Raw genomic sequence first — 56,708 nt, 5'->3', positions numbered from 1 at the left:
CGGTGCCGCTGCTCATGACCGCGCGGCTGAGCCGACGCAGCCCCGGAACACGGTCGATGGCGCGCAGTCCGGAGAAGCTGAGGTGGTGGGCGGTCTCCGCGTCGAGGCGGGTGAGCAGGGTGCGGAAGATCAGCGAATACACCCTTTCATCCTAGGCGAACGCCACCGCCGCACCGAATCTCGCAGCCCCGATTCCTCCCAGGCGGCCGCGGCATTGACTACGGTAGGAGGCGGAGCAGGGCTAACCTGCTGTGATCTGTGTCTATGGAAAGGAACAGAATGACCACTGCAGAACTGACGATCGAGGCTGCGACATCGGATCCGACCCGCAGCAAGGCCGACGTCCTGGTCATCGGTGCGGCCGCTGACGGCGACACCGTGTCCATCCCCTCCGGTGCGTCGCTGGCAGCCAAGCTCAGCAAGGAGCTCGTCGCCGCTGCCGCCGCTGTCGGCTTCACCGGCAAGGCCGGTTCGCTGGCGCGGATCCCGTCTCCCAAGGGCGTCGCTGCCGGCTCGGTGCTGCTGACCGGCCTCGGCGATTTCGATGAACTCGACCTGGAGAGCGAGCTGGCCGCCGATGATGCGCATGAGGCGCTGCGCCGCGCCGCCGCCGTCGCCGTGCGGTCGCTGACGAAGGGCGAGACCGTCGCCATCGCCTTCCCCGCCCAGACCGAGGCCGCAGCCGAGGCAACGGCCACCGGTGCCGTGCTCGGCGCCTACCGCTACACCGCCTACCGTTCGAACGCCGAGGAAGTCGGCGGCTGCGGCTCCGTGACCGTGTTCACCCCGTCCGGTTCGAAGGCCGGCGTCGCCCGCGGCGAGATCCTCGCTGCCGCCACCAACCGCAGCCGCGACCTCGTCAACCAGCCGCCGCTCGACCTCTACCCGGAGACCTTCGCCCAGACCGTCACCGAGCAGGCGAAGTCCCGCAAGGTCAAGGTCACCGTCCTCGACGAGGCGGCGCTGGAGTCCGGCGGCTACGGCGGCCTCATCGGCGTGGGCAAGGGCTCCAGCCGCGGGCCGCGCCTGGTGAAGCTGGAGTACAAGCCGCGCAAGGCCGCAAAGCATCTCGCACTCGTCGGCAAGGGCATCACCTTCGATTCCGGCGGCCTGTCGCTCAAGCCGGCCGCTGCGATGGAGGACATGAAGTGCGATATGGGCGGTGCGGCCGCTGCCGCGCAGGCCGTGTTCGCTGCCGCTGATCTCAAGCTGCCGGTGCGGGTCACCGCATGGCTGGCGCTGGCGGAGAACATGCCCGGCGGCAATGCGCAGCGTCCCTCCGATGTCATCCGCATCTACGGCGGCAAGACCGTCGAGGTCCTCAACACGGATGCCGAGGGCCGCCTCGTACTCGCCGATGCGCTCGTCGCCGCACAGGAGGAGAAGCCGGATCTGCTCATCGACATCGCCACCCTCACCGGCGCGCAGGTCATCGCGCTCGGCAACCGGGTCTCCGGTGTGATGGGCACCAACGGCGCCCGCAACCGCGTCGTCCTCGCCTCCGAGGTCACCGGTGAGCAGATGTGGCCGATGCCGTTCCCGGAGGAGATCCGCTCGCACTTCGATTCGACGGTCGCCGACCTGAAGAACACCGGCAAGCGCGAGGGCGGCATGCTCGCTGCCGGCGTGTTCCTCAACGAGTTCGTCGATGAGGACCAGCAGTGGGCCCATATCGACATCGCCGGACCGGCCTTCAACGGCGAAGGAGCGTGGGGCTACACCGCCAAGGGTGGCACCGGCGTTCCGGTCCGCACCCTCGTGGAGGTCGCCGCACAGCTCGACCGCAGCTGATCAGCACAGCGCACACAGCACCTGCTGCGGTGCTCCGGGGCGCAGCCGCCAGAACCGGTGGCTGCGCCCCGCAGTGTGACGCTCTCACGGACACACGGTCTGACGTGAGCAGAGTTACGAGGAAGCCGCGGCGGAAAGTACGACATTTGCCGCAATTAGTGGAAAGATGGAAGCAAAGGCCGTGACCCGGCAGTTCATCCATTCAACGAGGAGCAATCTGTGAGCGAATCGAACAACACCTACGACCTCGTCATTCTGGGTGGTGGCACGGGCGGCTACGCTGCCGCGCTGCGCGCTTCCCAGCTCGATATGCGCGTCGCGCTCGTCGAACGCGACAAGGTGGGCGGCACCTGCCTGCACCGCGGATGCATCCCGACCAAGGCTCTGCTGCACGCCGCCGAGGTGGCGGATTCCGCCCGCGAGGCGGCTTCCTTCGGCATCAACGTCGACCTCCAGGGCGTCGACATGGCCAAGGTGCTGGAGTTCAAGGACGGCATCATCGACCGCAACTACAAGGGTCTGCAGGGACTCGTCAAGGCGCGCGGCATCGACTACATCGCCGGTGAGGGCAAGCTGACCGGCAAGGACACCGTCGAGGTCTCCACGGCTGACGGATCGATGACCGTGACCGGCAAGAACATCATCCTCGCCACCGGTTCGACGTCGAAGACGATCGGCATCGAGATCGGCGGGCGCGTCATGACCTCCGAGCAGGCACTGCAGTACGACGAGGTGCCGGAGTCTGCGATCGTGCTCGGCGGCGGCGTCATCGGCGTCGAGTTCGCCAGCGTGTGGGCTTCGATGGGCTCGAAGGTTCACATCGTCGAGGGTCTGCCGAACCTCGTGGCCAATGAGGACGCGACGATCTCGAAGAACCTCGAGCGCGCCTTCAAGAAGCGCAAGATCAAGTTCACCGTCGGCACGATGTTCAAGAGCGTCGAGCAGGACGACAACGGCGTGCACGTGACCCTTGAGGACGGCACCGTCCTCAACGCCTCGGTCCTCCTCGTGGCCGTCGGCCGCGGACCGGTCACCGAGGGCTTCGGGTTCGAAGACCAGGGCATTGAGATGGACCGCGGCTTCGTCATCACCGACGAGCGCCAGCACACCGGCGTCGGTTCGATCTACGCCGTCGGCGACATCGTCCCCGGCCTGCAGCTGGCCCACCGCTCCTTCGCCCAGGGCATCTTCGTCGCCGAGGAGATCGCAGGACTCGACCCGGCTCCGATCGTCGAATCGGGCATCCCGCGCGTCACCTACTGCGAGCCGGAGATCTTCTCCGTGGGCCTGACCCAGAAGCAGGCTGAGGAGAAGCACGGCGAGGACAAGATCAAGACGATCGAATACAACCTCGCCGGCAACGGCAAGTCGACGATCCTCAAGACCACCGGTCTGGTCAAGCTCGTCAGCCTTGAAGACGGACCGGTCCTCGGTGTGCACGGCATCGGCGCGCGCCTGAGCGAGCAGGCCGGCGAAGCGCAGCTCATCGTCAACTGGGAGGCCTTCCCCGAAGAGGTCGCCGAACTCATCCACGCCCATCCGACGCAGAACGAGGCGATCGGCGAGGCCGCCCTGGCTCTGTCCGGCAAGCCCCTTCATTTCCACAGCTAAGAGCGAGGGAGACGAAACGATATGTCCAACAAAGTGCAGATGCCGGCTCTCGGTGAATCGGTCACCGAGGGCACAGTCACCCGTTGGCTGAAGGAAGTCGGAGACTCCGTCGAGGTCGACGAGCCCTTGCTCGAGGTCTCGACGGACAAGGTCGACACCGAGATCCCGAGCCCGTATGCCGGCACGCTGGAGAAGATCCTTGCTGACGAGGACGATGAGGTCGAGGTCGGCGGCGACCTTGCGATCATCGGCGATGGAAGCGGCGACGCCTCCGACGACTCCGATGATGCTGGTACCGACGACGCAGACGCTGCCGATGAGGCCGAAGCCCAGGACAGCGACGAGTCGGCTGACGCGCCCGCTGAGGACGAGGCAGCCGATGAGGCTGAGGAGTCGGCAGACGAGGCTGCGGACGCTGAGCCGAAGCCGGCGAAGTCCTCCGGCGGAGACGGCGAGACCACTGAGGTCAAGATGCCTGCGCTCGGCGAGTCCGTCGCCGAGGGCACCATCACCCGCTGGCTGAAGGAAGTCGGCGAAGAGGTCGACGTCGACGAGCCGCTGCTCGAGGTCTCGACCGACAAGGTCGACACCGAGGTGCCGTCCCCGGTCGCCGGCATCGTCCAGAAGCTGCTCGCAGATGAGGACGATGAGGTCGAGGTCGGCGATGTCGTCGCACTCGTCGGCACCGGCGAGCCGGCTGCTGACGACGCTGACGATGTTGCTGACTCCGCACCGGCTGAGGACGAGGCTGCCGAGGAGCCCGAGGAATCCGCCGCGGACGACACAGCCGCTGAGGCCGAGGCCGCCGAGGAATCGGATGCCGCTGACGCCGGCGAGGCCGAGACCGAGGAGAAGGACGCTGAGCCTGCAGACGCCAAGCCGCAGGCCGAGTCCGGCTCGACCAGCCAGGACGACGACGCCGCGCGCGACGCACAGCGGGCAGCCGCTGAGCAGGCCGCCAGCAGCGAGGCGCAGCCGTCGATCTCCTCGACTGTCGCCCACGGTTCGGCCTACGTCACCCCGCTGGTGCGCCGCCTGGCCAAGAACAAGGGCGTGGATCTCTCGCAGGTCACCGGCACCGGTGTGGGCGGACGGATCCGCAAGCAGGATGTGCTCTCGGCTGCAGAGAACGCCGGCAGCGCACAGCCGGCTGCTGCTCCGGCAGCTCCTGCCGCTGTGCCGGCTGTCACCGATGCTCGCGAGCCGTTCGTCGTGGAGATCCCCGAAGAGGTCAAGAAGCTGCGCGGTACGACGCAGAAGGCCTCCCGGATCCGCCAGACGATCGCCACCCGGATGCGCGATTCGCTGCAGAACTCCGCACAGCTGACTCAGACCATCGAAGTCGACATGACCCGCGTCAGCCAGCTGCGCAAGGCCTACAAGGACCAGTTCCAGCAGACCCACGGCGTCAAGCTGACCTACCTGCCGTTCTTCGCCAAGGCCATTGTCGAAGCGCTCCAGGTGCACCCGAAGGTCAACGCCTCCTACGATGTCGAAGCCAAGGAGATCACCTACTTCGACCACGAGAACCTGGCCGTCGCCGTCGACACCGAACGCGGCCTCCTCGTACCGGTCGTCAAGAACGCCGGTGAGCTCTCGATCGCAGGTCTGGCGAAGGCCATCGATGATGTCGCTGAGCGCACCCGCACGTCCAACATCGGACCGGATGAGCTCTCCGGCGGCACCTTCACGGTCACGAACATCGGCAGCGTCGGCGCGCTGTTCGACACCCCGATCCTGAATACCCCGCAGATGGGCATTCTGGGCACCGGTGTCATCACCCGCCGGCCGGTGGTCGTCAAGACCGCTGACGGTGGCGAGGCCATCGCGATCCGCGACATGGTCTACCTGCCGCTGACCTACAACCATGAGCTCGTCGACGGCGCGGATGCAGGACGCTTCCTGCAGACCATCAAGGCACGCCTTGAGGACGCGAACTTCGTCGCCGATCTCGACCTGTGATTCTGTGACTCAGCGCCGGCGCAGGCCCCGCTGAGTCACCGGCACACCGACCACTGCGGGTGGGATGCTCAGAGCATCCCACCCGCAGTGCGTCTCTCAGCTGTCGACGGCGTCGTAGACCCGCCAGCCGTCGGCCTCCCAGCGCAGTTCGATGCGCATCGACACAGCCCCGTAGTCGTGGGATTCGCCGTCCGGGCTCGTCGTGCGGGTATGGGTTGTGACATCGAGTTCTGCACGGTCGCCGTCATGCGCGGCGATCACTGCCGATTCGATCGCAATGCTGATCGTGTGTCCGCTGAACCGGCTGACATCGGCGTCCTCATCGGCGGCCGCTGCCGGCGAGCCCGGCACCGTGAGCTCCGCCAGTGCCGCTGCGTCTCCGGCACTGTAGGCGTCCTCGCGCTGCCGGGTGAGTGCGGCGAAGGCCTCGGCAGGATCCGCCGCCGAGGTGGGTCCCTCCTCACCATGCGCGGCGCGGCTGGCATCCTCGGTCGCCGCGGGTTCGGCAGGCTGCTGCTCGGCAACGGCTGTCCGCCCGCCCGTGCTGCCGGGACTGCCGACATCGATGAGCCCGGTGAGGGTTGCGACCCCGGCCAGTGCCAGCAGCACAGCGACCGCTCCGCCGATGAGAGCGGTCCCGCTCACCCGCTTCTGCGCAGCAGACTGCGGCTTCGACCGGGCCCGGGTGCGCTCACGACGTCCCACACCGGCTGCGGCACGCAGCCGACCGATGCCCGAGCGCTCCTGCTCACCGGTGACGGCAGCGCCCTGCGCAGCGCGGTCCGCGGCGGCGTCCCTCTGCTGTGCGCGGCTGCGGCGCAGCCGCTTCGCTCCTGTGCTGCGGGCGGGCGTGTCTGCTCCGCGTCTACTGCTGCTCTTCGTCTTCTCAGCCGAGCGGCGGGCGAGGCCGGCGGCGACTGTGGCGTCGACGCGCAGCTGCGCGGTCACCGCCTCGGAGACGGACACCTCGGCTTCGACGGGAACGAAGGGGATCTGCTCAGGCTCACCGCTCGCAGCCACCTGGGCGAGCAGCCGGTGGTCGAGGGCCGGGCCGGCGCCCGCCTCGGCTTCGAGGAGCTCGATGAGGATCCCGGCCAAGGGCTCCGGCACGCGCGGCACGAGGTCGCGCACCGGCACACCGTGCTCTTCCCACGTCAGTCCGGTGAGAGCCAGATAGGTCAGCTGCCCGAGCTCGCAGGCCTCCGAGATGATGGTGTCGGCAGGCACCGTGTGGCCGGGGATAAGATGGATCGCCCCGGTCTCATCGACGGCGAAGGCCCCGCGGTGACAGCGCAGGCGCCCGGGGCTCGGCGCTGGTGCGGCCAGCAGCGCCTCCAGGCACGCGCCCAGCACTGCGAGCGTCTGGCCCAGGCTCAGCCCGGCATAGCTGCGCAGCGCATCGGCGAGCATCCCGCCGTGGAACCGCGGCACCACCATGCCGGCTGCATCCTCCTGCCGTGGCCGGCCGAGCACATGCGCCGGTCGCCCATCGACGACGGCGACATCCGCCTCATCGGCTGTGAGGCGGCGCTGCTGGGTGCTCGTTCCAGGCCACCGGTGTGTGAGATCCGCCATATCGCCGTTGGGAAGGAACCACGCAGTGTCCTCCCCAGCGCTGATGCGCCGGATCCCGGGCGCGACCTCCGCAACCGTCTGCCAGTGCTGCTCCGCCATGTTCCCTCAGCTCCCTGCTTCCCATCGGCCGTGCGGCCACGCTACGGCTGAGGACACGGCCGATTCAACGGGTTCGCAGGATCTGTGGACAACGGCCGCCGCCCGGGCTGCGCCGCTTTGCCCGGCGGCAGAGGCCAGCATAGGGTGAATGCATGTCATTCACCGTAGAGTCTCTCGGATATGCACCCGACTACGTCGACTATCACAGCACCTGGGACCTGCAGCAGCGCTATCACGCCGATGTGATCGCTGGGACACGCGAGTCCACCCTCCTGTTCCTGGAGCACTCCCCCGTCTACACCGCCGGCAAGCGCACGGAAGACCATGAGCGTCCCGTCGACGGCACTGAGGTCATCGACGTCGACCGCGGCGGCAAGATCACCTGGCACGGACCCGGCCAGCTCGTCGTCTACCTCATCTACCGTCTCAACGACCCCAAAGAGGTCCGGCTCTTCGTCGATCAGATCGAAGACGCCCTCATCGAGGTGTGCGCTTCGCTGGGCATCGAGACGATGAAGGTCGAGGGCCGCTCCGGTGTGTGGCTGGCCGCCACCGACACCCAGCCCGAACGCAAGATCGGCGCGATCGGCATCCGCATCCATGAAGGCGTGACGATGCACGGGCTGGCCCTCAACTGCTCCAATGACAGCGCCGGATTCGACGGCATCGTGCCCTGCGGCATCGCCGACGCCGGTGTCACCACGCTGAGCGCCGAAGCCGGCCGCACCATCATCCCTGCCGATGTCGCACCCGCAGTCGAGGCGGCGCTCATGCGGCATATCACCGCATAGGGCCTCCGGCCCCCTGAACGTCCCGCGCCCTCCGGCGCTCGACCTGCCCGACGTCCCGACTACCGATGAGAAGGACCCACCGTGACGATTGCTCCTGAAGGACGCAAGATGCTGCGTGTCGAGGCACGCAACGCGCAGACGCCGATCGAGAAGAAGCCGGCCTGGATCAAGGCCAAAGCCCATATCGGCCCGGAGTTCACCGAATTGAAGTCCCTGGTGCGCTCCTCGAAGCTCAACACCGTGTGCGAAGAGGCCGGCTGCCCGAACATCTTCGAGTGCTGGGAGGACCGCGAGGCGACCTTCCTCATCGGCGGCGAGCAGTGCACCCGCCGCTGCGACTTCTGCCAGATCGACACCGGCAAGCCGGCCGAGTTCGACGCCGATGAGCCGCGCCGGGTCGCCGAATCGGTCAAGACCATGGGTCTGCGCTACTCGACGGTCACCGGTGTCGCCCGCGACGACCTCGACGACGGCGGTGCGTGGCTGTACGCCGAAACCGTCCGGCTCATCCACGCGATCGAGCACGAGGGCGGCCACCAGACCGGCGTCGAGCTGCTCATCCCCGACTTCGACTCGAATGATGATCAGCTCGCCGAGGTGTTCTCCTCCCGTCCCGAGGTGCTGGCCCACAATGTTGAGACCGTCCCGCGGATCTTCAAGCGGATCCGGCCCGGCTTCCGCTATGAGCGTTCCCTGTCGGTCATCACGAAGGCCCGCGAGGCCGACCTCGTGACGAAGTCGAACCTCATCCTCGGCATGGGCGAGACCAATGACGAGGTCATCGAGGCAATGCAGGACCTCTACGATGCCGGCACCGACCTGCTGACGATCACCCAGTACCTGCGCCCCTCTCCGCGACATCATCCGATCGAGCGCTGGGTCAAGCCGCAGGACTTCGTCGAGCTGCGCGATGCCGGTGAGGAGATCGGCTTCGCAGGTGTCATGAGCGGACCGCTCGTGCGCTCCTCCTACCGGGCCGGGCGCCTGTGGGCACAGGCCATGCGCCGCCGCGGGCAGGAGATCCCGGCACACCTCGTGCATCTGGACAAGGAGATGCCGGCCAAGCAGGAGGCGCAGGCAGTGGTGAATGCCTTCGCACCGGGTGAAGAGGTACAATTCTAGGTTGTTCGCCCAGCACCGCTGGGATATCGCCCGAAACACTCATGAAAGCTGATTGAGCACAGGAATGTCAGAAGAGAAGCCGCGCCGCTTTTTCAAGCGCAAGCCGAAGGATCCGAGCAAGCCGGACCGCATCAAGCAGATGCGCCAGGTTGTGCAGCTGTCGAAGAAGCACAACCCGGCCACTGTCTGGCTCATGCTCGCCGCGATCGTCGGCCTCACCGCCGTCGGCGTGGGCGTCGGCTTCCTCCTCAAGGCGATCTGGCTGTGGGCGATCCTCGGTCTGCTGCTCGGCATCTTCCTAGCGCTCTTCATGCTCGGCCGCTTCGCTGAGACCGCCGCGTTCAAGGAAATGGAGGGCCAGCCCGGTGCGATCGGCGCTGTGCTCAACACCTGCCGCCGCGGCTGGCTCATGGATGAGCAGCCCGTCGACGTCAACCCGCGCACCCGTGACATCGTCTTCCGCACGACCGGCAAAGGCGGCGTTGTGCTCATGAGTGAGGGCCCGAAGGGCCGGGTCGACAAGCTGCTGGCGAAGCAGAAGAAGCGCCACGAGCGGGTGCTGCCCAATGTTCCGGTCTACACCCTGCAGGGCGGCGACCAGGACGGCCAGATCCCGATGAACAAGATCGTGCGCACCGTCCACAGGCTGCCGCGCAAGCTGAACAAGGCTGAGGTCCTCGCCGTGCGCAACCGTCTCACCGCGCTCGGCTCGGTGACGAAGAACCCGCCGATCCCCAAGGGCGTCGACCCGATGAAGGCCCGTCCGGATCACCGGGCGATGCGCGGACGCTGAGATCCGCGCTCTGAGGGCGCTGAGACCCACACACTGACGCAAGGCGGCAGGGCTGTGCAGGAATGCACTCCCTGCCGCTTTCGGCTGTGCTGGCCCGCCGCTTTCGCAGCTGCTGGCTTGCCGCTTTCGCAGTTACTGGCTTCAGCCGCGGACGACCGCAGTGCGGGCGGGGATGTCGTGGAAGCCGCGGCGATCAGCATCGAAGATGATCGCGGGGATGACGAACATCAGCAGCAGCGAGCGGATGAAACCGGAGGCGAAGCCCGGCCGGGCGCCGTCAAGGCGGATGACGCGGATGCCGAAGAGGCGCTGGCCGACGGTGGTGCCCAGGAGGGAGTCGAGCACGACGTATTCGATGAAGAAGATCCCGAGGATCGCAAGGGTGCTGCCGTTGAACAGCCAGTACGCGATGCCCAGACACATGAGGTAGTCGAGCCACAGGGCCAGCAGCCGGCGCCACATCGGGGCGATCGACCCCGGTCCGGTCTCAGGCAGGCCGAGGCGGCTGCCGGGATAGTCGTTTCCGGTGCTGGCAGCCGAGGGGCCGTCGAGCCAGGACCCGAAGTCATCACGCGAAATCACGCAGTCAAGTGTAGCGCCCGCCCCTGCTGACCGCGTGTGCAGGTGCGGCCGGACAGCGTGCGCCCCTACTCGGTGAAACCCGAGGCAGAGGCGCTGGTGATGCCGTTGAGATGCCGTGAGAAACGGCCTGGTCCTGCGCAGGCGAGTGTGCGCGGTGAACTAGAATAGACCTACACCACAGGGCTTCGCCCATGCGTGGCCCGCGACTTCCAGGAGTGATCTTGTTCAATACCCCGGCCGAGCTAGTCGCCTATCTGAAGGACAACGAAGTCGACTTCGTCGACATCCGCTTCTGTGACCTTCCGGGTGTGGTGCAGCACTTCAATCTCCCGGCTTCTGCCTATGGCGAAGAGGAGATCGAAGAAGGCCTGCTGTTCGACGGTTCGTCGATCCGCGGATTCAAGTCGGTCCACGAATCGGATATGAAGCTCATCGCCGATGTCACCAGCGCCTACATCGATCCGTTCCGGATCGCGAAGACGATGGTCATCACCCATTCGATCGTCGACCCGTTCACCGATGAGCCCTTCTCCCGCGACCCGCGTCAGGTCGCAGCCAAGGCCGAGGCGTACCTCAAGTCGACCGGCATCGCCGACACGGTGTTCTTCGGCGCTGAAGCGGAGTTCTTCCTCTTCGACTCGATCCAGTACCAGAACCAGCCCGGCCACAGCTTCTACAAGATCGACTCGGAGGAGGCCGCGTGGCGCACCGGCGCAGACGAGCCCGGCGGCAACCTCGGCTACAAGACCCCGTTCAAGGGCGGGTACTTCCCGGTCTCCCCGCAGGATCACTTCGCCGACATCCGTGACGAGATCTCGCTGACGCTGGCGGAGATCGGCTTCGATGTCGAGCGCGCCCACCACGAGGTCGGCACCGCCGGTCAGCAGGAGATCAACTACAAGTTCGACTCGCTGAAGAAGGCCGGCGACCAGCTGCTGGACTTCAAGTACGTCGTCAAGAACGTCGCCTGGGACTTCGACAAGTCGGTGACCTTCATGCCCAAGCCGCTGTTCGACGACAACGGCTCGGGCATGCACTGCCACCAGTCGCTGTGGAAAGACGGCGAGCCGCTGTTCTACGACGAGAACGGCTATGCGGGACTGTCCGATCTGGCGCGCTGGTACATCGGCGGGCTCATCGAGCACGCCGGCGCGGTGCTGGCGTTCACGAACCCGACGATCAACTCCTACCGTCGGCTCGTCAAAGGCTACGAGGCACCGGTCAACCTCGTGTACTCCTCCGGCAACCGCTCGGCGGCCATCCGCATCCCGGTCACCGGCACCTCGCCGAAGGCCAAGCGGCTGGAGTTCCGCGTCCCGGACCCGTCGGCCAACCCCTACCTGGCGTTCTCCGCCCAGCTCATGGCCGGCCTCGACGGCATCCGCAACCGCATCGAGCCGCCGGAGCCCATCGACAAGGATCTCTACGAGCTGCCGCCGGAGGAGCTGGAGGACATCAAGCTCGTGCCCGGCACGCTCGAAGAGTCCCTGGCTGCGCTCGAGGGGGACCACGACTTCCTCACCGAAGGCGATGTCTTCACCGAAGACCTCATCGAGACGTGGATCGCCTACAAGCGCGAGAACGAGCTCGACGTCGCTCGTCTGCGCCCGACTCCCACCGAGTTCGAGCTCTACTTCTCCGTCTGAGCTGAACGCATCTGCGCCGGAGCTCAGCGCTCTGGCCCACGCACTGCAGGCGGTCTCCCCTTCGGGAGACCGCCTGCGGCGTGTGGTGCGTCCCATGTGAGCGACGCGGCGCTCACCGCCTCCCCCACCTCGTAGGATGGGGCTATGACTCACTACGACATCCTCGTCATCGGCACCGGATCTGGTAACTCGATCATCAACCACCGCTTCGACGACCTGACGGTCGCCATCGCTGAGTCCAATCGGTTCGGCGGCACCTGCCTGAACGTCGGGTGCATCCCGACCAAGATGTTCGTCTACACCGCCGACCGCGCCCGCAGCGCTGCCGACAGCACCGCCTACGGCATCGAAACCGACTACCATCGCGCCGACTGGCCGGCCGTCCGCGACCGGATCTTCGCCCGCATCGACGCCATCGAAGCAGGCGGCCGCGACTACCGCACCCATCAGCTCGACAACGTCACCGTCTACCCCGAGCACGTCGCCTTCACCGGCCCGCATTCCTTCCGCAGCGCCTCAGGCGAGGAGTTCACCGCCGACAGGATCGTCATCGCCACCGGCAGCCATCCGGTCATCCCAGACATCGACGGCCTCGATGCGGCCCGCGTCGACACCCCCGGCTATCCGGTGCACACCTCGGACACGATCATGCGCATCGACGCGCTGCCGGAAACGATGGTCATCGTCGGCGGCGGCGTCATCGCAGCCGAGTTCGCCGGCATCTTCTCCGCTCTCGGAGTCGTGGTCACGGTCGTCATCCGCCGCGAGGAGATGCTCAGCAGCGCCGATGAGGATGTCTCCGCACGCTTCACCGAAGCCTTCAGCGCACAGCCCGACATCGATCTGCGCACGAACACCGTGCTCACCCAGATCCAGGTCCGCGAGGACGCTGCCGCCGACCAGGACCAGGCGGACAGCCGCGCCGTCCAGGTCACGACCGATGCCGGCAACGTCATCGACACCGATCTCGTGCTCATGGCCACCGGCCGTGCTCCCTCAACGGAGCGGCTCGGCCTGGAGCACACCGGCATCGACGTCGTCGACGGGTCGATCACGGTCGACGAGTACCAGCGGGTCTACGCCGGCGGCCAGCCGCTGCCGGGCGTGTTCGCCCTCGGCGATGTGTGCTCCGATTTCGAACTCAAGCACGTCGCCAACCACGAGGCGCGCGTCGTCAAAGCGAACCTGCTCGCCGACATCGCCTCCGGTGAGCTCGGCGGCGCGCAGCCGGCTGACCTCACGGTCGCCAATCACTTCGCGGTCCCGGCCGCAGTGTTCTCCTATCCGCAGTCGGCAGCCGTCGGCATGACCGAGGCGGAGGTCCGCGAGGCCGGCATCGACTACACCGTCAAGGTGCAGGAGTACGCCGATGTGGCCTACGGCTGGGCAATGGAGGACACGACCGGCTTCTGCAAGGTCATCGCCGATCGCGAAACCCGCCAGATCCTCGGTGCGCACATCCTCGGCGCCGAGGCGTCGATGATCATCCAGCCGCTCATCCAGGCGATGGCCTTCGGGCTGCCGGCCGATGAGATGGCCGAACACCAGTACTGGATCCACCCGGCCCTGCCCGAGGTCGTCGAGAACGCCCTGCTGGGCCTCGACTTCTCCTGAGCCGCGTCACCTGCCCCGCTCCCGAGGCGGCAGTTCAGTACCGGCGGGAGTAGCCGCGGGCGAACTCGTCCGGGTCGACGACCTCACCGCGGTTCGCGGCATGGGCATGGCTGCCGGCCTGCTCCTGATCGAAGTCGTAGAACAGGCGCTCCATGACGCGGCGAGCCCGACGGGTCGCTCCGAGGTAGTCGTCGAAGAGATCGTGCCCGGAGCCGGGTGCATAGCCGAGCAGCCGGGCGGTGGCCTCCAGCTCAGCCGAATCGGACGGCAGCGCGGCTGCGGTGCGGCCGCGGAACAGCATCACTGCAGAGCGCACGCCGGTCGCCAGCGTCCATGCCTCGCGCAGGATCTCAGCGTCCTCAGCGTCGATCTCCCCCGCCTCGACGAGCGCGGCCAGCGCCGCCAGGGTCTCTGTCGTCCGCAGCTTGGGGTTGCGGGCAGCGTGCTGCATCTGCAGCAGCTGCACCGTCCATTCGACATCGGAGAGGCTGCCGCGGCCCAGCTTGAGGTGCCGGTGGGGATCGGCGCCGCGCGGCAGCCGCTCACTCTCCATCCGCGCTTTGAGCCGGCGCATCTGCCGCAGCGACGAGTCCGGCACCTCATCCGGGTAGCGCAGTGGATCGATGAGAGCGGTGAAGGCATCGCGCAGCGACTGCTCACCGGCGATCGGCCGGGCGCGCAGCAGCGCCTGCGCCTCCCAGGGCTCGGACCATGTGGCGTAGTAGCCGGCATAGGAGTCCAGCGACCGCACAAGCGGCCCCTTCTTGCCCTCCGGCCGCAGATCCGCATCGATCTCGATCGGCCGTGACGGCCCGGCACTGCCGAGCTGCTGGGTGACATCGAGCGCCACCCGCCGCACATGAGAGGCCAGCGCGGCACGTGCCTCGGCATCTCTGTCCTCGCCGAGGGCACGATAGGCGAACATGACATCGGCATCCGAGAAGTAGCCGATCTCCGCGCCGCCGAGCCGGCCCATCGCGATGATCGCGAACTCGTACTCCCCCACCTCGGCGTCGGCATCAAGGCCCTTCCGCACCGCGGCGACCGTCGCGTCAACGGCGGCATCCATGAGCGTGGCCAGCTGTTTAGGGACCGCATCGCGGTCGGCGATGCCGAGGATGTCGGCCAGGGCCACGCGCAGCACCTCGCGGCTGTAGCGGGCGCGGATGGCCGGCACCGCCTCGTGGCCGTAGCGTTCGACGAGGCTGTCGAGCCGGGCCCTGATCTGCGCCGGCTCCTGCAGTTCGAGCCGCGAAGGGTCATCAAGCCAGCTGACCGCGCTGGGATTGCGCAGCAGCAGCTCCGTGGCGAAGGACGACAGCGACAGCACATAGGCCATCGACTTGGCCGCGACCCCGGAGTCGCGCAGCATCTTGACGTACCAGGTCGAGGTCGACAGCGACTCGGACAGCCGGCGGAAGGCGAGCAGCGCAGCATCCGGGTCGACGCCGCGGGAGAACCAGTCGAGCAGCGCCGTGAGCACCTGCTTCTGCACCATCGCCGCCCGCGACACCCCGGTCGTCAGCGCCTGGATGTGCTTCATCGCCGACTTCGGATCCTGATAGCCGAAGGCCGCCAGCCGTTCGCGCGCCTGCTCAGCGCTCAGCCGGGAGATCGAGGTCTGGCCCGCTGCGGCTTCGAGGATCGGACGGTAGAAGATCTGCTTGTGCAGGGCGCGGATGCGCCGGGAGCGGGCTTCGCGCTCCTTCTGCAACCGCTGCGGAGACCTGTCACCGAGGGCGTAGACGCTGCGGGAGAGCGCCCGCATCTTCTTCTCCTGCGTCGGCAGCAGCGCGCTGCGGCGCATCCGCGGGATCTGCAGCCGGTGTTCGACCGTGCGCAGGAAGCGATAGGACTCGCTGAGGTCCTCGGCATCCTCGGAGGAGATGTAGCCGCGCTCGCCGAGGCGGTCGAGCAGCTCCAGCGTGTTCGTCACCCGGATCGCCTCATCGTCCCGGCCGTGGACGAGCTGCAGCAGCTGTGCGGAGAACTCGACATCGCGCAGGCCGCCGGCGCCGAGTTTGATCTGGCGTTTGGCCTCATGGGCGGGGATGAGGTCGACGACGCGCACCCGCATCCGGCGCACCTCATCGATGAATCCCGGGCGGGCCGAGGCTGTCCACACGTGCGGGTTGAGGGCGTCGTACCACTGCTGTCCCAGCTCCCGGTCGCCGGCGATCGGCCGGGCCTTGAGCAGTGCCTGGAACTCCCAGTTGTGGGCGATCTCCTCGTAGTAGTGCTCGAACTCCTCGAGTTTGCGCACGAGCGGGCCCTTCTTGCCCTCGGGCCGCAGCGCGGCATCGACCTCCCACAGCGGAGGTTCGGGCGCATATCCGGAGAGCACCTCGGTCATCCGGTGAGCCAGGCGGGTGGCGATACGGGCACCAGCTTCATCCGCCTCGGCCAGGGCGCGAGCGTGCGCGGCGTGCACAGCAGGTTCAGCATCCCCGGCGGCCGGCGCGCCGTCCCCTGTCTCCACACCCTCATCGGCCGGCGCCCAGCAGTAGACGACATCGACATCGCTGACGTAGTTGAGCTCCCGGGCCCCGCACTTGCCCATCGCGATGATCGCCAGCCGCACGGAGTCGGCATCCTCGGTCTCGGCACGCGCCACCGCCAGGGCCGCATCGATGGCGGCGGCGGCCATTTCGGCCAGCACCCCGGAGACCTCGCCGACGATCTCGGTGGCGAACAGACTGCCGAGGTCGTCGCTGGTGAGCTGGATGAGCAGATCGCGGTAGGCCTGGCGCAGGGCGGTGACCGCGGCCTCCCCCGAGACCGAGGCGACCGGCACCTCGGCGGCGGGATCAGCCCCGACAGCTTCGAACAGGCGCGCGCGCAGCCGCTCCGGTTCCGCCGCGGGAGTGCCGAGCAGCAGCGCCTGCTCTTCGGAGGCGAGCAGGAACACCGAGGCGGGCCGGCGGACGAAGTGATCGACGGAGGCATCCGAGGAGCCGGCCAGGTGGGCCAGCCGCGGCAGGAAGTTCGGATGCTCCTCGACAGCGGCGGCGAAACGGCGCCGCTGGGCCGTGTCAAGCGCTTCGACCGTGCGCAGGATGCCGAGCGCCGCAGAGTCCGGATCGGGCGCCTGGGTGATGAGCTCCGCACTCACCGGTGAGCTCAGCAGCGTCGTGCCGAGCAGCGCATCGGCCTCCTCGAGGAAGCCGCGGGCGCGCCGGGTGTCCCCGAAGCCCGAGCGGCTGCGGGACGGGTCGACCTTGCGGCTCATAGGGTTTCGAAGTGGCGGCGGAGCTCGTACGGGGTGACCTGATCGCGGTAGTCGACCCACTCCTGGGTCTTGTTGCGCAGCACGAACTCGAAGACCGCCTCGCCGAGGGTCTCGGCGACAAGTTCGCTGTTCTCCATCTTCGCCAGGGCGTTGTTGAGGCTCACCGGCATCGCCGAGATCCCCATCGCCCGCCGCTCATGGTCGGAGAGCAGCCAGACATTGTCCTCGGCCTCATCCGGCAGCTCATAGCCCTCCTCGATGCCCTTGAGGCCGGCGGCCAGCAGCAGCGAGTAGGTGAGGTACGGGTTCGCTGAGGAGTCGATGCCGCGGTACTCGATCCGCGCGGAGGAGGCTTTGCCGGACTTGTACTGCGGAATCCGGATGAGCGCAGAGCGGTTGCGGTGACCCCAGCAGATGTAGCTGGGGGCCTCATGTCCGGTCCACAGCCGCTTATAGGAGTTGACGTACTGATTCGTGACCGCAGAGAACTCCGGGGTGTGCGCCAGCAGGCCGGCGATGAACTGCCGGCCGGTCTGTGAGAGCTGGTACTCCGCGCCGGGCTCATAGAAGGCGTTCTCATCGCCTTCGAACAGTGAGACGTGGGTGTGCATGCCGTTGCCGGGCTGATCGATGAGCGGCTTGGGCATGAAGGTGGCGAACACGCCCTGTTCGAGGGCGACCTCGCGGACCACGGTGCGGAAGGTCATGACGTTGTCAGCCATCGTCAGGCCGTCGGCATAGCGCAGGTCGATCTCGTTCTGGCCGGGGCCGGCCTCATGATGGGAGAACTCCACGGAGATGCCCATCGCCTCCAGAGTCTGCACGGCGCTGCGGCGGAAGTCATTGGCGGTGCCGCCGTCGACGTGGTCGAAGTATCCCGAGGTGTCGACGGGCACCGGCGGCTGGCCGTCGAGGTGGCCGGACTTGAAGAGGTAGAACTCGATCTCCGGGTGGGCGTAGAAGGTGAAGCCGCGGTCGCGGGCGGCCGCCAGCTGCCGCTTGAGCACATTGCGCGGGTCCGAAGCCGATGGGGTGCCGTCAGGATCGTAAATGTCGCAGAACATCCGGGCGGTCGGCTCGGTGTCGCCGCGCCACGGCAGCAGCGCGAAGGTCGCCGGGTCCGGACGCAGCACCATATCGGCTTCAAAGATCCGGGAGAATCCCTCGACCGAGGAGCCGTCGAAGCCGATGCCCTCCCGGAAGGCGCCTTCGAGTTCGGCGGGGACGATCGCCACCGACTTCAGCTTGCCGAGCACATCGGTGAACCACAGGCGGATGAACTTGACGCCCAAGTCCTCGACCTTGGACAGGACGGACTCCTGCTGGCGGCTCATCGACATCAGCCGTTCCACTCCTTGTCCTCGGCGTCCCACTGCTTGTTGTTCTCAGCTGCCGTGGCCAGCGCCTGCTGGGCCTCTTCGGCTGTGTCGTACGGGCCCATGCGGTTCTCCCAGTTGCTCTGGGGACCGTGTTCGACCTGTCCGGTCTTGACGTTGAACCAGTACTTCTCGGCGCCGTAGGGCTGTTGCTCATCAGTCATCGCTGGGCTCCTCCGTCGGACAGTGCGGCGGCGCCGGGAGCAGCTGTGCCCGCGGCACCATGTCCCCCCAGTCTAACGCGCCGCACTGCCGCAATTGGCCGGTGCGGGCCGGCGGCCTTAAGGTGTGCCTGGAGGGAGCTTTGCACCGTCTCCCAGCGTGTCCGTATGAAAGGTCCTGCAATGAAGATCGCCGTCCCCACCGAAGTCAAGAACAGCGAGTACCGCGTCGCCATCACGCCGTCCGGCGTCAATGAGCTCACCAAGCGCGGCCACGAGGTCAGCGTGCAGTCCGGCGCCGGCCTGGGCTCGAGCATCACCGACGAAGACTATGCTGCTGCCGGTGCCACCATCACCCCCGATGCCGCCTCGACCTGGGAGGCCGGCGAGATGGTCCTCAAGGTCAAGGAGCCCATCGCAGAGGAGTACGACTTCCTGCGCAAGGACCTGACGCTCTTCACCTACCTGCACCTGGCTGCCGATGAACTGCTGACCGAGCGTCTGCAGGAAGCCGGCACCACTGCCATCGCCTATGAGACCGTCGCCCCCGACGGCCAGGGCCTGCCGCTGCTGGCTCCCATGTCCGAGGTGGCCGGTCGGCTGTCGACGCAGGTGGGCGCCAACAGCCTGCTGAAGAAGAACGGCGGCCGCGGCATCCTGCTCTCGGCTGTCCCCGGTGTCGAGCGCGGCCGCGTGACCGTCATCGGCGCAGGTGTGGCCGGCACTGCCGCCGCCCGGATCGCACTGGGTCTGGGCGCGCAGGTCGACATCTTCGACATCTCGCTGCCGCGTCTGCGCCAGCTCGAGGAGATGCACGGCAACGGCCTGCAGGCCCGGATGTCGAACGAGTACGACATCGCCGACTCGCTGCGCACCGCCGACCTCGTCATCGGCTCGGTGCTCATCCCGGGCAAGCGCGCTCCGAAGCTCGTGACCGATGAGATGGTCCAGAACATGAAGCCGGGCTCGGTGCTCGTCGACATCGCCATCGACCAGGGCGGCTGCTTCGAGAACTCGCGTCCGACCACCCACGACGATCCGACCTTCGAGGTCCACAACTCCATCTACTACTGCGTGGCGAACATGCCCGGCGCCGTGCCGACGACCTCGACGCGTGCGCTGACGAACGCCACCATGAGCTATGTGCTCAAGCTCGCCGATCAGGGCTGGCGCGAAGCCATGAAGAAGGACGTCGGGCTCTCCCGCGGCCTCAACGTCTTCGACGGGCAGATCACCAACGCCAATGTCGCTGATGCCTTCGGCCTCGGCTTCACCCCGCCGGAGCAGGTCCTCGCCATCTGAGTCTCCTCCGCGCTGCGGCAGGCGGTCGTCTCCTTCCGGAGGCGGCCGCCTGCCGCGTTAGACTGGGGAACATCATGACTTCACACGCACCGCTGGGCACCCTGTGCAAGGGCACCGTCTCTCCGATCCTGTCCGTCCCCAAGGACATCCCCCGCCCCGAATACGTCGGCCGCGCCGTGCCGAACGAAGGCAATGCCGGCGATGTCTACTCCGCTGAGGACATCGAACGGATCCGCGCGGCCGGGCGGATCGCCGCCGATGCGCTCGAAGCCGTCGGGCAGGCGGTGGCCCCGGGCGTGACGACGGATGCGCTGGACCGCATCGCCCACGAATACCTCCTCGATCACGGCGCCTACCCCTCGTGCCTGGGCTACCGCGGCTTCCCCAAGTCGTGCTGCACCTCGGTCAACGAGGTCATCTGCCACGGCATCCCCGACGACACGGTGCTCGCCGAGGGCGACATCCTCAACGTCGACATCACCGCCTATATCGACGGCATGCACGGCGATACGAACTACACGTTCTGCGTCGGCGAGGTCGACGACGAGTCGCGCAATCTGGTGCTGCGCACCCATGAGGCGATGATGCGCGGGATCAAGGCCGCCAAGCCCGGCCGCCAGATCAACATCATCGGCCGGGTCATCGAGAAGTACGCCGAGCGCTTCGGCTACGGCGTCGTCCGCGACTACACCGGTCACGGAGTCGGCGCGGAGTTCCACTCCGGTCTCATCGTCCCGCACTACGACGCCGCTCCGAACCATGCCGAGCTCATCGTCCCCGGCATGGTCTTCACCATCGAGCCGATGCTCAACCTCGGCACAGAGAGCTGGGAGTCCTGGGACGACGACTGGACGATCGTCACCGCTGACCGCAAACGCTCGGCCCAGTTCGAGCACACCATCGCGATCACCGAGACCGGCGCTGACATCCTCACCCTGCCCGCGGAATCGGCAGCGATCTACGGCGGACCAGGAGACCCGGCATGAGCCCATCATCGCGCCCCGACTGGGCGATCGGCGTCGACATCGGCGGCACCGGCATCAAAGCCAGCCTCGTCGATCCGGTCGCAGGTGCCGTCGCCTTCAAGCGCCGCCGCATCCTCACCCCGCAGCCGGCCACTCCCGAGGCGGTCGTCGCGACCGTGCGGGAGGTCGTCGCCCAGACCGTGGAGAAGGCGCTGGACGAGAAGATCATCAAGAAGGCGTCCGCCCTCGACCGAGCGCCCATCGGCGTGGCTTTCCCCGGCGTGCTCAAACACGGTGTCGTGCGCTTCGCCCCGAACCTCGACCAGTCCTGGATCGGCGAGCACCTGCCCGAGCACCTGGAGCAGGCGACCGGACGCAGCTGCTACGTCCTCAACGACGCCGATGCCGCAGGCCTGGCCGAGATGACCTTCGGCGCCGGCCGCGACTACCGCAAGCAGACCGTCATCCTCACCACCCTGGGCACCGGAATCGGCACCGCGCTGTTCGCCAACGGCCAGCTCGTCCCCTTCACCGAACTCGGCCACATCGAGATGAACGGCGCTGATGCCGAGACACAGGTCGCCGAATCGGTGCGCACCCGCGAAGGGCTGAGCTTCGAGCAGTGGGCCGAACGGCTCCAGCAGTACTACGAGCAGATCGAGCTGCTCCTCCACCCCGACCTCATCATCGTCGGCGGCGGCGTGTCGAAAGAGCACGAGAAGTTCCTGCCGCTGCTCACGCTCGAAGCCCCGATCCGGCCCGCCCAGCTGCGCAATGCCGCCGGCATCGTCGGGGCAGGCTACTCGGCCGCACGCGCCGGACGGACGAAGGTGAAGAGGAACACGGCCAAATAGCGAGGTGATACGCCCGGCGGCGTGTCGGTTTTGCACCCAGCTGAACACTGTTCAATAATTGAACGATGTTCAGCTACTCTTCGCTCGCCGATCGTGTCCTCGCCGGCACCCCGGCCACCGCAGACGACGCCCACGTCATCCTCGCCAGCTCCGATGAGGAGCTCCTCGACCTCGTCGCCGCCGCCTCCCGCCTGCGCCGGAAGCACTTCGGCAACCGGGTGAAGGTCAACTACCTCGTCAACCTCAAGTCCGGCCTGTGCCCGGAGGACTGCGGCTACTGCTCGCAGCGCCTCGGCTCCGAGGCCGAGATCCTCAAGTACTCGTGGCTGCCCGGTGACGAAGCCCGCCGGCAGGCGGAGTTCGGGCTGGCCGGCGGCGCTTCCCGCGTGTGCCTGGTGGCCTCCGGCCGCGGCCCGTCGAACCGCGACGTCGAGCGTGTGTCCGGCATGGTCGAGGACATCAAGTCCGCCAATCCCGGCGTCGAGGTGTGCGCCTGCCTCGGCTTCCTCAAGGACGGCCAGGCCAAGCGTCTCAAGGACGCCGGCGTCGACGCCTACAATCACAACCTCAACACCGCCGAGTCCCACTACGCCGACATCTGCTCGACTCACACCTTCGCCGACCGCGTCGACACCGTCGACAAGGCCCGCGAGGCCGGCATGTCGCCGTGCTCGGGTCTCATCGTCGGCATGGGCGAGACGAATGCCCAGGTCATCGAGACGATCGAATCGCTCAAGGCCGTCGACTCCGATTCGATCCCGGTCAACTTCCTGATCCCCTTCGACGGCACTCCGCTGGAGGGCACGAACACGCTGACCCCGCAGCACTGCATGCGCATCCTGTGCGCGGTGCGGTTCATGTGCCCGGACCGCGAGCTGCGCATCGCCGGCGGCCGAGAGATGCACCTGCGCTCGCTGCAGCCGCTGTCGCTGCATGTGGCCAACTCGCTGTTCCTCGGCGACTACCTCACTTCTGAGGGCCAGGCCGCAGAAGACGATCTCGACATGATCGTCGACGGCGGCTTCGAGATCGTCGGCGCGAAGAACACCGCCCAGCTGCGCGATGAGCTCAAGGCGCATCGTGCCGCGCACCAGGCCGCCTTCGACACCAGCTCAGACGGCACCGGCGCCTCGGACGACACCGCACCAGCGGCTGCCGCGAGCACCCTGCCGTGCGGCAAGCCGCTGCCGCCTGCCGGGCACGAGGCGGGTTCGACCGGTGTGCGGATCCCGACGATCCGCCGCCGCGGTGCCGGCACGGAGCTCGCTCCCAATGCCTGACCAGCACCAAGCCTCGGCTCTGGAGCGCGACACCGGCCTGCTGTGGCACCCGTATGGGCCACTCGATGCCGGTGCGCACTTCTCGGTCACCGGTGCCTCGGGCCCGTACGTCGACCTCGTCGACGCCGCAGGCTCCAGCCGCCGGCTGCTCGACGGCATGAGCTCGTGGTGGTCGGTCGTCCACGGCTACCGACACCCGGTCATGGACGCCGCACTCACGAAGCAGATCGGGTCGTTCTCCCACGTCATGTTCGGCGGGCTGACCCACGATCCTGCAGTCGCGCTGGCCGAACGGCTCGTCGAAGTCACCCCGACCGGGCTCGATCACGTGTTCCTCGCCGATTCCGGCTCGGTCTCCGTCGAGGTCGCGCTCAAGCTCGCCATCCAGTACCAGCGGGCCCGCGGGCGGGAGCGCGGCACCTTCCTCGCCCTCGAAGGCGCCTATCACGGGGATACGACCGGGGCGATGAGCGTGTGCGACCCGGTTGGCGGCATGCACGCCGATTTCGCAGCACTCCTGGCGGAGAACGTCTTCCTGCCCCGGCCACCGCTGCCGGAGGCTCCCGCCGCCGAGGTGGAGGCCTGGGTCCGTGGGGCGGAGAACCTTGTCGACGCGCATGCCCAAGATCTGGCCGGCATCATCGTCGAGCCCCTGTTCCAGGGGGCCGGCGGCATGCGGCCGTACCATCCGGCGGCGCTGCAGGCGCTGCGCCGGATGGCCGATGACATCGACGCGGTGCTCATCGCCGATGAGATCGCCACCGGCTTCGGACGCACCGGCACCGCCTTCGCCTGCGAGGCCGCTGGCATCGTCCCCGATGTCATGTGCCTGGGGAAGGCCCTGACCGGTGGTTATCTCACCATGGCTGCACTCCTATGCCGCGGCCCGGTCGCCGAGGTCATCACGCAGTCGTCGTACCGGGCGCTCATGCACGGCCCGACCTTCATGGCCAATCCGCTGTCCTGTGCTGCAGCGTCAGCCTCGCTGGGGCTGCTCTTCGGAGATGAGACGAGCGCCTGGCAGCCGGCGATCGAGCGCATCTCCCCAGCCCTCGAGGCAGGACTCTCCCCTGCCCGGCAGCTGCCGGGCGTCCATGAGGCCAGGGTGACCGGCGGGATCGGCGTCATCGAACTCAACCGGCCCGTCGACGTCGGCCTCGCCACCCGTGTGGCTGCCGAGCACGGTGTGTGGCTGCGGCCGTTCCGCCAGCACATCTACACGATGCCGCCCTACATCTCGACTGCGGAGACGATCGCCACGATCACGCAGGCGATGGTTGCTGCAGCGGCTGCCCACACCGAGGAGACCGCGTCGTGAACGCGATCGCCGCCCGGCTCGCGGCTGCAGTTGAGCGACGGCAGGCTGCCGATATGCACCGCACTGATCCGGTGCTCACCGGCCTCGACCTCGCCTCGAACGACTACCTCAGCCTGTCCCAACACCCGCAGGTGCGTGCGGCGGCCATCGAGGCGATCGAGCAGTTCGGCACCTCGGCGCGTGCCTCCCGGCTCGTCACCGGTACGACGCGAGCCCATCACGCGCTCGAATTCGCCCTGGCCCAGCGGCTGCGCCACCCGGCCTGCGTCACCTTCTCCAGCGGCTACATGGCCAATCTCGCTTCGGTGGCCACACTCGCCGGGCCGGATACGCTCATCATCTCCGACGCCCACAATCACGCCTCGCTCATCGATGCCTGCCGCCTGACGAAGGCACCGGTGCAGATCGTCGCCCACAACGACACGGCAGCCGTCGAAGCCGCCCTGGCCGAACGCCGCCAGCCCGAGGCGCTCGTCATCGTCGAATCGGTCTACTCCGTCCTCGGCGATGCTGCAGATCTCGAGGCGCTGCTCGATCTGTGCGCCCGCTATGACGCGATGCTGCTCGTCGACGAAGCCCACGGCCTCGGCGTCGCCGGCACCGGTGAGCACACCGGCTTCGGCGCCACCGCCCAGCTGTCAGCCCACCGCGACCGGCTTGTCGTCACCGCCACCCTGTCGAAGGCGCTCGGCTCGCAGGGCGGTGCGCTGCTGGGCAGCGAGCTCATTCGCGACGCGGCGATCAACACCGCCCGCTCGTTCATCTTCGACACCGGCCTGGCACCGGCCAATGCCGCTGCCGCCCATGCCGCACTCGACCTCATCACCCCTGAGCGGGTCGCCGACATGGCGGCCGCCCGCGCCAAACTGGCGACCACGCTCGAGGTGCCGGTCCCGGCCGGTGCGGTGCTCTCGGTGCCGATGCCCAGCCCCGAATCCGGAGTGCGAGCCCGGGCACTGCTGCGCGAGGAGGGAATCCTCGTCGGCTGCTTCCGCCCGCCCTCGGTCCCCGATGGCATCACCCGGGTGCGGCCGACCGCCCGCGCCGGCCTCAGCAGCGCCGAACTCGAACGCGCCTGCACCCGCATCCGTGCGATCACCGATGCCTGCGCATCCCCGGTCGCCGGCGCTCAGGTGACCGGCTCATGATCCCCCGGTATCTGCTTGTCACCGGCACCGACACTGGAGTGGGCAAGACGATCGCGACCGCCGCCCTGGCTGCAGCGCTCTCAGCGGCCGGGCGGCGGGTCATCATGGTCAAGCCCGTGCAGACCGGGCACATCAGCCCCGATGACCCCGAGCGCACCGAACTGGAAGCCCAGTACTCCGATGTCGTAACCGAATCCGATGCCCAGATCATCGCCCGGCTGGCTGGCATCGAGACGTTCACCCACACCACTCTGCGCCTGCCGATGGCACCAGTGCCGGCAGCCCGTGCTGAAGGCGCTGCCTTGCGCACCGCCGGTGAGCATGCTGAGTACATCCGCGAGCTGGCTGCGAAGACCAGCGCCGACCATGTCCTCATCGAAGGCGCCGGCGGGGTGCTCGTCGACTTCGGCGGGCACACAGCAGCCGACCTCGCCCGCACCCTGGACGCCGCATCAGGCGAGACGGTCGGTGCTGTCATCGTCGCCCGCTCACGGCTGGGCACGCTGAATCACACCGCACTGACCGCCGAAGCGCTGGCCCACCGCGGCGTGGACGTCACCGGGATCATCATCGGCTCGTGGCCTGATCCTGCCCTGCCGGTCGATATCGACAACCGCGAGGCGCTCACGACCATCGCCCCGCTGCTCGGTGCCCTGCCAGCCGGAGCCGGCCACCGCCTCGGTGCCGGTGATTTCCAGGCCCAGGCACCTGCCTGGCTGCGCCTGCCGGACTGACCTGTTCAGGAGTGCTCGTGCCACTCCTGCAACACCCGGCTGAGATCCTGGTTGGCATCCTCGAGTGCCTTCTCATTGGCCGCCTGGCTGCCGCCGGAGTCGATGACCATCTGTCCGGCGCGCAGCTTCGGGGGTGCGCCGAAGATATGCCCGGCCTCAGGGTGGATGCTCAGTTCGGTGTCCGAGTGGTGTGCGGCAATGAGCTCGGCGTACTCGGCTGAGGCCCACATCCGGTCGCTGCCGCCGGCGATCGCGAGGATCTTCCCGTCGAAGTCCTCGATCGGGATGCGGGCGGCCTCCGGGTTCTCGGCACCGGCCACCGCAGCCGAGTAGACCGGCTCATAGGCGACTGGGAAGGCCAGCATGAGCTGGGCGAACATCGTCGCCGTCGGCCCGAAGCCGGCGCCTTGGAAGGAGATCATCTCGACGTCCTCGCCCTGCCACGTCCAGGAGGAGGCGTTCTGCTCCTGGCCCAGGCCCGGGAAGCTGTAGGCGCTCGGTGCGATAAGGATGAGGTTGTCGATGTCATCGGAGTACCGGGTGGCGGCGTTGGCGGCGTACTCAGCGCCCTTCGAGGTGCCGATGACCGTCAGCGGTCCGCCGTCGTTGGTGGCAGCGACCTGGTTGATGACCTCTTCGAAGCTCTCCAGCGGCACCCGGGAGAGCATCGGCTGCTGGTTGGGCATGCCGAAGAAGAACAGCGCATAGGTGTCATAGCCGGCCTCGGCCAGCCTCCGGGCCTTTGCGAAGTCCGGGGAGCCCTCCGAGCCGCCGAAGGTCGCGATCGTTCCGCGCGAGGTCTGGTCCTCCGGCTTGAGGTGGAGGGCGGGCTGACAGCGTAGCAAGACCCCACTGCGAACGAGTATCAAATGTATAAAGGACTGCAAAGACGGGGAGGTCAGGCCGCCTGTACGCCGGGTTCTGTCCGCAGGCGGGTCGCCCCGGTCTGCGTGACGGTCATCTGTCTAGGAGCACCGTTGCCGGTGCCCTCAAGCGATCCACCCGACAGCTTCAGCGAGCAGCCGTCAGGCGCTGTCTGTGCGATCTTGCTCCCGGCGGGGTTTACCGTGCGGTCCCAGTCACCTGGCACCCGGTGGTCTCTTACACCACCCTTTCACCCTTACCGGCCGATGGCCGGCGGTCTGCTTTCTGTGGCACTGTCCCGCGAGTTGCCCCGGGTGGGCGTTACCCACCGCCGTGCTCTATGGAGCCCGGACGTTCCTCGTCAGCATCTGCTGCCGCGACCGTCTGGCGACCTGACCTCGGCCTCCAGTGTACGCCTGCCGCACAGATCCCGTTCACCGCTGCCGAGGCGCCACTCCCCTGGGTCTGCCGGCTCACCCGGCCCGAGGCGCCACCGACCCGGATCTGCCGGCTCGCCGCCCCCTCGGCGACGGTGGAGCGGGGTGTGTCGTTACGATGGCAGGCGTGATTGTTCTGCTGCCGCCCTCGGAGGGCAAGACTCCTGCCGTTTCCGGTCCGGTCCTCGATTTCGATTCCCTCAGCTTTCCGCAGCTGACGGGCGCGCGCATCGAAGTGCTCGAATCCCTCGCCGAGGTCTCCGCTCTGCCGGATGCCTGCGCACAGCTGGGCGTCGGGCTGTCGCTGCACGAGGACGTGGCACGCAATACGGAGCTCACAGAGATCCCCTGCGCGCCGGCCTTGGAGACCTACACCGGGGTCCTCTATGCAGCACTGGATGCCGCCTCGCTGCGCGGCCGCGCCCGGGAGCGGCTCGCGCAGGTGTATGTGTCCTCAGCGCTCTTCGGCATTCTCGGTGCTGAGGATCCGATTCCTGCCTACCGGCTGTCGATGAAGACGAAGCTCGCCGCCGTTGGGGTGCTCGCCACGTGGTGGAAGCCCCGGCTCGCCTCTGTGCTCGATGAGGCTTTCGCCGGTGAGCTCATCCTCGACTGCCGGTCGACGGAGTACCGCAAGTCGTGGCCGGGTCCGGTCGACCAGGTCGTGACGGTGTCAGCGGTGACGGAGAAGGACGGCAAGCGCACGGTCGTCTCCCACAACGCCAAGCACACCCGCGGCGAGCTGGCCGGACACCTGCTGCGCAGCCGCGCCGCACTGCCGGCAACACCAGAGGCGCTGCTGAGAGCCGCACGCCGTCACTACACCGCAGAGCTGACCCCGGCGACGCGCCGGAAGCCGGCGGAGCTGACGATCGCGCTGCCGGGCTGAGAGCCGCCCGAGCGCGGGAGGCTCAAGCGTCTCGGGAGCGCAGCTCAGGCCTTGAGGAGCAGAGCGCCGCACTCCTCGCAGTCGGCTGTCGCCCCTGGACTGCTGAGGCGGTCGAGGATCATCCCGGACAGCTGTGAGCCACAGGCCCCGCAGGCTCCGGCTGCGACCAGCGCGGCAGTGGCCTGCCCGGCACCGAAGGCCTGCAGCAGACGCGCGCCGATCGCTTCGGGCAGTCGAGTGGCGATCTGCTTGCGCTCGGCAGCCAGCTGCTCGGCAGCCGCGCTCAGCTCAGCGCCGCGCTCGCTGCGCTGCTGCTGCAGCTGCTTGCCGGTGGCGCCGATTCGGTTGAGATCCTCGGTGACGGTGCTGATGCGCTCGGTGAGATCGTCGATCTCACTCATGAGCTCCAGCTGGTCGTTCTCACGTTCGCCCTTGGCTGCGATCGCGGTGTCGATATCGGACTGCAGTGCCAGCAGATCGCGGCTGGTGAGCCCTTCGCCGGAATTGAGGGCATCACGCATCTGCTCGACGCGGTTGCTGCGGGCTTCAACATCGGCGTCGATCTCTTCGGCCTGCCGCCGGTAGGCCTCGAGCGTCGCCTCGAGCTCTCTGCGCATCGCCGCGGTCGCCTGGTGCTCACCTGCGAGCTGACGCAGCCGGGCGATGAGCTCGGTCTGCTGTGCTTCGTGCTCGGTGCGGCGCGACTGTGCGGCCGTGTCGATCCAGTCGCTGAGGGCCTGCTGCTCCTCGGTGCTCAGTGTTGTCGTCTTCGCTGTCATGTCATTCACCTGTCTGTCCGATGCGCTCCACCCACGGGTCCGTTGAAAGCTCCGAGACCGTGACCCTGACGTCCATGCCTGCAGCAGCCAGCCGGTCGCGCAGCTGCCCGGCAGCCCGGGTCATCCACATGGACTCAGCCGCCCAGTGGGAGATGTCGATGAGGTGGGGAGTGCTCGGGGCGCGTCGGTGGGCGGTGTCCCTGGCCTCGGTGGCCGGGTGGTGGCGCAGATCCGAGGTGATGTACACCTCGGCTCCGGTGGCGCGGACCTCCGCGAAGAGGGAGTCGCCTGCTCCCCCGAGCACCGCGACCTGCCGCACGCGGGCCTCGGGGTCACCGGCGATGCGGATGCCGGTGGCTGTGGCGGGTGCGGTTTCGGCCAGTCGGGTCGCCAGCGCACGCACACTCAGCTCCTCCGGCAGGGTGCCGACCCTGCCGAGGCCGACTCCGGCGGGCGCGTCCCGGTGCTGCACGAGGGGCGTGAGGTCCTCAAGGCCGATGGCCTCGGCGAGCACATCGGAGACTCCGCCGATGACGGAGTCGGCGTTCGTATGGGCGTTGAACTGCGCAATGCCGGAGCGGATGAGCCGGCTGATAGCCCCGCCTTTGAGGGTGTCGGCGGCAACCGTGGTGATGCCGCGCAGCAGCAGCGGGTGATGGGTGAAGAGGAAGTCCGCACCGAGGGCGGCCGCCTCGTCGATGACAGCGTCCATCGGATCGAGTGCCAGATGGATGTGTGAGACCTCCGCGGCCGGGTCGCCGACGGCGAGGCCGACGCTGTCCCAGGGCTCAGCGTAGGACGGTGGCCACAGCGTCTCGCAGATGCTGGTGATGTCCGAAACACGAGGTGAGCCCATGCGGATACCGTAATACATTTCACCTGCTGAGAACATTCGGCGCCAGCCGCCTGTCCGTGCTAATTCGCCGCCGTGACCGCCACGTGAGACCCGGTGCAGAAGCGGCATCACCCCTGCCGCATAATCGGTGTTATGAATCACATCACTGCTCTCAATGCCAGCACCATCTCCGCTGCGATCGCGCGGACTGCACGCCGCAGCGCCAGCAGTGTCGGCGTTGCCTTCGCCGAGCGCACGTGGACGTATCCGCAGCTCGATCTCGCCATCACTGCCGTCGCCCGTCACCTTGCCGCACTGGGCCTCAACAAGGGCGACCGCGTCGCCGCTTACGGCCAGAACTCCGACCTCTACCTCATCGTGTTTCTCGCCGCTGCCCGCGCCGGTCTCATCCATGTGCCGGTCAACTACCAGCTCAAGGGCGACGAGCTGGAGTACATCCTCACCGACTCCGGCGCCGGGGTCGTCATCGCCGATGCCGACCTCATGCAGCATGTCGAGGCCACCGAGGCCGGTCAGGCCGCACGCCGCATGACGATGGACGAGCTTCTGCCCGTGTCCACTGCCGCCGACACCGCACCGCTGGCCGATGACGAGTTCGATGTCATCGACACCGATCCGGTGCAGCTGCTCTACACCTCGGGCACCACTTCGGCACCGAAGGGTGCGGTCATGACGCATCGCTCGCTCATGCACGAGTACCTCAGCTGCCTCGATGTGCTCGACTTCTCCGCTGCCGACCGGCAGGTCCATGCCCTGCCGATGTATCACTCCGCGCAGATGCACGTGTTTCTCATTCCGAGCCTGCTCAAGGGCTCGCACAACATCATCGTGCCAGCACCGGTGCCTGCTGAGCTCATCGAGATCTTCGAGCAGGAGAAGATCACCTCGTTCTTCGCCGCTCCGACGGTGTGGGTGGCGCTGGCGAACACGCCGGCGTTCTTCGAGCGCGATCTCTCCAGTCTCAAGCGCGCCTACTACGGCGCTTCCATCATGCCCGGACCGGTGCTGACGAAGCTGCGGGAGCACCTGCCGGAGCTCGGGTTCTACAACTGCTTCGGTCAGTCCGAGCTCGGCCCGCTGTGCTCCGTGCTGCGGCCGGAGGAGCATGACGACCACCCGGGTTCGGCCGGGCGCCCAGTCCTCTTCGTCGATGCCCGGGTCGTCGATCCGATGGGTCAGGAGGTCGGCCCCGGTGAGCAGGGTGAGATCGTCTACCGGTCGCCGCAGCTCATGCGCGAGTACTGGAACAAGCCCGAGGCGACCGAGGAGGCGCTGCGGGATGGCTGGTTCCATTCCGGTGACCTCGTCATCGCCGATGAGGAGGGCTTCATCGAGGTCGTCGACCGCGTCAAGGACGTCATCAACACCGGCGGTGTGCTGGTGGCCTCCCGGCAGGTCGAGGATGCGATCTTCGAGCTCGATGCCGTTGCCGAGGTGGCCGTCGTCGGCATGCCCGATGACAAGTGGATCGAGGCGATCACCGCGTTCGTCGTGCCGAAGGGCGAGATCACCGAGGATGCGGTCATCGACCACGTCAAGGAGCGCCTGGCTCCGTTCAAGGTGCCCAAGGCCGTGCACTTCGTTCAGGAGCTGCCGAAGAACACCTCGGGCAAGATCCTCAAGCGCGAACTGCGCGACCGCTGAGTGCGACAGCCGTGCCATGCCGCTGGGCGCCTCCCGGCCTGCTCGTATGGCATACTGTTGTCCGGTCGGAGGCGACTCCGGCTGGGGGCCTATAGCTCAGTTGGCTAGAGCATCTCGTTTACACCGAGAGGGTCGGGGGTTCGAGTCCCTCTGGGCCCACATTTGTGAAGTCTCGGGACATCGTTCACTCGATGTCCCGAGACTTCTTTCTGCTTCAGCGGCGATCGTGCGCGTCGCCCTTCCGGGTTTCGGGCCGGGCGGGTTTCATCCGTGTGCACGTGTGTGCGGTGTCTCGACGGTCGTGCAGTCGGGGCCTGCTCATCGGTGGAGACCTCGCTCGGCCGCGGTGGCCGGCACAGCTGCAGTAACGTGAGTCGAGGAAGCACAAGTGCATGCGCTCCAGTTCCGCCCGCCGAACCCGATGCCGAAAGGATGTGGCAGTGAAGGCACTCTTCTTCACCGCCGACCTCGGGGGCAATGTCCCGCCGATCCTTGCCGTGGCCCAGGAGCTGGCAGACAGAGGCTGGGATATCGAAGTCGCTGGCCTGGCCGCTGGCCAGTCCGCATACGTCCAGCCGCACTTCCCGGCAGGGATCGCAGCCGGCCCCGTCTCGGGAATGGGCATCACACGCATCGCATCGATCGCCAGAATCACCGCCAGCCCGAATGCACGCAACGACGCTGCAGCGATCATCGCCTCCAGCCAGCCGGACGTCATCGCCGTCGACTGCCTGCTGCTCACTCCGCTGCGCGCCGCCCTCGCCTCCAGCATCCCGGAGGTCGTGCTCGCCCACACCTTCGGCAAGTATTGGTCTCGGCTGTATCACCCATTCGCCGCCACGAGCCTCGACCTGTTCGGTGTGAGCCTGAGCAGGTATTGGGATCAGGCTGCGGCACGGCTCATGCTCACCGATGCCGAACTCGACCCCGGCAGCCGCGATCCAGTGCTGAGCCACTGCACGTGGACTGGATCGACCGAACAGGCGTCCCCTCCGAGCCCACGCGCATCTGGGCGCCGACCCCGCGTCCTCGTCTCACTGTCGACGACGGACTGGCCCGGCATGCAGCCGATCTACCGGCGCGTCATTGAAGCGCTCTCCCACCTGCCGGTCGATGCAGTCGTCACCACCGGCAATGCAGCATTCACCGATGCACTCAAGGGCGCGGGCAATGTCGAGGTGCACGGCTGGCTCGATCACGCCGCGCTGATGCCGCAGATGGATCTGCTCATCGGGCATGGCGGTCATTCGACGACCCTCAAGGCGCTCGCCCACGGCATCCCGGTTCTCGTGCTGCCGGTCAACCCGGTCTCTGATGAAGCCGGAATCGGTGATGTGCTGCGCGCTCGCAGGTTGGGAATGCGCATGCGGCCTTCGGCGCGTCCGCGCAGGCTGGCGACTGCGATCACGTCACTGCTGACGGACAGCGCTGTGCGTGAGAATGCCGCCTCCCATGGGCGGCGGCTGCGCGGCCTCCGACCCGGTGCTGCAGTGGCAGCCGACCACATCACCCGCGTCGCCGCGAGATGAGAGACCTGCCGTAGCCCAATCGGGGGCTGAAGCTGTGATCAGCTCCAGTCCCTGGTTGTGTGCCGTGCGTCTGTCAGCGCAGCAGCGGAAGGGTCAGCGGGTAGCGGTACTTCTGGTAGCGGGAGGCGGCCATCGCCGCGATGATCGGGATGACGATGCTGACGATGTAGATGACTGCCCAGATGATCCAGGCTGCCGGCAGCAGGATGACGGTGAAGGCGAGGATCGAGGCGACCATCGACGCCAGCGCCAGGGTGACGGCGAAGTTGAAGGAGCCGGCTGCCGCATTGCGGACGAGGTCGCTCTTGTCCTTGTAGATGAACCAGAAGATGAGCGGGCCGACGAAGGCCAGCATTCCGAGGCTCAGCACCGCGGAGATGATGAGCGAGAGGTGGCACAGGATCGCCCAGGTGCGGTCGGTGGACTGGTGGCTGGTCTGGTGCGGGGCGTATGTCTCGTTCATGTTCACCATTCTCCCCTGCTCAGCTGAGCGCCACCATGCGGTTTTCCTCCGCGTGCCTACTGCGGCGATCCAGAGAGTTGACACAAAGCAGTTTGTATTACAAACTGATTTGCATGAGTCAGATGCCGCAGCAGAACCCCAACCCGCACAACGCCGAGGGCGCACCAGCTCTCAACCCGCGTCGCGCACTGGAGATCGCCACCTCCGGGCAGCGCACGATCAGCCGGCGTGAGCAGCGGGCCGGGATCATCACGTCGCTGCTGTGGTCGGTTGCCTGGCTCGTCGGATACAGCGCCATGGCCGCCGCCTACGTCTTCGGGCTCATGCCCGCAGCCATCGCCGGCATCATCTTCGCCACCAGCATGACGACTGCCCTCATCGCCACGAGCATCATCAATGTGCGCGCAGCCTCAGGCCGCCGCGGCCCTGCCGCCCGGCAGGGCACGCTCTACGGCGTCACCTGGGCGCTCGTCGTCACCGTCATGATCGTCGTGAGCATGCAGCTGGGCACCTATCTGCAGAACCCGCAGGTCATCGGCTGGCTGGCCAACGCGGTCGCCGTATTCGGCGTCGGCATCATGATCGTCATGGGCGGCGTCATCTTCTCCGACCGGACGATGTTCGGATTCGGCATCGGGGCGATCGTGGCCCTCATCATCAGCCTGCTGGTCGGCCCGGAGCTCTTCACGCTCGTCTTCGTCGCTGCATCCCTGGCTGGACTCGTCGTCAGTATCATCGCCCTGGGGCGCACCTGGCGGGAAGCAGGCCGGTCATGACGGCACTGGATCCGGTCATCCACGCTGATTCGCGCCTGCGCATCATGGCCGCCCTGGCCGGGCTGCCGGCCGGTGACGAGGTGCTCTTCACCCGCCTGCGCAAGGACCTGTCGATGACCGCCGGGAATCTCTCCACCCACCTGCGCAAGCTCGAAGAAGCCGGCTACCTCACCCAGACCAAGACCATCGAAGGCCGCACACCGGCCACCTACCTCTCCCTCACCGCCACCGGCCGTGCGGCCTATGAGACCTACCTGACCAATCTGCGCACCATCCTGGAAGGAAACCCCTGATGTCACCGACCCCCACCCTCAGCCAACTGCAGCGCACAAACGCGCCCACCGCCTCGGGACCGGCCGCTGTAACCGTCGACAACGTCGCCAAGTCCTTCGGCACCACCACCGTGCTCTCGCGCATGAACCTGCGCATCACCCCCGGCGAGGCCGTCGGGATCCTCGGGCCCAACGGCGCAGGCAAGTCCACACTGCTCTCCCTCATCACCGGTGAGCGGACCCCTGACGCCGGCAGCGTGGCGATCTTCGGAGCCAACCCACGCACACCCGAGGCGCGGCGCACGATGGGCGTGACCCCGCAGGCGACCTCCCTGCCGGAGGTGCTCAAGGTCCGCGAGGTCCTCGATTTCGTCGCCGCGCACTACCCGAACCCGCTACCGGCGAGTGAGCTGCTCGACGATCTCGACCTCACCGCACTGGCCGGCAAGCAGTGCGGCGGGCTCTCCGGCGGGCAGAAGCGCCGCGTCATGCTCGCTGTCGCGCTCGTCGGCAATCCCGACATGCTCGTCCTCGATGAGCCCTCGACCGGTCTCGACGTCGAATCCCGCCAGCAGGTGTGGCAGCGCATCCAGGCGTTCAGCGCAGCCGGTGGCACCCTGCTTGTCACCAGCCACCACTTCGATGAGATCGAGCGCCTCGCAGACCGGGTCGTCATGCTCGCCGACGGGCAGATCATCGTCGACGACCAGCTCGAACGCGTGCGCACCGCTGTGGACCTGCGCCACGTCACCGTCACGCTGCCCGACACCCCCGAGTCGATTATCGCCGCACTGCCCGGTGTCACCGGAATCCAACCCGGTGAGGGCGCCCGGCAGGTCATCACCTGCAGCGATTCCGACGCCTTCATCCGCGCCCTCATCGCCGAGGGCCTGCCATTCACCGATCTCGAAGTGCGCGGGGCCAGCCTCGAAGAGGCCGTCGCCGTCCACACAGCAGGTCACTGACCGACAGCACCGACAGGAGCAGCCATGCCCACCACCGCCGCCCCGGCTCTTTACCTCCCGCATCTCATCTACCGCACCCGCGACACCCTGCGCGTGCCAATCGTCGTCATCTCCGCCGCCGTCTTCCCCGTCATGGTCTTCGCGATCTTCTTCCTGCCGTTTATGGACGGAACGCCTGCCGACCAGCAGGCAGCCGTCGCCTTGGCCGGGGTCGCCCAGCTCGGGCTCATGGGCGTGGTGAGCACCTTCCTGTTCAACTACGGGATCGGCATCGCCGAGGAGCGCAAGGCCGAATGGTCGAACTACCTGCGCACCCTGCCAGCCGGCCCGGGCCCGTTCTTCTCCGCCCGCGTGGCGGTGGCGGTTATCGTCGTGCTCATCGCCGTCGTGCCGCTGTTCATCGTCGCGATGGCCGCCACCCCGGTGCTCGAGCCCTTCGTCGCCGGTGAGCTGGGTTGGTGGCGTCTGGCCGCGCTCATCCCGGCGTGGATTCTGGCAGCGCTGCCGTTCCTGTTCGGCGGTCTGCTCATCGGCTACCTCGCCACGCCGAAGGCCGCGGTGGCGATCACTCAGATCGCCTTCCTGCCCTTCGCCGCAGTCGGCGGGCTCATCCTGCCAGTGCAGGCGATGCCCGGCTGGCTCAACGCGATCTCCGAGTTCACCCCGGCCCGCCCTGGCCGAGATGCCGTTACCGCGCTCATCGGCGAGGGCTCGGTCGACATGCTCAATGTCGTCGTGTGGCTCGGCTGGCTCGTCCCGCTCATCATCGCCGCCGTCTGGGCGCACCGCCGCGATGAGGGCCGCCGCTTCTCCTGACCCACTCCCCTCAATCACCCTCGCAACAGACGGTCCGGCATCCGAGACGAGGCCGGACCGTTGTCGTGTCGCTCACCAGGACAATCACCGCTGACCACGCCAAGCGGGAACTCCCCGCCGTCGATCCTTGACCGTGACCTGCGCCACACGTGCTGTTGATGCAACACCGTTGCATTTTATGCAACTCATGAGTTCTCTGCTTCCAAAGGAGGAAGCCATGGTCTTGGAACCGAAAGCCCCCCCAGCCCTGACACCGCGCCCGAAGGGACGCGACCGCACCCGGTGCGCAGCACCTCGGGCGCCTACGGGCCTACGCTCAGCGGCCAAGGACGCACCTACCCCGACGGCGTCGATCGCGCCACCCGGCGGCGGGTCATCGCCGCCAGCTTCATCGGCAACTTCGTCGAATGGTTCGACTACGCCGTCTACGGCTACCTCGCCACCACCATCGCGGTGGTGTCTTCCCCGAAAGCGACCGCCAGGTGGCACTGCTCTCGACGTTCGCACTCTTCGCCATCAGCTTCCTCATCCGCCCGATCGGCGGGTTCTTCTGGGGTCACCTCGGCGATCGGGTCGGCCGGCGCGTGGCATTGAGCTGGTCGATCCTGCTCATGTCGCTGGCAACCTTCTGCATCGCCCTCGTCCCCGGATATGCGACCATCGGGTTCTGGGCGCCACTCCTGCTGCTCGTCATGCGCATCGTCCAGGGCTTCTCCGCCTCCGGTGAGTATGCCGGAGCCTCGGCCTTCCTCGTCGAATACGCCCCACCCCACCGCCGCGGGATCTACGCCGCAATCGTGCCGGCCTCGACGGCGACCGGACTGCTCATGGGCTCACTCATCGCCGCACTCCTCTACGGCGTGCTCTCCCCCGATCAACTCTCCGACTGGGGCTGGCGGATCCCGTTCCTGCTCGCCGCTCCGATGGGCCTCATCGGCCGCTACATCCGCACGAAGCTTGAAGACACCCCGGTGTTCAAGGAGATGGCCGCTGAGGACGAGGCGATCAAGGCACCAGCCGGAGACCTGTTCAAGAATCACTGGAAGGTGCTCATCCTCGCCTCCGGAGCCGTGCTGCTCAACGCCGTGGGCTTCTACCTGCTGCTGAGCTACATGCCGACCTACCTCACCGAGGTTGTCAAGTTCAGCCCGACCCTGTCGAACCTCTCGACGACTGTGGCACTGCTGACCTACATCGGCTTCATCCTGCTCACCGGGCTGCTGTCCGACCGGCTCGGCCGCAAGAAGGTCCTCATCTCCGCCTCGGTGCTGTTCATGCTGCTGACGGTGCCGCTGTTCATGGTGCTCGACACCGGAATCTTCGTCCTCATCATATGCGTCCAGGTGGCACTCGGTGCGCTGCTGACCCTCAACGATGGCACTCTGCCGAGCTTCCTTGCCGAGCAGTTCCCGCCCCGCGTGCGCTACTCCGGCTTCGCGGTGTGCTTCAACCTGTCTAACGCGCTCTTCGGCGGCACAGCCCCATTCATGGCGACCTTCCTCATCGCCGCCAGCGGCTCGGATCTCGCACCGGCCTGGTACCTCGTCACCGCAGCGCTCGTCTCCCTCATCGCCGTGGCCCTGGCGAAGGAGACCTTCCGCAAACCGCTCGAACACGACTGACCACCACAGCACCACCACTGCTTGACACCCAACCCGATCCTGCCCGAAAGGAGACTCACATGTCCTTCACCGCACCCCACACGGCCGCTCCTCCCACCACGGCCGGGGCACCCAACCCAGCCGATCCGCCGCAGGCGACCCCCGCCTCGGCGGCGGAGGCCATGGCAGCCGAACGGCTGAAGATCATGCACAACGGCCAGAAGGTGCCGCTGACCTTTTCCCCTGCTGAGTTCGAGCGACGGCTCGGCGGGCTGCGCCAGATCATGGCCGCGCAGGACTGCGACGCTGTGGTGCTGACCTCGTATCACGGGATCAAGTACTACTCCGACTTCCTCTTCACCTCCTTCGGCCGCTCCTATGCGCTCGTGGTGACGCCGGAGGATTCGGTGTCGGTGAGTGCGAACATCGACGCCGGGATGCCGTGGCGGCGCAGCCACGGAGAGAACATCGTCTACACCGACTGGCGACGCGACAACTACTTCTTCGGCATCACCGAAGCGCTGCGCACCCGCGGCATCCACACCCGCCGGATCAGCGTCGAATACGACTTCCTCACCCTCGACCAGCATGCGAAGCTTGCAGCGGCGCTGCCCGATGCCGAGCTCGTCGACATCAGTGCTGCGGCGATGCGGCAGCGGATGGTGAAGTCAGCTGAGGAGATCGAGGTCATCACGCACGGCGCGCGCATCGCCGACATCGGCGGGTACGCGGTGCGCGAGGCGATCCGGGAGGGCATCAGCGAATACGAGGTCGCCCTCATCGGCACCGCGGCGATGGTCCACGAGATCGCCCGCACCTTCCCCGACTCCGAGATCCGCGACACGTGGGTATGGTTCCAGTCCGGCATCAATACCGACGGGGCGCACAACTGGGCCACAACCCGCAAGCTGGAACACGGTGACATCCTCTCCCTCAACTGACGGCGGGTACCGGGAGCACGACATCCTCGTCGTCGAAGAGAACGGTGCCCGCAACATCACCGGGTTCCCGTTCGGACCTGAGCACAACATTCTGTGACCAGTGGTGACCTGCCGCGCCCGCTAGGCTGTTGACAAGGAGGAAGACGATGCGAGAGTCCGATCCGGCAGCCGGGCGTGGCAGGTCCGTGACCGCGAACATCCTGGCAGTGCTGCGCTGCTTCTCCGTCGACGAGCCGCTGCTCGGTGTCACGGAGCTGGCAGCCCGCCTCGACCTGCACAAGTCCTCTGTCTCACGCATTCTCTCCGCCCTTGAAGCCGAAGAGGTCGTCGAGCAGGATCCGCATTCGAAGAAGTACCGGCTCGGCCTCGGCCTGCTTGCCATCGCCGGGCCGATGCTCGCGACCCTTGATATCCGCCGGTTCGCACTCCCCGTGCTCACCGAGCTCAGCGTGTCGACCGGGGAGACTGCCGCACTGACGGTGTGGAGTGCTGCTGAGGCGGTCGTCGTCGAGCAGGTGGCCAGCACCCAGATCATCAAGCACACTGTGCCGCTGGGCACCCGCTACACCAACCTCGACTCCGCCTCGGTGCAGGTCTTCGCCGCCGAGGCGGGGGCCACCGGCCAGCACCCAGAACCAGGACTCACCGCACGCCTGGAGGAGGTGCGCATGCGCGGATACGCCGTCAACCATGCCGCGACCTCTCCAGACGTCGTCGGCATCGCCGCCGGGGTCCGCGATCACCGCGGCGAACTCGTCGCAGCCATCATCGTCGCTGCCCCCCTGTACCGGGTGCCCGATGACCGGATCGGCGAGCTCGGGGATGCCTGCGCGGCTGCGGCAGCGGACCTGTCGATGCGCCTGGGCCACCGCAGCTGATCATCTGCGTGACCTGCCTCACGTAAGCTGATGCCAGGCAAGGGAGGGAGCCGTCATGCACATCGTCGTCATCGGTTCGGGATTGGCCGGCATGGTCGCCGCCACCGAGGCCTGCGAGGCTGGGTCGACCGTAACGCTTCTCGATCAGGAGTCGGAGAACAACCTCGGCGGGCAGGCCTATTGGTCCTTCGGCGGGCTGTTCCTCATCGACTCGCCCGAGCAGCGACGGATGGGCATCCGCGACTCCCTCGACCTGGCCCACCGCGACTGGATGTCGACTGCCGGATTCGATGAGGCCGACGAGTGGCCGCGCCGCTGGGCGGAGGCCTACCTGGAGTTCGCCGCCGGTGAGAAGCGCGCCTGGCTGGCGGCCAAGAGCCATCGGCTCTTCCCCATCGTCGGCTGGGCTGAGCGCGGTGATGGCCGGGCCGACGGGCACGGCAATTCGGTGCCGCGCTTCCACATCACCTGGGGCACCGGGCCCGGGGTCGTCGAACCGTTCCTCATCAGCGCCAAGGAGCACGTGCGCACCGGCCGGCTCATCCCCCGCTTCCGGCACAAGGTCACCGAGCTCACCCGCTCGCCTGCCGGCGTCACCGGAGTGGCCGGTCGCGTGCTCGCCCCCGATCCCGCCCCGCGCGGGCGGCCCACCACGCCCGAGGCGGTCGGTGACTTCTCGATCGCTGCCGATGCCGTCATCATCGCCTCCGGTGGGATCGGCGGGAACCACGAGCTCGTGCGCGCGGCCTGGCCGCAGCGCCTGGGCCGCGCCCCGCAGTCGCTGCTCACCGGCGTACCGGCCTACGTCGACGGGTCGATGTTCCCCGTCGCCCAGGCTGCCGGCGCGCACATCCACGCCCCGGACCGCATGTGGCACTACGTCGAGGGGATCCGGAACTGGAACCCGATCTGGCCCGGCCACGGCATCCGCATCCTGCCCGGACCCTCCTCCCTGTGGCTCGATGCCGACGGTGACCGCCTGCCGGCCCCGAACTTCCCCGGCTTCGACACGCTCGGCACCCTCGGGCACCTGCGCTCCGGGGGTCATAAGCACTCCTGGTTCATCCTGAATGAGCGGATCATCTCGAAGGAGTTCGCGCTGTCCGGCTCGGAGCAGAACCCCGATCTCACCGGGCGCTCGGTCCGCAGGCTCGCCGGCCGCCTCGGCTCCGGGCCGCCCAGGCCGGTGGCCGACTTCCTGCGCCACGGCGAGGACTTCCTCACAGCTGCAACAGTCCCTGAACTCGTCGACCAGATGGCCCGGCTCGAACCGGCCCATGCACTCGATGCCGCAGCGATCGGTGAGGTCATCGCCGCCCGTGACGCGCAGCTGGCCAACGGCTTCGGCAAGGATGCGCAGCTGGCTGCCATCCGCGATGCCCGCGGCTACCGCGGCGATCGGCTCATGCGCACGGCTGCCCCGCACCGGCTGACCGATCCAGCCGCTGGCCCGCTCATCGCCGTCAGGCTGCGGACGCTGACCCGCAAGACCCTCGGCGGACTGCTCACGGACCTCGACGCGCGGGTCCTCGACTCCTCTGGCCGGCCGATCTCCGGCCTCTTCGCCGCAGGTGAGGCTGCCGGTTTTGGCGGAGGCGGCATGCACGGCCACCGCTCGCTGGAGGGCACGTTCCTCGGCGGCTGCCTGTTCTCCGGGCGGGTCGCCGGCCGCGCCGCTGCCCGCGGCTGAGGAACCTGTAGGCGGGCTCGCCTCTCAGCGCCGATGACGCAGCCGGTGGCCTCGCACACCTGCTGTGCGCAGCCGGCTCAGCGTTCAGCGGCTTCGAGCTCCAGGAGCAGCTCCTTGGCTTCCAGTCCTCCGCGGTAGCCGCCCAGGCTGCCATCGGCGCGCAGCACTCGGTGGCAGGGCACGATGAACGGGATCGGGTTCTGTGCGCACCCGGAGCCGACTGCCCGCACAGCGTTCGGCCGGCCGAGGGCTGTTGCGATCTCGCTGTAGCTCTGGGTGGAGCCGAACGGGATCGTCATCAGGTGCCGCTGCACCTGGCCGCGGAAGCCTGTCGCCAGGCGCCAGTCGAGTGGTAGGTCGAAGTCGCGGCGCTGACCGGCGAAGTACTCGTCGATCTGCGCGGCGAACGGCTGCAGCTGTTCCGGCGCTTCGACGACCTGCGGGGTGATCTGGGCGGCCAGTTCGGCCAGCACAGCGTCGATTCCTTCGCTTTCGAAGGCCACGCGCACGAGCCCGAGCTCGGTGGCTGCCAGCAGCAGCCTGCCGATGGGTGAGTCGATGACTGTGTAGCCGACGAGTGCGGAGCCGGAGCAGGCGGCGGCGTGGTCGTCGAGCAGCTGGCGCATCCGGCGCCGGTGCTCCTCATCGAAGGGAGGAAGAGTGCTGAGCTTCTTCATGCGCTGTCGTCCGTTTCTGTGCGCTGTGACCACTGGTGGGCTCAGCTTAGGCGACGCGGAAGTCCGCCGGCACCTGCAGCCGGTGGGTGAGCGTCCACTCTCCCAGGGTCAGGCGCTCAGCCCGCAGGTCCAGCGACGGATCCCCGGTCTGCTGGGAGACAGCGGCCAGGGCGTTAGCCAGATGCACGGCACCGGCACGGGCGGCGGCGCTGTCATCGGCGGCGAGTTCGACGAGCAGGGTGATCGAGCGCTGCAGCGCCTGCCCATAGGCCAGCCACCGGGGCGACATCGCCTCCGTGAGCGCGGCGATGCGCAGCAGCAGTTCGTGGCGGCTGCGCACATGGGCGTACTCGTGGGCGACGATCGTCTGCAGCTGGGCGGCGCTCAGCAGCTGCTGCATGCCCGTCGAGACGATGACGAGCGGCCGGGCCCCAACCCCCGCCTCGGCCGGGGCGCGATCGACGGCATAGGAGAACACCTCCGGCGATTCGACGCGCGCGAGCACGAAGGCATCGCGCTGGCTGCGGGAGATGATGTGCGGCTCCAGCGCGGCAACGGCCTTATGGACCGAGCGCACGCGCGCGAGGTGGCAGTGTTTGAGGCGGATCCACACGGCAGCGGCTGCGCTCATGAGCACGCTGACGGCCACCGGGATGAGCAGATGCGCCGGACGCAGATAGCCGGCGACGGCGGTGACGATGAGCAGGGTGCCGCTCAGCACTGTTGTGAGCAGCCCACAGATGACGGCGAGGAGCGAGAGCATCCACACCCGCAGCGCGGCCGCCGGACGGCGCAGCGCCCAGGCCCCGGGTGCCAGCAGGCGCGGGGCGGTCAGCAGGATCGCAGCGGTGAGGGCGGCGCTGACGATGACGACGGTGAGCATTGCTCAGCTGCGCCTGCGGTCTCGCTTCCGGGCAGCGGCGCGGGCGGCATCCTTGCGGGCGTGCCGGGTCTGCGCCTGCTGCAGCGAGGAGCGCAGAACATCGAGGTCGGTCTCGCTCAGGTGGCCGGCGAAGGCCATGAGGGTGGCCCTGCGGTCGCCGGATGAGGAGAGCACGCTCACCATCCGGTCGCTGGCGTAGGCATCGCGGCTCTGTGCGGCGGCGAAGCGGATCTTGCGCGGTGAGGGATCAGAGCGCACAACCATGTCCTTGCGCTCGAGGCGTTCGAGCGTCGTCATGATCGTCGAGTAGTTCGGCCGGCGCCCGGCGAACCGGTCGCTGACCTCGTTGACGCTCAGCTGCTCCTCGGCATCCCAGAGGATCTCCATGACCTCAGCTTCGAGTTCGCCGCGTTCGCGCCGGCTGTTGAGTCCTGTCATCGCCACCCCTCCTGCCGGTCAGGATATCAGCCGCGACACGCCCGCAGCGAAGCGCGCACCGGCGCTCGGGTCGGGGCGTTCGAAGTCCATCCGGTGCTGTTCGAGGATGAGCGCGCCGACGATGAAGTCCATGAGGGTCTCTCCCCCGCTCGTGCGGAACGCCTCGGGGATGAGCTCTTCGCCGTCGAAGGCCAGGCCGAGGGCGTAGATCTCGGCGCCGTCACGGTAGCGCAGCAGCACACTGCGCAGCGCCCAGGCGAGATCCGCGGCCCCGCTGCCCTCCGCCGCGGCGACGGCGGCGGCGAGCATCCGGCGGGCCAGCAGCACGAAGAGCTCCTGCTTGTTCTTCACATGCCAGTACAGCGCCGAGGGCTGGACGTCGAGCTCGCGGGCGAGGCGGCGCATCGACAGATCGCCCATGCCGAACTGCGAGAGGATCCGCAGGGATGTGTCGATGATCGCCTGTTGCGACAGCGCCATTCAGGCCTCTTTCCCGACTCCGCGGCAGGCGGTTTTTGACGTCGGCTGGTCTCGGGGTATAGTTGTCTCCGCTGACGGGATATGGCGCAGCTTGGTAGCGCGCCTCGTTCGGGACGAGGAGGTCGTGGGTTCGAATCCCGCTATCCCGACCAGATGGGCCGGTGGCCCGGTGAGAATCAGAGTGCTTCTCTGATCCGCTGGGCCACCGGCTCAAGTGTTTCCGGGCCCTGCAGCTCAGCGGCGCGCTGGCGGGCGTCGAAATCGGCCACCGAGTTCGTCGGCCACACGTGCACATGGGTGTGCGGGACCTCGTAGCCCTGGATGAGCACACCGATCCGCTCACAGTCGAAGACCTGCTGCTGCGCGGTGCCGATGCGCTGCGCCACGTCCATGAGGTGGCTCAGCAGCTCCGCCGGCACATCGAGCCAGTGGTCGATCTCCTCGCGCGGGACGACGAGCGTATGGCCCTCGGTCAGCGGCAGCGCGTCGAGGAAGGCGACGCAGCTGTCGTCTTCGTACACAATGGCGCCGGGGATCTCTCCGTTGATGATCTTGGTGAAAAGCGTCGCCACTCTCCATCACTCCTTACTCACAGTGGGGCAGGTGTTCTCGCCATGGGGCAGATGGTGAAACGCCCGCACAGGGCGGCTGCTCTGCGCGGGCGGACAGCGGGTGCCGGAGCACTCAGCTGAAGTTCTTCTTGGCTTCGAGCCGGAATCCCGACCAGTCCGGGGCTGCACTGATGGTCTTGGTCATGTGCATGCCGGCGGTGGGGGCGGCATTGGTGATGTCACCGGGGGCGATATGGCCTTCGCGCTTGGCCTTGGGGGTCAGCAGCCAGATGATGCCGCCGTCGGTCAGCGTGGTCTGGGCGTCGACGATGCCGTCGATGAGGTCCGGATCGTCCGAACGCCACCACATGACGATGACATCGAACACATCGTCGACGTCTTCGTCTGCCATCTCCTCCCCGATCACCGCCTCGATCGCATCGCGCAGATCGAAGTCCACATCGTCGTCGTAGCCGATCTCCTGGACGTACTTTCCAGGGGTGAGGCCGAGGGCATTCGCAGTGCTGCTCTCGGCAGCCGCGTCCTGAGGAAGGGTCCTTTCAGAAGGAGTTGTGCTCATAGCCATATTGTTGCCCGCTTCACTGCCCTGGGCAACTGACCGGGCCGGTCTGCCGCTCACCAATGCCGGACGCCGTGGTGTTCCAGCGTGATTGCCGAGGTGTGCGGCCGCCTGCGCCGAGGTGTGCGGGCCCTGGCAGCTGCGCGTTCCGGCATCCGGAATCGCACCCTGGGCTGTGATGAGCGGCATTCTTCACCCGGGCGGAAAGTGGCATAGGCTGGTATCGAAGAACCCCAAGGGCGGGATGCTGCTGCGGCCACCACCGCTGTATGCCTCGCGCCCGCCGTCCGCCAGACGGTGAGTCCGTCCCTACGAGAGGACATGCACAGTGGCCAATCAGAAGCGAGGAATCATCCTCAACGGCCTGCCCAGCCAGGTCCCGGACATCGATCCGGAGGAAACCCAGGAATGGCTCGACTCCCTTGATGCTCTCGTCGATGCCGGTGGGCGCTCCCGCGCCCGCTACATCATGCTCAGCCTCATCCAGCGGGCCCGCGAGCAGAGCCTCGGCGTCCCCAGCCTCACGGCAACGGACTACATCAACTCGATCGCACCCGAGGACGAGCCCTGGTTCCCCGGCGATGAGGAGCTCGAGCGCCGCTTTCGCCGCTGGATCCGCTGGAATGCCGCTGTCATGGTCCACCGCGCCCAGCGCCCCGGCATCGAGGTCGGCGGACACATCTCCACATACGCCTCGGCCGCGACCCTCTACGAGGTCGGCCAGAACCATTTCTTCCGCGGCAAGGATCACCCCGGCGGCGGCGACCACGTCTTCTACCAGGGCCACGCCTCGCCGGGTATGTACGCCCGTGCCTTCCTCGAAGGCCGCCTGAGCGCCGACGAGCTCGACGGCTTCCGCCAGCAGGCCTCGCACTGGATCGACGGCGAGCCCTCCGGTCTGCCGTCCTACCCGCACCCGCACCAGATGCCGGACTTCTGGGAGCACCCGACCGTGTCGATGGGCCTGGGCCCGATGAACGCGATCGCACAGGCCCAGTTCAACAAATACCTGCACAACCGCGGCATCAAGGACACCTCCGAGCAGCGCGTGTGGGCCTTCCTGGGCGACGGCGAGATGGACGAGCCCGAAAGCCGCGGCATGCTCCAGTACGCCGCATACGAGGAGCTCGACAACCTCACCTTCGTCGTCAACTGCAACCTGCAGCGCCTCGACGGCCCGGTGCGCGGCAACGGCAAGATCATCCAGGAGCTTGAGTCGTTCTTCCGCGGCGCCGGCTGGAACGTCATCAAGGTCATCTGGGGCCGCGAATGGGATGCCCTGCTCGCCCGCGACCGCGACGGCGCGCTCGTCAACCTCATGAACAACACCCCGGACGGCGACTACCAGACCTACAAGGGTGAGGACGGCGGCTTCGTCCGCGACAACTTCTTCGGCCGCGATCCGCGCACCAAGGCGCTCGTCGAGGACTACACCGATGAGCAGATCTGGCAGCTCAAGCGCGGCGGCCACGACTACCGCAAGGTCTACGCCGCCTACAAGGCCGCCGTCGAGCACACCGGTCAGCCGACCGCGATCCTCGTCAAGACCATCAAGGGCTACTCGCTCGGACCGCACTTCGAGGCCCGCAACGCGACCCACCAGATGAAGAAGATGGGCCTGGAGGACCTCAAGATGGCCCGCGACCACTTCTCCATCCCGATCTCGGACAAGGAGCTGGAGGAGAACCCGGAGCTGCCGCCGTACTACCACCCGGGCCCCGACGCCCCGGAGATCAAGTACATGCTCGAGCGGCGCCGTCAGCTCGGCGGCTTCAGCCCCGAGCGCCGTGACCGCAAGGTCGAGATCAAGCTGCCGGAGGACAAGCTCTTCGACATCGGCCGCAAGGGCTCCGGCAAGCAGCAGATCGCCACGACCATGGCCTTCGTGCGGATCCTCAAGGACCTCATGCGCGATAAGGAGTTCGGCAAGCGCGTCGTGCCGATCATCCCCGATGAGGCCCGCACCTTCGGCATGGACTCGTTCTTCCCGACGGCCAAGATCTACAACCCGCACGGGCAGAACTACGTCTCCGTCGACCGGGATCTGTTCCTGGCCTACAAGGAGGCCACCGACGGTCAGCTCATGCACATGGGCATCAACGAGGACGGCTCGACCGCTGCCCTCACCGCTGTCGGCACTTCCTATGCCGCCCACGGCGAGCCGATGATCCCGTTCTACATCTTCTACTCGATGTTCGGTTTCCAGCGCTCCGGCGACGCCTTCTGGGCCGCCTGCGACCAGATGGCCCGCGGATTCATCCTCGGCGCCACCGCTGGACGCACCACCCTGGTGGCTGAGGGTCTGCAGCACGGCGACGGACACTCGCATGTGCTGTCGTCGACGTACCCGTCGATCATCTCCTATGACCCGGCCTACGCCTACGAGATCGCTCATATCGTCCGCGACGGCCTGCACCGGATGTACGGCGAGGACGACGGCCGCGATCCGAACGTCATGTACTACATCACGATGTACAACGAGCCGATGCTCCAGCCGGCTGAGCCGGAGGGCCTCGACGTCGACGGTCTGCTCAAGGGCATCTACAAGCTCAAGGACGGCCCGCAGCTCGACGGACCCAAGGTGCAGCTGCTCGCCTCCGGCGTCGCCGTGCCGTGGATCCTCGAAGCCCAGGAGCTGCTGGAGAAGGACTGGAACGTCTCGGCCGATGTGTGGTCGGTGACCTCGTGGCAGGAGCTCCGCCGCGATGGCCTGGCCTGCGACGACGACCGTCTGCTGGCCCCCGACGCCGAGGCGCGGGTCCCGTTCCTGACGCAGCAGCTGGCCGACACCGAGGGACCGGTCATCGCCACGAGCGACTACACCCGCAGCGTGCCGGACATGATCCGCCAGTATGTGCCGGGCCATTTCACCTCGCTCGGTGCTGACGGCTACGCGATCTCCGATACGCGTCCGGCGGCCCGCCGCCACTTCCTCATCGACGCCCCGTCGGTGGTCGTGCAGTCGCTCATCAGCCTCGGTGATCTCGGCATCGTCGATCCGAAGCTGGCCGCCGAGGCGGCGAAGAAGTACCAGCTCGACGATCCGCGGGCCGGTGCCACCGGTTCGACGGAGGGTGCCGGCGCCTGAGTGTGAGTCTCAGGTGAGCAGAGCGCACGCGGGCAGAGCTCAGCCGCGCTGAGCATCCGCAGCAGAAGCGGGAGGGACACACCCCTCCCGCTTTTGTTGTGAATGCACAATCTCATTGTGCCCGTTCGGGTAGAGTGGTCTCCATGTCCGTTCGCTCCGATGATGCGGCCGCCCATGTGCGCGCCCGCGCCGAGACGACCCGGCGGCTCAAGGCCGGTCAGGCGCTGCTGCACAAGCTGACCCTGCAGCGGCTGGAGGCCCGCCTCCCGTGGTACCGCAAGATGAGCGCGGCCGACCGCGGCTGGGTCGTGGTGCTCGCGAACTCCGGCATCGCCTCCTTCATCGACTGGTACCGCGACCCGGATGCGCAGCTGCGGGTCGTGCAGGACATCTTCCAGTCCGCTCCGCGCGAGCTCGTCCGCTCCGTGTCCCTGCAGCAGACGCTGCAGCTGCTGCGCGTCGTCGTCGAAGTCGTCGAAGAGCGCGTCGCAGATCTCGCCCGCCCCAATGAGCAGGGCCAGCTGCGCGAGGCGGTGCTCGTGTACTCCCGGGAGATCGCCTTCGCCGCTGCCGATATCTACGCTCGTGCCGCCGAGGCGCGCGGATCTTGGGACGCCCGGCTCGAGGCGATGGTCGTCGACGCACTCGTGCGCGGGGACTCCGTCGACGAACTCGCCAGCCGCACCGCCGCCTTCGGCTGGCGCACCGAAGGCTCCGTCTATGTGCTCGTCGGCCGGGCCCCGCAGCGCACCGCCCACAAGAGCATCGACGAGATCCGCACCGCCGCGCAGAAGTGGGCGGAGGATGCGCTCGTCGGGGTGCACGACGACCGGCTGCTCATCGTCATCGGCGGCGTCGAGGACATCGACCAGGCCGCCAATGCCCTGTCGAACTTCTTCGGTCCCTCCGAGGTCGTCATCGGACCGGAGGTCAGCTCGCTGGCCGAAGCCGCCACCTCGGCAGCGGCCGCCAGCTGGGCGATGCGCACCGCGTCCGCCCGGCCGATCGTCAGCCGGCCGGTGCATGCCCGCGATCTGCTGCCCGAACGCGCGATCGCCGGTGATGCCAGCGCTGTTCGCGAGCTCATCACCCGCTATTTCGAGCCGCTGAGCGCCGGCAGCGGACAGCTGCTCGACACCGTCGCAGCCTATGTCGAGTTCGGCGGATCGCTGGAGAACACCGCCCGCTCGCTGCACGTGCACCCGAACACGGTGCGCTACCGGCTGCGCAAGATCACCGACCTCATCGGCATCGATCCGACCGAGGCGCGCTCGAGTTTCGTCATCCGAATCGCGTTGGTGTACGGCCAACTGTCAGAAGTCGGGCAATTGTCGACGCTGCACAAAAGCACGTGACGAACCACCACAGTGACGTAAGTTGAAACACGACCTCGACTGATTGGAAACGACCTAGTGCTAGTGATCGCCTGCCCGGGCCAGGGTGCCCAAAAGTCCGGATTCCTCTCCTCCTGGCTCGAACTCCCCACGTTCTCCGCAACTCTCGATGGGCTCTCCGCCGCCGCAGACCTCGATCTGCGCACCCACGGTACCGAGTCCGATGATGAAACGATCAAGAGCACCGATATCGCCCAGCCGCTGCTCGTCGCCTCGGCGATCGCCGCCTACCGTGAGCTCTTCTCCGACCTCGACGCCTCACCCGATGCGGTCGCCGGCCATTCGGTGGGCGAGATCGGTGCTGCGAACATCGCCGGGATCCTCGACGATGCTGCTGCCATGCAGTTCGTCATGACCCGCGCCACCGGCATGGCTGAGGCCTCGGCCGCGGTGCCGACCGGCATGGCCGCCGTCGTCGGGGGCGATCCGGATGAGGTGCTCACCGCAATCGAGTCCGCCGGTCTCGCTCCGGCCAATGTCAACGGCGCCAGCCAGACGGTGGCGGCTGGCGCGCTGGAGAACATCGACGTCCTCGTCACCAATCCGCCCGAGCGCGCCCGTGTCATCCCGCTCAAGGTCGCCGGTGCATTCCACACCTCGTACATGGCTCCTGCGCAGCAGCTGCTGCGCGAGCTCTCCGCACAGCTGACCGCCGCAGACCCGCAGGTGACGATCCTGACGAACGCCACCGGTGAGCCGGTGAGCTCCGGCGGCGCGTACCTCGATCTGCTCGTCAACCAGGTGACGAATCCGGTGCGCTGGGACCTGTGCCAGCAGCAGCTGCTCGACATGGGTGTCACCGGCCTGCTCGAACTCGTTCCCGGCGGTACGCTCACGGGCCTGGCCAAGCGGGCAATGCGCGGAGTCGAGACCTTCGCACTGAAGTCGGCGGCCGACCTCAACGAGGCACGTGCCTTCGTCACGGCCCACGCCGGCCAGTCCCCTGCAGAATCCTGAAGCGGCATTCTGTCGCCGACAGAGAAGAGGTTCCCATGACAGCACCGACACTGCAGACCACACCGGCCGGCCGGTTCTCGACGATCACCGGGATCGGCGGCTACCGCGGCGAGATCACCGTCCGCAATGACGACATCGTCGAGCCTATCGACTCCTCCGATGAGTGGATCCGCCAGCGCACCGGCATCATCACCCGCCGGTACGCCAGTGAGGACGTCGGCGTCGCCGAGATGAGCGAGGAGGCTGCGCTCGAGGCGATCGCCAATGCCGGGCTCAAGCCCTCCGACATCGGCGGCATCATCATCGCCACCGTCACCTTCCCGTATCCGACGCCCTCGGCGGCAGCCCAGCTCACCGACCGCCTCGGGACCGGCCCGATCCCGGCCTGGGACATCTCCGCTGCCTGCGCCGGCTACTGCTACGCCATCGCACAGGCGGATGGCCTCGTGCGCTCGGGTGTCATGGACAATGTCCTCGTCATCGGCGCGGAGAAGCTTTCGGACTGGATCGATCCGACCGACCGCTCGATCTCGTTCATCCTCGCCGACGGCGCGGGCGCGGTCGTCGTGTCCGCCTCCGATGAGCCGGGCATCGGCGCGAGCGTGTGGGGCTCCAAGGGTGAGAACTGGGAGACCATCCGGATGACCAACTCGCTGCTCGATCTCAAGCAGAACCCCGCCGGCGGCACCTGGCCGACCCTGCGTCAGGACGGCCCGAGCGTGTTCCGCTGGGCAGTGTGGGAGATGGCCGAGGTCGCCCAGCAGGCCCTCGACGCCGCCGGCGTCGGACCGGACGACCTCGCCGCCTTCGTCCCCCACCAGGCGAATATGCGCATCATCGATGAGCTGGCCAAGCAGCTGAAGCTGCCGGAGTCGGTCATCATCGGACGCGATATCGCCGACAACGGCAACACCTCCTCGGCGTCGATTCCGCTGGCGACCGAACGGCTGTTGCGCGAGCATCCGGAGCTCTCCGGGGGGCTGTCGCTGCAGATCGGATTCGGCGCCGGACTCGTCTACGGCGCGCAGGTTGTGCGCCTCCCATGACCCGCGCTGCAGGGGCGCCGCCGCCCGGACACGACCTGCCCGGGCGGCTGGCTTCTTGCATCTGCGCGATCCGCATGACGTAGGATTCTGACGGGACAACTCGTCGAATCACGTTCCACCAGCCGGCCGGTGAACCTGGCCGGGAAGCATTGAGAAAGAAGGAAGAAATGGCACATAGCGAAGCTGATGTCCTCTCGGGACTCGCTGAAATCGTGAACGAAGAGACCGGTCTGGCCACCGAAGCTGTCGAGCCGGGCAAGTCCTTCACCGACGACCTCGACATCGACTCGATCTCGATGATGACGATCGTCGTCAACGCTGAGAAGAAGTTCGGCGTGAAGATTCCGGATGACGACGTCAAGGATCTCGTCACCGTGCAGGACGCTGTCGACTACATCGGCAAAGCACAGCAGGCCTAAGAATTCCGATCACGGGGCGGCCGGCCTCAGCAGCCCCTCCGCCCCGTGATGGATCCCAACCGATTCGACGAGGTTGATCACATGACTTCCACAGTTGTCGTCACCGGCATCGGTGCCGTGACACCCATCGGCACGTCTGCCGACGCCACCTGGCAGGCAGCGCTCAAGGGAACCTCGGGCGCCCATACTCTCGACAACACCTGGTCTGAGGACTATGGCATTCCCGTCAGCTTCGCTGCCACTGTCGACCGCAGCGTCGTCGAGGAGCGCCTCAAGCGCGTGCAGGCCAAGCGCCTCGACCCCTCCAGCCAGTTCGCCCTCATCGCCGCCCGCGAGGCGTGGGAGGACGCACAGACCCCCGAGGTCGACCCCGAACGCCTCGCTGTCTCCTGGGCCACCGGCATCGGCGGCGTCTGGACCCTGCTCAACGCCTGGGACACCCTGCGCGAAGAGGGCTCCCGCCGCGTCATGCCGCTGACGGTCCCGATGCTCATGCCGAACGCTCCGGCAGCCGCGATCGGCATGGATCTCAAGGCCCGCGCCGGCGTGCAGACCGTCGTCTCCGCGTGCGCGTCCTCGACCGAGAGCCTCGGTCAGGCCGTCGACGTCATCCGCTCCGGCAAGGCCGATGTCGTCATCGCCGGCGGTTCGGAGTCCGCCGTGCACCCGATCACCCTGTCGGCGTTCTCGTCCATGCAGGCGCTGTCGCGCCGCAACGACTCCCCGGAGACCGCATCGCGTCCCTATGACGTGGACCGCGACGGGTTCGTCATGGGCGAGGGAGCTGGTGCGCTGGTGCTCGAAAGCGAAGAGAGCGCCAAAGCCCGCGGCGCCAAGATCTACGCTGAGATCGCCGGCTGGGGCGTGTCGAACGACTCGCACCACATCACCGCGAACGAGCCCGAGGGCAAGTACGCGCTGCACGCGATGCAGCATGCCGTCGACAATGCCGGCATCGACGTTGCTGACATCAAGCACATCAACGCCCACGCCACCTCGACACCGGTCGGTGACGTGCCCGAATCGCTGGCGGTCAACGCGCTGCTGGGTGAGAACGTCTCCGAGGCGCTCGTCTCTGCCACGAAGTCCATGACCGGGCACCTGCTCGGTGGCGCTGGTGCCGTTGAGGCGATCCTCGCTGTGCTGGCGACGCACCATCGTGTCGCCCCGCCGACGATCAACATCGAGAATCTCGATCCAGAGATCAAGCTCAATGTCGTCCGCGACACTCCGGCGGATCTGCCCAGCGGTGACTTCGCTGCGCTGACGAACTCGTTCGGCTTCGGCGGTCACAACGCCGTGTGCGTCATCAAGACCGTCTGACAGCATTACGACCGGTCTCCGGTTGCGCATGATTCAGGGCCTGCAGTCATCCACGACTGCAGGCCCTGATTCGTCTGTGCGTCGGCGCGACACGGACGCGTGAGCTATAGAGCGCCGGCATCGCAGAGGCAGCCTGCGGGCAGGAGGAAGACACCGAAAGGCCAGGTGTGCCCCGCAACAGCTGCTGCGATGCCAGCGCTTGTCAGTGAGTCAGACTGCGGTGGTCAGCCAGCGCACCGGAGCGCCGTCGCCGGCGTAGCGGAAGGCTTCGAGCTCGTTGTCCCAAGCTTCACCCAGGGCGCGCTGCATGAGCGATTCAAGCTTCTCGGGATTGCCGGCTGCGCGCTCCATGACAGAGCGGATGATGTCTTCGGAGACCATGATGTTGCCGTGCACGTCGGTCACGGCATGGTAGATGCCCAGGCGCGGTGTGTGGCTCCAGCGACCGCCGTCGGCACCGGGTGAGGGCTCCTCGGTCACCTCGTAGCGCACGCCCTCCCAGCCGCGCAGCGCTGAGGCGATGCGCGCACCGGAGCCTGCCGGGGCACGCCAGCAGATCTCGGCACGGAACGTGCCGGGTGCGGCCGGCTGCGGCGACCAGTCGAAGGCCGCCTGCGCGCCGATTGCCCCGCCCGCGGCCCATTCGATGTGAGGGCACAGCGCACGAGGTGCTGAGTGGACGAAGAGTACGCCCTGAGTCATATCCATTTCTGCCTCCTGAGCTTTCGGATACGTCTTCCCCTACGATCCGAACAGGAGGATGGCACCAGCATAGACGATCGCCGTCCCTGGTCAAAAGACATTCGGGCAGGTGGCGGAACTCTCCTCCCCCCGCTGGCGACGGGGCTTCTGCTGCCAGGGCGAGGGTTCTTCTCTGCTAATCTGTTGCTGGCTTCAGCGCGCGGATGAGAACCGCAGCAGATGCTGGCCCCCATAGCTCAGCTGGTTAGAGCAGAGAACTCATAATTCTTTGGTCGTCGGTTCAAGTCCGACTGGGGGCACCAAACCCGCTGATGAGCGCGGCAACCACAGAGATACGCCCTGGCTCCGCACACGCAAATGACACGCTTATGACACGGTTACAGCTCCGCTGTCACGAGCTCATCGAGGATCCCAACAACCTCAACCGGCCCCCGGTTCGACCGAGCCACATGATGCTTGCTCGTCACGCCGAGCTCAGAATGCCCCAGCTGCGCACCAGCATGCTTCAACGACTCCGCCCGATACACAGCCGTCGCCACCGTACGACGCAGCTTGTGCGGATTCACCCGCCCAAGCCCCGCCAGCGCAGCGACCTCGTTCAGATGCTTCCGAAACGACGAACCATCCCGCCACTTGCCCGTCGCCCCCGGGAACACGATCTGGGTGTGCGGGCTGGCTTCCTCGCGCCACTTCCGCAGCGAGGCGGTCGTGAACGCCGGCAGGAACAGCTCACGTTCGGACCGATCCGTCTTCGGCAGTCCCTGCCGGAACAGCTCACGGGTGTCTGCATCGCGTGTGAGTGTGCCGGAGACTTCGATGACTGCCGGCACCGCATCAAGATCAACGTCGTCCCATGTCAGTGCCAGCAGCTCCCCGAGCCGCATCCCGGTACCAAGCAGCACATCGACAGCCGCGACGATCCGGCGGGGCGGGTACGGCCGGTCATGCCGCACCGGCTGGGAGAGCTTCGCCGGGATTGGGATCCGGTCGCTGTCGCCGGCCTAGCTGGGTCGGTGATCGAGGATCTGCTCCCGCAGTTGCGCAGATCGAATGTCCGCACTCGGCTGGTGACGTGGAAGCGCTACGCCCAAGCAGCGGCGCGGTTTTATGACGACCTGTTGGAGAAGCAGATCGTCCACTCCGGGCAGGTCGAGGTGCTCGATGCGTTCGCCAACGTCACCTCCCGCGGCGGTAAGGACAGTCTGTGGACGTGGTCACGGATTGAGAAGCACGAGGACATCACCCCGGTGATCTCGATGACGCTGGCGGTCGAAGCGCTGCTGGTGCGTGGCAAACGACAACTTGAAGGCAAACGATCTGGTGGACGGGTGGTGGCGTATGGCTGAGCTGATCTCTCCGGGCGTGCTGCAGCATGACGAGCTCCAAGACTTCTCTGAGGTTACTCGCCGTATCGACGCGCACCGTGAGCACAACTGGCGACGCACCCAGTACTACGAGGCACATCGCACGGTTCAGGACCTTGGCATCTCAACACCGCCGGGCCTTGGCAACATCGGCACGGTTCTCGGCTGGCCGGCCACCGTCGTCGACGCTCTCGAGGAGCGCCTCGACATCACAGGGTTCACCGCACCGAACATCGACACCGACAGCTTGGGCATCAACGATATTTGGAACGCCAACGAGCTCTACCGCGAGTACCCCGGCGCTCACATCGACTCCTTCATCCAGGGCGTGGCGTTCCTGGCCGTGTCTCGCGGCGGCAGCGGTGAACCAGACCCGCTTATCACCGTTGAGTCCCCGAACACGATGTCCGCGGTGTATGACCCTCGCGGCCGCCGCATCAAGGTCGCCGCCTCGGTCACCCATGACGAGAACCAGCGGGCCGTCGCGGCTTCGCTCTACCGGCCGGATTCGACCACACACGTCGAGAAGGCACCGAACGGCCGCTGGCAGGTCACGCACCGCGATAACCACGGACTCGGCAGGGTCACGGTCCGCCGACTGGTCAACAACGCCAGAGCATCCCGCCAGTGGGGGCGCTCGGAGATCACCCGCGACATCATCTACTACACGCAGGCTGCGATGCGCACCCTGCTCGGCACCGAGGTCGGCCGCGAGTTCTACTCCGCCCCGCAGCGCTGGATCATGGGCGCGAAGCAGGAGGCATTCGAACGTCCAGACGGGTCGAGAGCAACACCTTGGCAGACCTACATGGGCCGCTTCCTCGCGCTGTCGCGTGATGAGGACGACGACGAGGCCAAGGACCCGAAGGTCGGACAGTTCGACCCCGCCTCGCCGGCACCGTACATCGAGATCATCAAGATGCTCTCGATCATGGTCGCTGGATCGCCCCGAGTTTGGTGGAGAGTTCATAGCGGTACGTCAGCCACCACTGGCCGACTGGTTTCAGTGTAGTAGTGTTCCTCGAACTGCGCTGGAGCGAGGTCTCCGCAGTGCGAATGCGGGCGGGTGTGGTTATACCAATGCACCCATTCCAAAGTCGCGAATTCCACAGCATCACGACCGGTCCACGGGCCCTCGCGCCACACCACCTCTTTCTTATATAGTTTATTCAGCGCTTCTGCTGCGGCATTATCATAAGAATCTCCAGTCGAACCGACCGAGGCTTCTATTCCAGCTTCACGCAGACGCTCTGTATAAGCAATGGAGACATACTGGCTTCCCTTGTCAGAATGATGAATTAACTGGTCGGTGTTCCTGTTTTTTCGCTTCCTTTGCCATAACGCGTGCTCCAGAGCATCCAGCGCCAAATCGGTCCGCAAAGTCGTATCGACTCGCCATCCAACAATCATTCGGGAAAACAGGTCCATGACGAAAGCGACATAGACGAAACCA

The 56,708-nt window shown here is 67.2% G+C and carries 51 protein-coding genes, 3 tRNA genes, 1 other RNA gene and 2 pseudogenes (1 of these 57 running past the window's edge); 37 read left to right on the top strand and 20 right to left on the bottom strand.

Annotated features, from left to right (window positions below; all coding sequences use genetic code 11):
- Positions 1-142, bottom strand: partial view of a quinone-dependent dihydroorotate dehydrogenase gene (locus ACFFN1_RS01680; protein WP_376837989.1) — the start only. It extends 938 nt beyond the left edge of the window; 142 of the gene's 1,080 nt are visible here — the first part of the coding sequence; its start codon is at positions 140-142; the stop codon falls past the left edge of the window.
- A gap of 137 nt (positions 143-279) precedes the next feature.
- Between ACFFN1_RS01680 and ACFFN1_RS01675 the strand changes: the two genes are divergently transcribed.
- The 3 genes from ACFFN1_RS01675 (at position 280) to sucB (ending at position 5,364) form a co-directional block, all read left to right on the top strand.
- Positions 280-1,791, top strand: a complete 1,512-nt coding sequence (locus ACFFN1_RS01675) for a leucyl aminopeptidase (protein ID WP_376837987.1) — start codon at positions 280-282, stop codon at positions 1,789-1,791.
- 219 nt (positions 1,792-2,010) lie between these two features.
- Positions 2,011-3,402, top strand: a complete 1,392-nt coding sequence (lpdA, locus tag ACFFN1_RS01670) for a dihydrolipoyl dehydrogenase (protein ID WP_376837985.1) — start codon at positions 2,011-2,013, stop codon at positions 3,400-3,402.
- Between the two features lie 21 nt (positions 3,403-3,423).
- Positions 3,424-5,364, top strand: coding sequence for a 2-oxoglutarate dehydrogenase, E2 component, dihydrolipoamide succinyltransferase (gene sucB / locus ACFFN1_RS01665; protein WP_376837983.1), 1,941 nt, complete (start codon positions 3,424-3,426; stop codon positions 5,362-5,364).
- Positions 5,365-5,460: 96 nt separating this feature from the next.
- Here the strand turns inward: sucB and ACFFN1_RS01660 are convergent, their stop codons facing one another.
- Positions 5,461-7,038 carry a serine/threonine-protein kinase gene (locus tag ACFFN1_RS01660; protein ID WP_376837981.1) on the bottom strand — a complete coding sequence of 526 codons (1,578 nt, stop codon included), beginning with the start codon at positions 7,036-7,038 and terminating at the stop codon, positions 5,461-5,463.
- A gap of 152 nt (positions 7,039-7,190) precedes the next feature.
- On the opposite strand from ACFFN1_RS01660, the gene lipB reads away from it, so the two are divergent.
- The 3 genes from lipB (at position 7,191) to ACFFN1_RS01645 (ending at position 9,744) form a co-directional block, all read left to right on the top strand.
- A complete protein-coding gene (lipB, locus tag ACFFN1_RS01655; RefSeq protein WP_376837979.1) occupies positions 7,191-7,829 on the top strand; it encodes a lipoyl(octanoyl) transferase LipB in 639 nt (212 codons plus the stop codon).
- Positions 7,830-7,910: 81 nt separating this feature from the next.
- Positions 7,911-8,951 (top strand): lipoyl synthase, encoded by a 1,041-nt coding sequence (lipA, locus tag ACFFN1_RS01650; protein ID WP_376837977.1) that lies wholly within the window; start codon positions 7,911-7,913, stop codon positions 8,949-8,951.
- Positions 8,952-9,015: 64 nt separating this feature from the next.
- Positions 9,016-9,744 carry a DUF4191 domain-containing protein gene (locus ACFFN1_RS01645; protein WP_376837975.1) on the top strand — a complete coding sequence of 243 codons (729 nt, stop codon included), beginning with the start codon at positions 9,016-9,018 and terminating at the stop codon, positions 9,742-9,744.
- 141 nt (positions 9,745-9,885) lie between these two features.
- Here ACFFN1_RS01645 and ACFFN1_RS01640 read toward each other — a convergent pair whose 3' ends face one another.
- Positions 9,886-10,326: an RDD family protein gene (locus ACFFN1_RS01640; RefSeq protein ID WP_376837973.1), complete on the bottom strand. Its 441-nt coding sequence runs from the start codon at positions 10,324-10,326 to the stop codon at positions 9,886-9,888.
- 221 nt (positions 10,327-10,547) lie between these two features.
- On the opposite strand from ACFFN1_RS01640, the gene glnA (ACFFN1_RS01635) reads away from it, so the two are divergent.
- Positions 10,548-11,972 (top strand): type I glutamate--ammonia ligase, encoded by a 1,425-nt coding sequence (gene glnA, locus ACFFN1_RS01635; protein ID WP_376837972.1) that lies wholly within the window; start codon positions 10,548-10,550, stop codon positions 11,970-11,972.
- A 144-nt stretch (positions 11,973-12,116) separates the two neighbouring features.
- The gene (locus tag ACFFN1_RS01630) at positions 12,117-13,586 is read left to right on the top strand and encodes a mycothione reductase (RefSeq protein WP_376837970.1); all 1,470 of its coding nucleotides are present in this window, start codon (positions 12,117-12,119) and stop codon (positions 13,584-13,586) included.
- Between the two features lie 34 nt (positions 13,587-13,620).
- Here the strand turns inward: ACFFN1_RS01630 and ACFFN1_RS01625 are convergent, their stop codons facing one another.
- From ACFFN1_RS01625 to ACFFN1_RS01615, 3 genes are read right to left on the bottom strand one after another with little or no spacing between them, the layout of a single operon-like run.
- The gene (locus ACFFN1_RS01625; RefSeq protein ID WP_376837968.1) at positions 13,621-16,815 is read right to left on the bottom strand and encodes a bifunctional [glutamine synthetase] adenylyltransferase/[glutamine synthetase]-adenylyl-L-tyrosine phosphorylase; all 3,195 of its coding nucleotides are present in this window, start codon (positions 16,813-16,815) and stop codon (positions 13,621-13,623) included.
- The gene (gene glnA / locus ACFFN1_RS01620) at positions 16,812-18,149 is read right to left on the bottom strand and encodes a type I glutamate--ammonia ligase (protein ID WP_376838117.1); all 1,338 of its coding nucleotides are present in this window, start codon (positions 18,147-18,149) and stop codon (positions 16,812-16,814) included. The genes ACFFN1_RS01625 and glnA (ACFFN1_RS01620) overlap by 4 nt, the downstream gene beginning before the upstream one ends.
- 5 nt (positions 18,150-18,154) lie before the next feature.
- A complete protein-coding gene (locus ACFFN1_RS01615; RefSeq protein WP_376837966.1) occupies positions 18,155-18,355 on the bottom strand; it encodes a hypothetical protein in 201 nt (66 codons plus the stop codon).
- 180 nt (positions 18,356-18,535) lie between these two features.
- Between ACFFN1_RS01615 and ald the strand changes: the two genes are divergently transcribed.
- From ald to bioD, 7 genes are all read left to right on the top strand, one after another.
- Complete coding sequence (gene ald, locus ACFFN1_RS01610; protein ID WP_376838115.1) at positions 18,536-19,654, top strand: alanine dehydrogenase; 1,119 nt, start codon at positions 18,536-18,538, stop codon at positions 19,652-19,654.
- Between the two features lie 74 nt (positions 19,655-19,728).
- Positions 19,729-20,640, top strand: a complete 912-nt coding sequence (gene map, locus ACFFN1_RS01605; RefSeq protein ID WP_376837965.1) for a type I methionyl aminopeptidase — start codon at positions 19,729-19,731, stop codon at positions 20,638-20,640.
- Positions 20,637-21,473 (top strand): polyphosphate--glucose phosphotransferase, encoded by an 837-nt coding sequence (gene ppgK, locus ACFFN1_RS01600; protein ID WP_376837963.1) that lies wholly within the window; start codon positions 20,637-20,639, stop codon positions 21,471-21,473. The genes map and ppgK overlap by 4 nt, the downstream gene beginning before the upstream one ends.
- Before the next feature lie 65 nt (positions 21,474-21,538).
- Positions 21,539-22,753, top strand: a complete 1,215-nt coding sequence (bioB, locus tag ACFFN1_RS01595) for a biotin synthase BioB (RefSeq protein ID WP_376837961.1) — start codon at positions 21,539-21,541, stop codon at positions 22,751-22,753.
- Positions 22,746-24,071 carry an adenosylmethionine--8-amino-7-oxononanoate transaminase gene (locus ACFFN1_RS01590; RefSeq protein WP_376837959.1) on the top strand — a complete coding sequence of 442 codons (1,326 nt, stop codon included), beginning with the start codon at positions 22,746-22,748 and terminating at the stop codon, positions 24,069-24,071. The genes bioB and ACFFN1_RS01590 overlap by 8 nt, the downstream gene beginning before the upstream one ends.
- Complete coding sequence (locus tag ACFFN1_RS01585) at positions 24,068-25,219, top strand: aminotransferase class I/II-fold pyridoxal phosphate-dependent enzyme (RefSeq protein WP_376837957.1); 1,152 nt, start codon at positions 24,068-24,070, stop codon at positions 25,217-25,219. The genes ACFFN1_RS01590 and ACFFN1_RS01585 overlap by 4 nt, the downstream gene beginning before the upstream one ends.
- On the top strand, positions 25,216-25,953 hold the full coding sequence (gene bioD / locus ACFFN1_RS01580) for a dethiobiotin synthase (protein WP_376837955.1): 738 nt from the start codon (positions 25,216-25,218) through the stop codon (positions 25,951-25,953). The genes ACFFN1_RS01585 and bioD overlap by 4 nt, the downstream gene beginning before the upstream one ends.
- Before the next feature lie 5 nt (positions 25,954-25,958).
- Here the strand turns inward: bioD and ACFFN1_RS01575 are convergent, their stop codons facing one another.
- Positions 25,959-26,798, bottom strand: a complete 840-nt coding sequence (locus ACFFN1_RS01575) for an acyl-CoA thioester hydrolase/BAAT C-terminal domain-containing protein (RefSeq protein ID WP_376837953.1) — start codon at positions 26,796-26,798, stop codon at positions 25,959-25,961.
- Positions 26,799-26,847: 49 nt separating this feature from the next.
- An RNA gene (gene rnpB / locus ACFFN1_RS01570) (RNase P RNA component class A) lies at positions 26,848-27,213 on the bottom strand.
- Positions 27,214-27,381: 168 nt separating this feature from the next.
- Here rnpB and ACFFN1_RS01565 point away from each other — a divergent pair.
- Positions 27,382-28,143 carry a YaaA family protein gene (locus tag ACFFN1_RS01565; protein ID WP_376837951.1) on the top strand — a complete coding sequence of 254 codons (762 nt, stop codon included), beginning with the start codon at positions 27,382-27,384 and terminating at the stop codon, positions 28,141-28,143.
- Between the two features lie 44 nt (positions 28,144-28,187).
- On the opposite strand, the gene ACFFN1_RS01560 is transcribed toward ACFFN1_RS01565, so the two are convergent.
- Positions 28,188-28,922: a zinc ribbon domain-containing protein gene (locus ACFFN1_RS01560; RefSeq protein WP_376837950.1), complete on the bottom strand. Its 735-nt coding sequence runs from the start codon at positions 28,920-28,922 to the stop codon at positions 28,188-28,190.
- Between the two features lies 1 nt (position 28,923).
- Entirely contained in the window at positions 28,924-29,778 is an 855-nt protein-coding gene (locus tag ACFFN1_RS01555) for a Nif3-like dinuclear metal center hexameric protein (protein ID WP_376837948.1), read from the bottom strand.
- 132 nt (positions 29,779-29,910) lie between these two features.
- Between ACFFN1_RS01555 and ACFFN1_RS01550 the strand changes: the two genes are divergently transcribed.
- The 3 genes from ACFFN1_RS01550 to ACFFN1_RS01540 all read left to right on the top strand — a co-directional run bounded on the left by ACFFN1_RS01550 (position 29,911) and on the right by ACFFN1_RS01540 (position 32,951).
- Entirely contained in the window at positions 29,911-31,422 is a 1,512-nt protein-coding gene (locus tag ACFFN1_RS01550; protein ID WP_376837946.1) for a fatty acyl-CoA synthetase, read from the top strand.
- A gap of 85 nt (positions 31,423-31,507) precedes the next feature.
- Positions 31,508-31,581, top strand: a tRNA-Val gene (locus ACFFN1_RS01545).
- Positions 31,582-31,862: 281 nt separating this feature from the next.
- Positions 31,863-32,951 (top strand): glycosyltransferase, encoded by a 1,089-nt coding sequence (locus tag ACFFN1_RS01540; protein ID WP_376837943.1) that lies wholly within the window; start codon positions 31,863-31,865, stop codon positions 32,949-32,951.
- A gap of 73 nt (positions 32,952-33,024) precedes the next feature.
- On the opposite strand, the gene ACFFN1_RS01535 is transcribed toward ACFFN1_RS01540, so the two are convergent.
- A complete protein-coding gene (locus ACFFN1_RS01535) occupies positions 33,025-33,414 on the bottom strand; it encodes a DUF4870 domain-containing protein (protein ID WP_102160702.1) in 390 nt (129 codons plus the stop codon).
- A gap of 113 nt (positions 33,415-33,527) precedes the next feature.
- Between ACFFN1_RS01535 and ACFFN1_RS01530 the strand changes: the two genes are divergently transcribed.
- The 8 genes and pseudogenes from ACFFN1_RS01530 to ACFFN1_RS01495 all read left to right on the top strand — a co-directional run bounded on the left by ACFFN1_RS01530 (position 33,528) and on the right by ACFFN1_RS01495 (position 41,353).
- Complete coding sequence (locus tag ACFFN1_RS01530) at positions 33,528-34,190, top strand: hypothetical protein (protein WP_376837941.1); 663 nt, start codon at positions 33,528-33,530, stop codon at positions 34,188-34,190.
- A complete protein-coding gene (locus ACFFN1_RS01525) occupies positions 34,187-34,483 on the top strand; it encodes a transcriptional regulator (RefSeq protein WP_191726325.1) in 297 nt (98 codons plus the stop codon). The genes ACFFN1_RS01530 and ACFFN1_RS01525 overlap by 4 nt, the downstream gene beginning before the upstream one ends.
- Positions 34,483-35,427 (top strand): ABC transporter ATP-binding protein, encoded by a 945-nt coding sequence (locus ACFFN1_RS01520; RefSeq protein ID WP_376837939.1) that lies wholly within the window; start codon positions 34,483-34,485, stop codon positions 35,425-35,427. Before ACFFN1_RS01525 ends, ACFFN1_RS01520 begins: the two co-directional genes overlap by 1 nt.
- Before the next feature lie 24 nt (positions 35,428-35,451).
- Positions 35,452-36,243 carry an ABC transporter permease gene (locus tag ACFFN1_RS01515; RefSeq protein WP_376837937.1) on the top strand — a complete coding sequence of 264 codons (792 nt, stop codon included), beginning with the start codon at positions 35,452-35,454 and terminating at the stop codon, positions 36,241-36,243.
- Between the two features lie 375 nt (positions 36,244-36,618).
- Positions 36,619-37,865, top strand: a pseudogene (locus ACFFN1_RS01510) (MFS transporter).
- Between the two features lie 161 nt (positions 37,866-38,026).
- Positions 38,027-38,782, top strand: a pseudogene (locus tag ACFFN1_RS01505) (aminopeptidase P family N-terminal domain-containing protein); the annotation flags it as partial.
- 149 nt (positions 38,783-38,931) lie between these two features.
- Entirely contained in the window at positions 38,932-39,663 is a 732-nt protein-coding gene (locus ACFFN1_RS01500; RefSeq protein ID WP_376837935.1) for an IclR family transcriptional regulator, read from the top strand.
- Positions 39,664-39,718: 55 nt separating this feature from the next.
- Positions 39,719-41,353, top strand: a complete 1,635-nt coding sequence (locus ACFFN1_RS01495; RefSeq protein WP_376837932.1) for an FAD-binding dehydrogenase — start codon at positions 39,719-39,721, stop codon at positions 41,351-41,353.
- Between the two features lie 77 nt (positions 41,354-41,430).
- Here the strand turns inward: ACFFN1_RS01495 and ACFFN1_RS01490 are convergent, their stop codons facing one another.
- From ACFFN1_RS01490 to ACFFN1_RS01475, 4 genes are read right to left on the bottom strand one after another with little or no spacing between them, the layout of a single operon-like run.
- Positions 41,431-42,030, bottom strand: coding sequence for a methylated-DNA--[protein]-cysteine S-methyltransferase (locus tag ACFFN1_RS01490; protein ID WP_376837930.1), 600 nt, complete (start codon positions 42,028-42,030; stop codon positions 41,431-41,433).
- A 46-nt stretch (positions 42,031-42,076) separates the two neighbouring features.
- Positions 42,077-42,913 (bottom strand): M48 family metalloprotease, encoded by an 837-nt coding sequence (locus ACFFN1_RS01485; protein WP_376837927.1) that lies wholly within the window; start codon positions 42,911-42,913, stop codon positions 42,077-42,079.
- Positions 42,914-42,916: 3 nt separating this feature from the next.
- Positions 42,917-43,351, bottom strand: a complete 435-nt coding sequence (locus ACFFN1_RS01480) for a BlaI/MecI/CopY family transcriptional regulator (RefSeq protein ID WP_376837925.1) — start codon at positions 43,349-43,351, stop codon at positions 42,917-42,919.
- An 18-nt stretch (positions 43,352-43,369) separates the two neighbouring features.
- The gene (locus tag ACFFN1_RS01475; protein WP_376837924.1) at positions 43,370-43,831 is read right to left on the bottom strand and encodes a TetR family transcriptional regulator; all 462 of its coding nucleotides are present in this window, start codon (positions 43,829-43,831) and stop codon (positions 43,370-43,372) included.
- Positions 43,832-43,906: 75 nt separating this feature from the next.
- Between ACFFN1_RS01475 and ACFFN1_RS01470 the strand changes: the two genes are divergently transcribed.
- A tRNA-Pro gene (locus ACFFN1_RS01470) sits at positions 43,907-43,983 on the top strand.
- A gap of 24 nt (positions 43,984-44,007) precedes the next feature.
- Here the strand turns inward: ACFFN1_RS01470 and ACFFN1_RS01465 are convergent.
- Both ACFFN1_RS01465 and ACFFN1_RS01460 read right to left on the bottom strand, forming a co-directional pair.
- Positions 44,008-44,403 (bottom strand): HIT family protein, encoded by a 396-nt coding sequence (locus ACFFN1_RS01465; protein ID WP_376837922.1) that lies wholly within the window; start codon positions 44,401-44,403, stop codon positions 44,008-44,010.
- Between the two features lie 112 nt (positions 44,404-44,515).
- Entirely contained in the window at positions 44,516-44,962 is a 447-nt protein-coding gene (locus ACFFN1_RS01460) for a DUF3052 domain-containing protein (protein WP_376837920.1), read from the bottom strand.
- Positions 44,963-45,290: 328 nt separating this feature from the next.
- On the opposite strand from ACFFN1_RS01460, the gene aceE reads away from it, so the two are divergent.
- From aceE to ACFFN1_RS01430, 6 genes are all read left to right on the top strand, one after another.
- A complete protein-coding gene (gene aceE / locus ACFFN1_RS01455; RefSeq protein WP_376837918.1) occupies positions 45,291-48,050 on the top strand; it encodes a pyruvate dehydrogenase (acetyl-transferring), homodimeric type in 2,760 nt (919 codons plus the stop codon).
- A 143-nt stretch (positions 48,051-48,193) separates the two neighbouring features.
- Entirely contained in the window at positions 48,194-49,405 is a 1,212-nt protein-coding gene (locus ACFFN1_RS01450; RefSeq protein WP_376837916.1) for a PucR family transcriptional regulator, read from the top strand.
- Positions 49,406-49,462: 57 nt separating this feature from the next.
- Positions 49,463-50,401, top strand: a complete 939-nt coding sequence (locus tag ACFFN1_RS01445) for an ACP S-malonyltransferase (protein ID WP_376837914.1) — start codon at positions 49,463-49,465, stop codon at positions 50,399-50,401.
- Positions 50,402-50,436: 35 nt separating this feature from the next.
- Positions 50,437-51,447, top strand: a complete 1,011-nt coding sequence (locus ACFFN1_RS01440) for a beta-ketoacyl-ACP synthase III (RefSeq protein WP_376837913.1) — start codon at positions 50,437-50,439, stop codon at positions 51,445-51,447.
- A 167-nt stretch (positions 51,448-51,614) separates the two neighbouring features.
- Positions 51,615-51,866 (top strand): acyl carrier protein, encoded by a 252-nt coding sequence (locus ACFFN1_RS01435; protein ID WP_376837911.1) that lies wholly within the window; start codon positions 51,615-51,617, stop codon positions 51,864-51,866.
- An 81-nt stretch (positions 51,867-51,947) separates the two neighbouring features.
- Positions 51,948-53,189, top strand: coding sequence for a beta-ketoacyl-[acyl-carrier-protein] synthase family protein (locus ACFFN1_RS01430; RefSeq protein WP_376837909.1), 1,242 nt, complete (start codon positions 51,948-51,950; stop codon positions 53,187-53,189).
- A 210-nt stretch (positions 53,190-53,399) separates the two neighbouring features.
- Here the strand turns inward: ACFFN1_RS01430 and ACFFN1_RS01425 are convergent, their stop codons facing one another.
- A complete protein-coding gene (locus ACFFN1_RS01425; protein ID WP_102160700.1) occupies positions 53,400-53,891 on the bottom strand; it encodes a DUF3145 domain-containing protein in 492 nt (163 codons plus the stop codon).
- Between the two features lie 225 nt (positions 53,892-54,116).
- On the opposite strand from ACFFN1_RS01425, the gene ACFFN1_RS01420 reads away from it, so the two are divergent.
- Positions 54,117-54,193: transfer RNA gene (locus tag ACFFN1_RS01420), tRNA-Ile, on the top strand.
- A 75-nt stretch (positions 54,194-54,268) separates the two neighbouring features.
- Here ACFFN1_RS01420 and ACFFN1_RS01415 read toward each other — a convergent pair.
- The gene (locus tag ACFFN1_RS01415) at positions 54,269-54,844 is read right to left on the bottom strand and encodes a tyrosine-type recombinase/integrase (protein ID WP_376837907.1); all 576 of its coding nucleotides are present in this window, start codon (positions 54,842-54,844) and stop codon (positions 54,269-54,271) included.
- A gap of 60 nt (positions 54,845-54,904) precedes the next feature.
- On the opposite strand from ACFFN1_RS01415, the gene ACFFN1_RS01410 reads away from it, so the two are divergent.
- Entirely contained in the window at positions 54,905-55,237 is a 333-nt protein-coding gene (locus tag ACFFN1_RS01410) for a hypothetical protein (protein ID WP_376837905.1), read from the top strand.
- Positions 55,230-56,267 carry a phage portal protein gene (locus tag ACFFN1_RS01405; RefSeq protein ID WP_376837902.1) on the top strand — a complete coding sequence of 346 codons (1,038 nt, stop codon included), beginning with the start codon at positions 55,230-55,232 and terminating at the stop codon, positions 56,265-56,267. Before ACFFN1_RS01410 ends, ACFFN1_RS01405 begins: the two co-directional genes overlap by 8 nt.
- Here ACFFN1_RS01405 and ACFFN1_RS01400 read toward each other — a convergent pair.
- On the bottom strand, positions 56,222-56,708 hold a 487-nt coding region (locus tag ACFFN1_RS01400), incomplete at its 5' end, for an IS3 family transposase (RefSeq protein ID WP_376837900.1). The genes ACFFN1_RS01405 and ACFFN1_RS01400 overlap by 46 nt on opposite strands.

Source organism: Brevibacterium otitidis, from assembly GCF_042429315.1.
GTDB lineage: Bacteria > Actinomycetota > Actinomycetes > Actinomycetales > Brevibacteriaceae > Brevibacterium > Brevibacterium otitidis.
The sequence above is the reverse complement of the archived record's forward strand: the minus strand, read 5'-3'. Positions and strand labels throughout refer to the sequence as shown.

Coding starts and splice junctions, on each gene's coding strand:
- ACFFN1_RS01590 (WP_376837959.1), top strand. CDS start 22,746: ATGCCTGACCAGCACCAAGCCTCGGCTCTGGAGCGCGACACCGGCCTG.
- ACFFN1_RS01550 (WP_376837946.1), top strand. CDS start 29,911: ATGAATCACATCACTGCTCTCAATGCCAGCACCATCTCCGCTGCGATC.
- ACFFN1_RS01630 (WP_376837970.1), top strand. CDS start 12,117: ATGACTCACTACGACATCCTCGTCATCGGCACCGGATCTGGTAACTCG.
- ACFFN1_RS01560 (WP_376837950.1), bottom strand. CDS start 28,922: ATGACAGCGAAGACGACAACACTGAGCACCGAGGAGCAGCAGGCCCTC.
- ACFFN1_RS01515 (WP_376837937.1), top strand. CDS start 35,452: ATGCCCACCACCGCCGCCCCGGCTCTTTACCTCCCGCATCTCATCTAC.
- ACFFN1_RS01660 (WP_376837981.1), bottom strand. CDS start 7,038: ATGGCGGAGCAGCACTGGCAGACGGTTGCGGAGGTCGCGCCCGGGATC.
- ACFFN1_RS01485 (WP_376837927.1), bottom strand. CDS start 42,913: ATGCTCACCGTCGTCATCGTCAGCGCCGCCCTCACCGCTGCGATCCTG.
- ACFFN1_RS01425 (WP_102160700.1), bottom strand. CDS start 53,891: ATGACTCAGGGCGTACTCTTCGTCCACTCAGCACCTCGTGCGCTGTGC.
- bioB (WP_376837961.1), top strand. CDS start 21,539: ATGTTCAGCTACTCTTCGCTCGCCGATCGTGTCCTCGCCGGCACCCCG.
- ACFFN1_RS01500 (WP_376837935.1), top strand. CDS start 38,932: ATGCGAGAGTCCGATCCGGCAGCCGGGCGTGGCAGGTCCGTGACCGCG.
- ACFFN1_RS01520 (WP_376837939.1), top strand. CDS start 34,483: ATGTCACCGACCCCCACCCTCAGCCAACTGCAGCGCACAAACGCGCCC.
- ACFFN1_RS01480 (WP_376837925.1), bottom strand. CDS start 43,351: ATGACAGGACTCAACAGCCGGCGCGAACGCGGCGAACTCGAAGCTGAG.
- ACFFN1_RS01490 (WP_376837930.1), bottom strand. CDS start 42,030: ATGAAGAAGCTCAGCACTCTTCCTCCCTTCGATGAGGAGCACCGGCGC.
- bioD (WP_376837955.1), top strand. CDS start 25,216: ATGATCCCCCGGTATCTGCTTGTCACCGGCACCGACACTGGAGTGGGC.
- ACFFN1_RS01615 (WP_376837966.1), bottom strand. CDS start 18,355: ATGACTGATGAGCAACAGCCCTACGGCGCCGAGAAGTACTGGTTCAAC.
- ACFFN1_RS01555 (WP_376837948.1), bottom strand. CDS start 29,778: ATGGGCTCACCTCGTGTTTCGGACATCACCAGCATCTGCGAGACGCTG.
- ACFFN1_RS01675 (WP_376837987.1), top strand. CDS start 280: ATGACCACTGCAGAACTGACGATCGAGGCTGCGACATCGGATCCGACC.
- ACFFN1_RS01440 (WP_376837913.1), top strand. CDS start 50,437: ATGACAGCACCGACACTGCAGACCACACCGGCCGGCCGGTTCTCGACG.
- lipB (WP_376837979.1), top strand. CDS start 7,191: ATGTCATTCACCGTAGAGTCTCTCGGATATGCACCCGACTACGTCGAC.
- ACFFN1_RS01405 (WP_376837902.1), top strand. CDS start 55,230: ATGGCTGAGCTGATCTCTCCGGGCGTGCTGCAGCATGACGAGCTCCAA.
- ACFFN1_RS01535 (WP_102160702.1), bottom strand. CDS start 33,414: ATGAACGAGACATACGCCCCGCACCAGACCAGCCACCAGTCCACCGAC.
- ACFFN1_RS01625 (WP_376837968.1), bottom strand. CDS start 16,815: ATGAGCCGCAAGGTCGACCCGTCCCGCAGCCGCTCGGGCTTCGGGGAC.
- glnA (WP_376838117.1), bottom strand. CDS start 18,149: ATGAGCCGCCAGCAGGAGTCCGTCCTGTCCAAGGTCGAGGACTTGGGC.
- ACFFN1_RS01645 (WP_376837975.1), top strand. CDS start 9,016: ATGTCAGAAGAGAAGCCGCGCCGCTTTTTCAAGCGCAAGCCGAAGGAT.
- ACFFN1_RS01475 (WP_376837924.1), bottom strand. CDS start 43,831: ATGGCGCTGTCGCAACAGGCGATCATCGACACATCCCTGCGGATCCTC.
- ACFFN1_RS01450 (WP_376837916.1), top strand. CDS start 48,194: ATGTCCGTTCGCTCCGATGATGCGGCCGCCCATGTGCGCGCCCGCGCC.
- ACFFN1_RS01530 (WP_376837941.1), top strand. CDS start 33,528: ATGAGTCAGATGCCGCAGCAGAACCCCAACCCGCACAACGCCGAGGGC.
- ald (WP_376838115.1), top strand. CDS start 18,536: ATGAAGATCGCCGTCCCCACCGAAGTCAAGAACAGCGAGTACCGCGTC.
- ACFFN1_RS01460 (WP_376837920.1), bottom strand. CDS start 44,962: ATGAGCACAACTCCTTCTGAAAGGACCCTTCCTCAGGACGCGGCTGCC.
- sucB (WP_376837983.1), top strand. CDS start 3,424: ATGTCCAACAAAGTGCAGATGCCGGCTCTCGGTGAATCGGTCACCGAG.
- ACFFN1_RS01525 (WP_191726325.1), top strand. CDS start 34,187: ATGACGGCACTGGATCCGGTCATCCACGCTGATTCGCGCCTGCGCATC.
- map (WP_376837965.1), top strand. CDS start 19,729: ATGACTTCACACGCACCGCTGGGCACCCTGTGCAAGGGCACCGTCTCT.
- ACFFN1_RS01430 (WP_376837909.1), top strand. CDS start 51,948: ATGACTTCCACAGTTGTCGTCACCGGCATCGGTGCCGTGACACCCATC.
- ppgK (WP_376837963.1), top strand. CDS start 20,637: ATGAGCCCATCATCGCGCCCCGACTGGGCGATCGGCGTCGACATCGGC.
- ACFFN1_RS01435 (WP_376837911.1), top strand. CDS start 51,615: ATGGCACATAGCGAAGCTGATGTCCTCTCGGGACTCGCTGAAATCGTG.
- ACFFN1_RS01495 (WP_376837932.1), top strand. CDS start 39,719: ATGCACATCGTCGTCATCGGTTCGGGATTGGCCGGCATGGTCGCCGCC.